Source organism: Micromonospora sp. CNB394, from assembly GCF_000374985.1.
Classification (GTDB): domain Bacteria; phylum Actinomycetota; class Actinomycetes; order Mycobacteriales; family Micromonosporaceae; genus Micromonospora; species Micromonospora marina.
The window spans coordinates 56,217-111,711 of record NZ_KB895836.1 but is presented as its reverse complement, the minus strand read 5'-3'; the positions used below and the strand labels follow the sequence as shown (position 1 = coordinate 111,711).

Sequence of the window (55,495 nt, the reverse complement as noted above, 5' to 3'; positions counted from 1 at the left end):
ATCAAATCCAGCCGATCGACATCGTCGGTGTGCAGCATCCGCCCGATGGCCCGGCCCAGATCGCGGTCGTCCGGACCGCCCTCTGCCGGGTCGAGACCGGCGAGACGCCGAAGCCCGGCCCAGCCGCCGATGGTCGCCGAGCGGTAGACGTCCTCGATCTCCAGGCCGGTCTCGCGCAGGAAGCCGGACAGGCTCACGTCACCGAGCTGCCGCAGCTCCGCCACCAGCGCGCTCTTCGAGGTGGGCAGAGCCGACTTCAGGTTGGCGAGCACGATCTCCTTCGCCACCCGGTCCAGCTCGATGTGGCAGCCGCTGGGCAGCGAGGGGAAGTCCTCCCGGACGGCGGCTTCGACCGCCCGCCGGCTGACCCCGGCAAGCGCCCGCCAGCGCAGGTCGAATCGGAAGTTCGCGTGCTGGCCGCCGATGAGGTCGAGCACGGTCAGGCACGGCTTGTCGTCGTCCAGCCGCAGCCCCCGGCCGAGCTGCTGGAGGAAGATCGTGGCGCTCTCGGTGGGACGCAGCATGAGGATGGTGTCCACCATCGGCAGGTCGACACCCTCGTTGAACAGGTCGACTGTGAAGAGCACCTTCAGCTCACGCTTGCGGAAGCGGTCGATCAGCGCGTGGCGATCCGCCCGGTCGACAGTCGACGTGATGGCCGCGGACCGCACCCCGTGCTCGGTGAACCAGTCGGCCATGAACTCCGCGTGCCCGATGCTGACGCAGAAGCCGAGCCCGCGCATCCGCCCGACATCGGCGATCCGCCGGACCGCGTGCAGGATCAACCGCGCCCGAGCGTGGTTGCCGGTGTAGACGCCGTCCAGCTCGGCCTTGTCGTACCCCTGCCCGCGCTTCCACCGCACCCGCGCCAGGTCCACGTCATCGTGCAACCCGAAGTACTGGAACGGTGCCAGCAACTGCCGTTCGAGGGCCTCCCACAGGTGTAACTCCACCGACGCGTGGCCGTCGAACCACCGGCGCACGTCACCGCCGTCACCCCGCTCAGGTGTCGCGGTCAGACCCAGGAGTACGCGCGGCCGAAGCCGCTCCAGCAACGCCGTGTAGGTCGGTGCCTCGGCGTGGTGGAACTCGTCGACGATCACCATGTCGTACGCCTCGGGGTCGATCTCCTGCCGGTGCAGCGACTGGATCGATGCGAAGACGTGCTTCCACCCCTGCGGCCGGTCGCCGCCCACGAACGTCTCACCGAACGTGCCGTCGCCCATGACCTGGCGGAACACCGACCGGCTCTGCCGCAGGATCTGCTCCTGGTGAGCGACGAAGAGCAGCGAATCGACATGACCGGCACGCCGGAGCCTGCGGTAGTCGAGCGCCGCCACCACCGTCTTACCGGTACCGGTCGCCATCACCACCAGGTTGCGCCAGCGGCCGTGCACCAGCCGCTCGGCGTCGAGGTCGTCAAGGACCTCCTGCTGGTACGGGAACGGCCGCACGTCCAGGTTCGCGATCTCGGTCGGAGCGTCGTCGGCGCGTTCTCGTCTCAACGCGATGCGCAGGCGCTCGGCATCGGTCGCCGAGTCGTAGCTCTCGAACGCCGAGTCGTTCCAGTAGTCGGCGAACGTCGCCTCGAACGTGTCGATGACGTGCGGCTGCTCCAGGTTCGAGATACGGACGTTCCACTCCACGCCGTCGACAAGCGCGGCCTTCGACAGATTCGACGAACCGACGTACGCGGTGGTGGTCCCGTTGTTCCGCCGGAACAGCCACGCCTTGGCGTGCAGGCGGGTGGTCCGAGTCTCGTAGGACACCTTTATCTCGGCACCCAGCTCGGCGAGCCGATCCAGCGCCCGCTGATCGGTGGCGCCCATGTACGTCGTCGTGATGACCCGTACCCGGCCACCTCGGGCGACCAGCTCGGTGATCGCTGGCTCGATGATGCGCAGACCGTGCCACTTGATGAAAGCGCAGATCAGGTCCACCTCGTCCGCCGACGCCATCTCGTGGCTGACCTCATGGCCGATGCGCGGCTGGTGCCGGCCGTTGACCAGGAGCGCGCCGGTGGAAAGCGGCGTCGAGGGGCGGATCGGGAAGACCGGTGCGGCCGGTGGTGCAGGCGGGGCGGCGATGGCGTGCAACAGACGTTGAGCGTCCGCCACCTGGTCGTCGGTGGTGACGGCACGAGGCTCGGCCTGAGCGATGTGCGCGGCGATCCGGTTCGCCAGGTCGACCTGCCGGGCCAGCTTGCTCTCGCCCCCGCCGACGCCGAGTAGCGCCCGCCGTGCGAGGCCCGCGATGTGCCGGGCGAGTACGTCATGTGCGTCGGCGGAATCCAGCTTCGCGTCCCGGACGAGGGCGCTGTCGACGCGGCTGAGCTGCGTCGCAAGCTTCTCCGTGATCAGGTGTTCGTAGATGCCCTGTTCAAGATCCCCCACGGTGGCAAGCTAGCCGGGCGGAAGCCGGCGGGGTAGGTGTCAGGAGCTTCGTCCTACCGCCTGTCAGATCATCGACACCAGACGCGTTGCCCATCACCGGCTCGACGCAATCGCTTTGATGCGGACCTCGAACAGAGGCGCGCCTTCCCGTGTCGGCTGGAGCCACCCGGCCGGTTGCCAACCCCAGGAGTCGTACGCCTGCTGGGCGGCGGCGTTGTCGGGCCGTACGAGCAGCGTGGCCCTCTGTTCCCGCCGGGTGCTCAGGAGCCGGTCGTGGAGCGCCCGGGCGATACCCCGGCGTTGCCACGATCGCCGCACCAGCAATTCGCAGACTGCGAACGTCCGGTGCCCGTTCTCGTCCGTGAAGCCGTCCGGCACCGGCTCGTGGATGCCGTCCCACCAACGCGTAGCGGCTCCGAGCGGGAAGCCGTAGACGTAGCCGACCAGCTCGTCGTCGACCCTGGCCGTCACCAGTTCCCAGCCTTCCCGGGGCATGTGCGCCGCGAGCTGCCGCTCGTACCGCTCGGCCGTGTAGCGCGGGCCGTCGTCGGCGTGCGCGTCGAGGTAAACGTCCACAAGCTGCTCCACCATGCCCTCGGCCTCTGCTGCGGTCTGGTGGCGTAGTCGCAGATCCAGCACGAGGACAGGATCCCACCGGGCAGCAGTTGCCCGTCCGGGGACTCTCAGACGAGATCAGCGAACGGTTTCCAACGTCGACCGTGGTCGCCCTGTGCGACCGACGTCATTCGGTTGGCGAATTCGGCCGCCACGCTCGCCGAACTCGCGAGAAGCGGCGTGGCGGCAGCGATCATCTTGAGCTCGCGCGCTTCCCGTAGAAGCGGCCAGTCGCGGTCGGACGTCACGTCGTACCCGTAGGCTTCGGCGAGCGCACGATGCGACCCACTGGTCCCGAAGCGCGCCTCGCCCACGGCAACCGCTGCCAGGTCCACCTGCCAGGGCCCGAGACAGGTAGCGTCGAAGTCGCAGAGCAGGATGCCGCCCAAAGCATCCCGGAGCAGGTTGCCGACGTGCGCGTCCCCGTGGATGAGCGACTGCTCGACGCGTTGGTTGAGGTCGGCTACCCGGGGCTCCAAGCGGTCGCACCACGCGGCCAGGTAGTCGTGGTCCTCTGCGCTCAACCCGTCGGCATCCGCCAGGCGTCGGCGCGCGTCCCCGATCGGATCCCAGCTTGCCAGCGGGAAGAGTGGGGGTTCGAGCGCATGAAACCGCCGCAGCGCCGAGCCGAGGTCATCCACCGTCGGAGCAGGGGCGGTGGGTGGCACATAGGTCCACACCGAGGCCGCCAAGTCACCGACCGCAACCGGCTGCGTCACGCCAGGCGCCAGCCGGATCGTGGGCGCCCCCAGTTGGGCGAACCATTGCGCCAGTCGAACGACCTTCTGCACCCGGTCCCGAAGTCGGTGCGTTCGTGCGATCCGGATGACGAGCCCGGATGCGGGCAACGCGAACACGGCGTTGTTGGTCAGCCGCAGGAGGCGGGCATCCTCGGTCGACGCCTCAAGTCCGCTGGCGATCTCCCGCATTGCTCGGGTCATCGCCTCTTCCGAGAACCGCCCGCTCATACCGTGGCCGCAGCTCGTACGGTGAGCGTCCGTTCGAATCCGGCAACGACGGGAAGGTGGCGGTGCCGGCCGAGATCACGGCGCAGATTGACCACTCGATCGACCACTCGACGGGAACTCAACGCACGAGACTTCTCGACCACGCGCATGCCGACAGCGACCGCCCGCTCGGGCTCATCGGTGAGGAAGAGCGCGCTGCACAAGCCGACCTCGTTCAGGACCATGCTGCGGACGTTCGCCGGGCCGAAGGCGACGATCGCCTCTTCGACGCTGCGCACCGCCTGTGTCGCGTGCGTTCCGGCCTGCCGGGCCATGTCGCGGTAGACGCGACCGTACTGGGCTAGCAGTTCGCCACGGTCGTAGAAGGCCATCCAGGTCGGCTCACGCTCGGGATCCACACGTTCGAACTGATCAGTCGCCCGACCGAGGACGGTCAGGGCGCTCCGGTGGTCGCCGAGTGCGGCTGTCGAGGCGGCCTCCGCGCCCCAGAGCAGCGCCCGCACCGCCGGGGTTGCCCGCGAGCCCAACTCTGAGTGGGCCAGCCTCAGCGCGGCCAGAGCATCCTCGTTGTGCCGAAGGTGTTGTAGCTGCTTGGCCTGCGAGTAGCGGATCAGGGCGGCCAGCGGGGCATCGTCAGCGGACATCGCGGCCCGCTCGCCGGCGGCGAAATGCCGTTGAGCGTCCGCGTGCCGACCGGCGTCCAGCGCGGTCCAGCCGGCCAGCTGACGCGCCGCCGCGACCGCCGCGACCAGGCGGGGTGTCAGCCCGGGCGCGTGCGACCAGTCGAGCATTCTGTACACCGACTCCGCGAACCGCGCGACCTCGCGATAGAGCAGGCCACCACCGCATTCGTAGTCGACCGACCGGTAGAGCTCCAGGATCGCGTTCAGCCGAGAAACGTCCGCGCTGCCGAGACAACGGGGCCGGGGCTGCTCAGCGCCCCCGACCAGCCCGGCTCCGGCCGACACCGCTGCGATGCCGGCCAGGAGGGTTCGCCGGCCCAGGTCCGGTGTCGCGCGGATCCCGTCGGCCGGAGCACCGGCCGGGGAGCCTGGACCGACTGCAAACCAGAGAGACCCCGGCGGGACGCGGAGCACTGTCGCCCAGTGCGCCAGCCGATCGAGATGCACCAGGGCTGGCCCGTTCTCGATCCGGCTCAACTGCGCCTGCGTGATCCCCAGCCACCCCGCGACGATGCTCTGCGGCAGCGGGCTCCGCCCGTGGTACGGGTGATGCCGGTACGCCCGGATCACCTGCCCGAGATGCCGCCGCGCCAGCGCCGTCCGTACCGGTTCATGGTCCCAGAACGAGTCGGGTACGGCGGGCGGCGTGCTGAGGCGGTCGCGTTCGGCGGCCTGGCAGGGCGCGCAGCGTCCCGTGTCGTTGTCGCGCGCCAGGCGGCCGCCGCAGCGGGGGCAGTTCGCGGGTGTCACCGGCAACCTCGCCGTTCGCGGAGAACCTGTGTCCGAAGTCGAGCCTAGCCATTCAACCCTTGCCGGAGCGGACCGGTATACGCACCGTGCATATCGCCCGGTGTTCCGTGGCGATGACCGAGCGTATGCGGCGTGTGCATGCCGGCCACGATCATCGGGGCATGCACTTCCTGCCGAGAAGGACTGAAGGTCGGCGCATGGCCCGGGGCGGGTGCCGGGCTCCGGCGGCACCGCGTCCCCCGATCGCGGGCTCCCGCCGACCCCGCCCGCCCCGGCGCCACTTCACCAGACCCGACCCCGGAGGTGCCTGCCGATGTCCGCCGTACTCGCCGACTTCCCCGTCCACACCCCGGTCACCGACGAGGAGCTGCTCGTCGCCGCGCTGGCCGTGCGCGTACACGTGCCCGAGCACTGGCCGCAGGGGCCGCTGTGCCGCAGCGAGCGCGTCCCGTACCCCTGCCGGCTGGCCCGGTGGGGGAGGGCGACGCTCGCCGCGGCCGGGCTGCCCGACGGGGCCGTGGTGGTGGTCCCGTGATCTGGGTGACCGGGGAGCGGGTGCAGGCGTACCAGGTGCGCAGCGCCGTGTTCGACACCCGCTGGCGCGGGCTGGACCCGGCGCAGGTGCACGACTACCTGCGCCGGGTCGCCGACGAGATGGACCGGCTGCACCGGGAGCTGACCACTGCGCGCACCGAGTCGGAGCGGGTCCGCCAGGCATTGCGCCAGTGGCAGTCCCGCCACAACGGCTGCCGGCGACGCGGCCACGATGACTGAGCCGCGCTGGATCATTCACCTGCCGACCACGCTGACCTGCCGGGACGTCGCCGCCGAACTGGCCGCCGCGCTCGCCCGGTCGCTCGGGCACCTGGACGCAGTCGACTTCGGCGAGACGACGCTCAGCGAGGAGGACGCTCAGCACCTGCGGTACCGGGTCTGGTGTGACGTACGGCTGCCCGGCGGCGGGCGCTGCGGCCATCGGGATGGTCACGGCGGGTCGTGCGGGGCGACGGAGCCACGATGACTTCGGCGTGTCGGTCGATGAGCGTCCGGGTGACGGGCCGGTCCGATGGGAGCGGTCCCAAGCAGGGCGACGATCCACACCGTACGGTCGCTACACTCCCCCGAAAACACCCGGAACCGCCCACGGACTCTGGAGAAGCCTGTGACCCGCGACAAGGCCGCACCGCCCGGAATCGACGTCACCGTTCCCAGCGTGGCCCGGGTCTACGACTACTTCCTGGGCGGCAAGGACAACTTTGAGGTCGACCGGAGGGTCGCCGAGCACGCGCTGCGGATCACGCCGGACGGACCGGCCGCCGGTCAGGCGAACCGGGCGTTCCTGCGCCGGGTGATCCGTCACCTCGTGACCGAGGCGGGCATCGACCAGTTCCTCGACGTCGGGTCGGGGCTGCCGACCCAGGGCAACGTGCACGAGGTCGCCGTCGAGCACAACCCGGCCGCCCGGGTGGTGTACGTGGACAACGACCCGATCGTCCTGGCGCACGGGCGGGCGCTGCTCGCCGCGGAGGGCACCGCGACGGTGATCCAGGCCGACGTGCGGGAACCGGAGGAGATCCTCAACGACCTTGACGTGCGCCGGTTCCTCGACTTCGACCGCCCGATCGGGCTGCTGCTGTTCGCGATCCTGCACCACATCGGCGACGACGAGGACCCGCGATCGGTCGCGGCGGCGCTGATCGACGCGATGCCGTCCGGCAGTTACGTCGCGATCTCGCACTTCCGTGACCCGGGAGAGCGGGATCCGGAGGGCTCCCGCAAGGCCCGCGAGGTCGAGCGGGTGTTCAACGAGTCGCTCGGCACCGGCCGCTGGCGTACCGATGAGGAGATTCTCGCGTTCGCCGACGGGCTGACGCTGCTGGAGCCGGGCCTGGTGCCGCTGGCCGAGTGGCGTCCGGACCCGGACGCCCCCGCCCCGCAGCAGACCGACACCTACCACACCTTCGTCGGCCTGCTCGCCCGCAAACCCTAGGCGGTACGAGACCGTAGGTGGGTGCGGACACCTCAGCCGGGCTCCTCCTCGCCCTTTTCGGGCCGTCCCGACGCGGCGGGCAGGTCCCGCAGGAACGCGTCGACCCGGACGCGGTCGTAACCGTGCGCGACGAGCGGCAACTCGGCCAGGGCGAGTTCCACCTCTGCCTTCGCACTCAGGCGCCCCAGGAAATCCTCCGACCGCAGCGCCTCCCGGCCCTTCTGTACAAGGGCGTCGACGGCAGCCCGGTCGTATCCGAGGGCTTCGACCGGGAAGCGGGCTGAGTCGAAAGGCTGCCGGACGAGCTGGCGGTGGTCGGTGAAGCGGCTGCCGCCGTACCGGGGGAGGGCATCGGCCACCTGGTCCGTCTTCTCCCGGACGTCGTGCAGTTCGAGCAGGAGCAGGCAGGGCCGGTCGTCAAACGGGCTGCGGTGGGTCAGCGGGACGTCGAGCGTCGACCCGGGTGCGGGTACGAGCAGCGGCAACGGCGACGGCATCCGCTTGCCGGCCAGCACCGGAGGCGGCTGGTACAGGACCAGGTGTTCGATCTCCGCCCAGGGCAGCAGCCGGGGAAGGTCCGTCGTCCCGCCTGCGATTCCCCCGTCGTCCCTGACCGGGAGTGTGGCAGCCGGGCGCAAGGTGATCGATGGGCGGTGATCTGCCTGGCGTCGCCGCGCGGTCCTGCCCGGGGGCGTGTTAAGAAGGGGCCCCGCCTCTACCGGAGACGTTAAAAGGGGGCCCTTCCTTGCACGAAGCGGAGCAGGTGATCCAGCGGGTGCTGCGGGATCTGCGCGACGGCACGCACCGCGGCGTCGTCGTGGACTCGCCTCCCGGCGCCGGGAAGTCGACCCTCGTCGTCCGTGCCGCGGTCGAGACCGCCGCGACCGGTGACCCGCTGATGATCGTGGCGCAGACCAACGAGCAGGTGGACGACCTCATCGACCGGCTCGGCCGCAGGGCGCCGGAGTTGCGCGTCGGGCGGCTCTCCGCCACCGACTACCGACCCACCGAGCGGGTCACCGGCCACCCGGCGGTCCGGGTCGCGGCGAAGGTCGCCGACCTGGGTGGCCCGGCGGTCACCATCGGTACGGCGGCCAAGTGGGCCACTGTCACCGAGGGGAGCTGGCCGTGGGCGATCGTGGACGAGGCGTACCAGATGCGCGCCGATGCGCTGCTGCGCGTGGCGGCACGGTTCGAGCGGGCCCTGTTCGTCGGAGACCCCGGTCAGCTCGATCCGTTCAGCACCGTGGAGACGTTCCGCTGGACCGGGCTGACCTGGGATCCGATGCAGTCGGCGGTGGCCACGCTGCTGCGGCACAACCCGGAGCTGCCGGTGCACCGGCTGCCGGTGTCGTGGCGGCTGCCCGACTCGGCCGCCCCGGTGGTGTCCGCCGCGTTCTACCCGTTCACCGGGTTCCGCGCCGGTACCGGGCCGGCGGACCGGGCGCTGACGTTCACCGAGCCCGGCGTGGGTGACGCCTACGACGCCTCGGTCGAACTGGCCGCCGCCACCGGCTGGGCGTTGCACGAGCTGCCCGCCCGGCACACCGTGCGTACCGATGGAGAAGCGGCCACGGCCTGCGCGGAGCTGGCGCTGCGGGTGCTGCGGCGCGGCGCGGTCGCGGTGAGCGAGGCCGCGCCCGGCGGTGCGCCGGTCACCGCGGAGCGGATCGCCGTCGGGGCCGCGCACCGCGACCAGGTCGCGGCCATCCGGTCCCGGCTGGGCGCGGCCGGGGCGGGCATCACGGTGGACACCGCCAACCGGCTCCAGGGCCGGGAGTACGACGTGACGATCGTGCTGCACCCGCTCTCCGGGCGACGTGACGCCACCGCGTTCCACCTGGAGTCGGGACGGCTGTGCGTGCTGGCTTCGCGGCACCGGCACGCCTGCGTGGTGGTGGCGCGGGCCGGGATCGGTGAGCTGCTCGACGCCTATCCGTCGACCGAGCGGGTGCACCTGGACGTGCCGGTGAAGTTCCCGGACGGCTGGGAGGCCAACCAGACGGTGCTGACCCACCTCGATGCCCACCGGGCGTGACGAGAGGGCCGTGGCGGCATGGTCGGCGGACCGTTCGGATCTTCCGGCGGTCCCGGCCGGTGGGCACGATGGCCGGATGCACCCTCACGATCCCTATCAGCAGGATCCGTACCCGCAGCAGCCGTACCAGCACCAGCCGTACCCGCAGCAGCCGTACTATCCGCCGCCGGCGTTCGTGGAGCAGCCGAGCGAGGGGACGGGCAGGTGGGCGATCGTCCTGTGGGTCATGGTGCCGGCGCTGCTGGTGATCCTGTGCTGCGCCGGATGTGTCGTCTCCGGGTTCGCGGGCGGGTTCATGGAGGGCTTCAACGAGGGCTACTCGTCGTCGTAGGTGCGGGCCGGTGGTACGCCGCCGCCCTCGGTGCGCGGGGCTGGCGGCGGTGCGTTAGACAGAGATCATGACCGCGAGCGTGCTGCAGTGGCTGGGCGGGGGTGCGGTGGCGGTGGCCGCCGGCTTCCTCGCCGTGTCGTTGCCCCGGCGCCGTGCCCGGGCCGAGGGCCGGCGGGTCGCCTGGTCGTCGGCGCGGGCGGCGATCCACGACGCCACGGTCAGCCGGGACGCGTCCCCGGCGGCGGTGCCGGAGGCCGAGCGTCTGCTGGCCCGCGCCGAGCTGCTCGCCGCCGCGGGCGGCGGCGCCGACGCGGCCCGCGCGGCGGCTGAGCACGCCCGCCGCGCCGACGGGCTGTGGCGGGCCGGGCGATGACGAGGGTACGCCGGGAGCTGCTGCGCTGGTCGCTGCTGGCCGCCGCGGCGGCGGTGCTCGTGGTGTTCCTGGTGGCGCAGCGGCAGAGCGTGGAGGTCAGCTACGGGCGTTCCCCGTCGACCGCCGCGCTGCCGGAGGGCTCGGCCGGGGAGTTGAGCGACGCGAGCGTGCCCTCGGTCGAGGAGATGACCGCGCTGGTCGCGGCCGATCCGGTGGTCCGGCTGCCGGGCGCTGTCGCGCGCTGGGACGAGCGACGGGTCCGGGCCGCCATCGGTGACCGGGCTACCCGCATCCTGGTCGCCCCGCCCGGTCTGGACGAGGCCGAACGCCGGCGGGTGAGGGACGTGGAGAGCGCCGAGATCCGGATCGTCGGCACCGAGGTCAGCGGTGGCCCGTACGGGGCCTCCCCGGACGACCTGCCGGGCTGGCGGGCCCGGTTCGCCACCGCCGACGTGACCGGCCCGCTGCTCACGCTGCTGGCGACGCTGCACGACCAGCCGGTCCCGCCGGACGGCGACGACCTGCGGTGGCGGGAACCGACCGGCCCGGAGCTGGCCCCGGTGGTCACCGCGCTGCGCGCCACCGGCCGGTACGTGGGCACCGGCGCCACGCTGCCCCGGCTGCCGGAGAAGGCGGCGGTCGCCGCGTTCCCGGACGGCGCCTGGTTCGTGGTGCTGCCCGTCCAGCCGTACGGGGAGCCGCTGCCCGCGTACGGGCCGGCGCTGCACCGGCTCGCCCCGGATCAGCCGCTGGTGGTGATGTACGGCGACTGGATCGAGTACCACGGTCCGGGCGCGGCGTCGTTCGCCGAGGTCGCCGCCGCGAGCTTCTACGCCCAGTTCGGCGGGCGGCTCGGCCGTTACGCCTATCCCCAGCAGAACGTGCTCGGCGCGTATCTGGCCCAGGTCACCGACGTGCGGTACGCGGGGCTGTTCGACCGCCCGCTGCCGTACCGGCCGTTCGACCCGCTGCGGGTGGCGTTGCCGGCGCTGCCCTGGATCTTCGCCGGGTGCGTGGCGGGTTTCGTGGTGCTGTCGATCCGTACCGTGCGGGGGTCCGGCCGCCGTCCGGCCGACGTCGGTCCGGGTGGCACGCCGGCCCGGCTGGCCGGGCTCTCCGCGCTGGCGGTGGAGTTGTCGCTGCTCACCGACGCGCGCAGTGACCCGGCGCTGGTCCGGGGTGTGGGCCGGTTGCGGGCGGCCCGGGACGCCTTCGACGACGGGCTGCCGGACCGGCACGTACGCGAACTGCTGGCCGACGCGGCGGCCGAGCTGGACGACGTGGCCCGGGACGTGCGGATGCCCGGCTACCGGCCGGACGTCTACCTGCGGGCGAGGCTGTCGTGAGCCGCGTCGCGACCCGTCCCGATCGGGCGGCGGCCCGTCGTGGCGTGGCGGCGACCGGCCCGGGCCGGCTGTTCGGCCGCCTGGTCGGCACCGCGTTCGGCCGGGCGGTGCTCGCCTGCCTGGCGCTGGCCGGCTGGGCGCTGTGGACCGGCGGCGTCCTGGACGGGCCGGTGGCCCGGCAGGTACGCGGCTCCTCGGTCTACGCGGCGCCCGGCGTGGACCTGGACCGGACCGCCGCCGAGCGGGTCGTCGGCAACCGGCGACTCGTGGTGCTGATCATGGAGCCGGGCGCCGACCTGCGGGAGGCGTGCGACGACACCGAGCGCGCCACCCAGGGCACGCTGGTGCTGGCGATGAGCCGCGACGGCGAGGACTGGGACACGTACGGCTGCTCCCGCCTGGGCGGCGACGGCCCGCGTGACCTCGGCCGGGCCGTGGTCGTCGAGACCACGATCGGCCGGGGCGCCGACGCGTTCGTGGACCGGCCGGTCGAGGCGCTGAAGGTGATCGTGCTCAACTACGACCGGCTGGTGCGGGCCGGTCTGGTGCCGGACGGGGCTCGTACCATCAGCCCGTCGTTGCCCCGCTATCTGCTGGCCGGCGGCGCGGTGGCCGGGGTCGTGGCCGGCGCGGCGGTGCTCTGGTTCGGTGGGCGGCGGGCCGGTCGGCTGGCCGACGCGCGGCGGGCCGGGCGGGACGCGCGCGCCGACGAGCGGGCCGCGCTCGGTGCCGCCACAGCTGTCCTCGCCCAGCAGATCATCGACCTGGACGGGCGCGCCGGGCCGGTCGCACCGGCGTACCGGCGGCTGGCCGCCGACTACGTCGGTCTGCTCAACGAGGTGTCCGAGGTGGACGGCGACGCCGGGGCGCTGCGCCGGCTCCGGGAGCGGGTCGAGGAGCTGAGCGGCCGCGCGGCGGATCTCGCCGACGACGCGGCGTCCGGCCGGGGCGCGGACCGGGCGGGCGGCGGGAGGCCGGACAGGACGGGAGCCGGGAAGTCCGGCAGGCCGGCGACGGGGCGGCCGGACAAGGCTGCGGCCGGGAAGCCCGGCAAGGCGGCGGCCGGTGCGGCGGGGAGGGGCCGGGCGCGCGGACGGGGCCGGCGGTGATCCGCCGACCCCGTCGTCACGGCGTCGTCAGCGCTCGGCCCACCACCGAGGCGGCCGGCCAGCTGCCGGTGAAGACCTCGAGGAGGTGGCCGATCTCGTGCGTCTGGACCCGCACCGGGCCATGTTGATGGTGTAGCAGTCAACCGTGCGGTGAACTGACCGGGCTCGATCATCCGTACCCCTGGTCGTGCGGACCACGGAGCTGGTGACCTGTCCCCGCGAGCCTGCCGACCGGCTCGGCCCGGTCGCCGTGCGCGCGGCTGTGCACCGCTGGTTGCGGCTGATCGCGGCCGACGCGGAGCTGGCGCCGTACCTGATCGGGGTGGACCGCCGGTGGCTCGCCGCGCTGCTCGCCGCCCGGCTGGACGCGGCGCTGCGCGGGATGCGGCAGGGCCCGGACGACGGGCCAGGGGACGCCGGGCCGGTCCTCGGTGGACCACTGCGGTCGCCGCTGACCGGGGAGCAGTGCTGGCGCGTCCTGGACTACCTGGCCGCCGCGCTCTGGTCGCTCGACCTGCCCGCGGCGACTGTCGTGCACGCGCAACGGGCCGTGGCCGGGTTGCTCCGGGGCTGACCGTCCACCCCGGGTGTTGCGTGAACCGGGCACAGGAACCGTCGTTCACGCCGCCGGGTATCCCCGGCTTTCCTGTCGGCCTCCCGTCACACAGAGTGTTTTTCTGATCGCATCCGGTCGATACCGTCGGGCCACTGCCGTCGACGAAGGGCCGACGATGAACGACAACGGACAACCGCTCGACCGTCGGCGACTGCTCGCCGGCGCGGCGGCGGCCTCGGCGGTCACCGTGACCGGCCTGGCCGTCGCCTCCACCACCGGTGCCGCGGCGGCCGCTCCGAGCCGCCCCGCGACCCCGCTCGTCACCCGGGACCGCATCGCCGCCGCCGCGCTGCGCGCGCCCGACGGGTCCGCGCTCCCGATCGCCGTCCAGGGCGACTTCCACGCCCGGCTCGCCGCCTGGCTGGCGTTCTGGTCGGCGAACTCGCCGTCGGCCTGGAGCGTGCCGGTGCAGGTCGTCGCCCGGATCGAGGCGGCCGGCGACGCGCTGGTCCTGCACGCCATCCGGCACCGCCGCGACGACGAGCTGCACGCCGGCTTCGCCGCCGGCCGGCGGGACGCCACCCACCTGGCCACGCTGGCCAGCCTGCACCACCACTTCCCGAGCGTGCGGGTCCGCCCGGACGGCACGATCCGGGTCGCCGACGGACCCGCCGGGTTCACCGGCGCGGCCGAACAGGTCGCCTTCGCGGTCGCGGCCTGCCGCGAACTGTGGGGCGACGCGGCGGCGACCGCCGGCCGCTGGGCGGAACACGCCGCCCGGGTGCTCGCCCGCGCCGGGCACCGCACCGACGCCGCCTCGCACGCCGGCTGGGCGGCCTTCACCCGCACCAGCCTGCGTCGCGGGCTGGGCACCGAATCGTACGAGTGACCGGAGGAAGCACATGGCCCGCAACGAGTTCCGCTTCGTGGTCGACGGCGTCGACCTGAGCCCCGAGCAGCAGACCCTGATCGCCGCGGAGATCCAGAAGGCCGGCCTGGCCGCGCTGCGTACCGCCGACGCCAAGCTGACCAACCCGCTGACCGTCGGCCACGGCAACATCAAGCTGCGCCCCGAGTGGTACGGCCTCTGGGTCATCGACGGCCCGTTCGCCCAGGACCTCGGCCAGAAGATCAACGACATCGGGTTCTGGATCCAGCGGTGACCGACACCACCCGGCCGGCCGGCACGCCGGAGCGGATGTGCCCGAGCACCCCGGCGTCGAACGCCACTGTGTTCCTCGGCATGATCACTCCGGCGGGCCGGGTGGCCTACGTGACCCCTGCCGTACCGGCCGAGGTGGCGCTCGCCGGGCTCGGCGGCTCCGACGGGCCGATCGAGTCGCGCGCCCGGCTCGCCGGCCCGTGCGTCACCTCGTCCTGCGGCTTCTGGACCGGATCGCACTGCGGGCTGGGCGCCCGGATGGCCGCCTCGTACGCCGAGACCGCAGCGCCCGCCGAGGAGACGCTGCCGAAGTGCGCGATCCGGCGTACCTGCCGATGGTTCGCCGAGCAGGGGCCGGCCGCCTGCCCGGCGTGCGCGCACGTCGTCACCGACGCGCGACTCTGAACGCCCCCCTGTTTGTCGGACCCTTCGACTAGCGTCGTGAGGTCATGGAGCCGCGGTTCGGCGAACACATCATCGGGCGGGAGCATCCCGCCGCGCTGCTGCGCGCCGAGGTGGCCCGGCTGGTCGACAGCCACGGCGGTCTCGTCCTGGTCACCGGCGAGCCGGGTATCGGCAAGACCACGCTGGTCTCGGCCGCCGCCGACGAGGCCCGCCGCGGCGGAGCACTGGTGCTCGGCGCCGCCTGCTGGGACTCCGACACCGCCCCCGACTACTGGCCCTGGGTGCAGGTGTTGCGGCGGCTGGCCCGGTCCGCCGACGACCCGCCGGGGGTGCGGGAAGCGGCCGGTGCCGGCCTGGCCGCGCTGCTGGGCGAGCACCCGGCGGGCGGCACGATCGAGCCGGATGACGCGGCCGAGCCGGGTGACGCCGGGCGGGCCGAGTTCGACAGGCACGACGCGGTGACCGCCGCCCTGGTCGCCGTCGCCCAGCACCGGCCGGTCACCGTGGTCCTCGACGACCTGCACTGGGCCGACCCGGCGTCGCTGCGGCTGCTCCAGTTCGTCACCCAGCACGCGTGGTTCGAGCGGCTGCTGCTGATCGGCACCTACCGGGACGCCGAAGTCGAATCCGTCGAGCACCCGCTACGGCCGTGGCTGCTGCCGCTCACCGCCAAGGCCACCACCGTCACGCTCGCCGGGCTCGATCGCGCCGAGGTGGCCGCACTGATGGCCCGTACCGCCGGCCGGGAGCCCGCCGCGAGCCTGGTCGACGAGGTGCACCGGCGCACCGGCGGGAACCCGTTCTTCGTGGAGCAGACCGCCCGGCTGTGGCACACCCACGGCCTCACCGACACCGTCGCTCCCGGCGTACGGGAGGTGGTGCGCCGCCGGCTCGACCAACTGCCCGCCGGAGTGGTCGAGGCGCTCACGGTGGCCGCGGTGCTCGGCCGCGAGTTCGACGCAGGGACGCTCGCCGCCTGCGTACCCGCTCCGGTCGCGCAGGTCGACCGGCTGCTCGGCCGCGCCGCCGCGGCCCGGCTGGTGCTGCCCCGCGACGGCGGTCGCTTCGTCTTCGTGCACGACCTGGTCCGCGAGACGCTCTACGACGGGCTCGCCGAGGACGAACGGCGGGCCCGGCACGCGGCTGTGGTCCGGGCCGTCGACCGGTCGGACTCGCTCGCCGGCGCGCTCAGCCCGGCCCACCTGGCCCGGCACGCCTGGCTGGCCGGCGCCGAGCTGGAGCCGGAACGCGCCGGTGACCTGCTGCTGGCCGCCGCCCGCGACGCCGGGGGCCGGATCGCCGTGGACGAGTCGGTACGCCACTACCGGCGCGCGCTGGAACTGACCGGCCAGCCCGGCCGGCGGGTCCGGGTGCTGCTGGAACTGGCCGGGCTGCTGCACCACGCCGGCCCGCCCGCCGAGGTCGAGCGGCTGCTGGCCGAGGCCGCCGCGCTGGCCCGGGAGCTGCCCGATCCCGGCGCGCTGACCCGGGTGGCGCTGATCGCGCACCGGCAGCACTCCGCCACCCGCCGCCGGCTCGACGCCACCGAGCTGGTCCGCGAGGCGTACCGGCGGTTGATCGCGGAACCGGACCCGGAGCGGCCGGTACGCGCGCTGGTCACCGACCTGATCACGGCGACCGAGACGCTCGCCCGGCACGGCCGCGACGACGAGGCGCTCACCTTCAGCCTGTGGGCCCGCCACGACACCACCTGGGGGCTCGGCACCGCGCAGGAGCGGGCCGTGGTCACCGCCGAGATCCGCGAGGTGGCCCGCCGCGGCGGCGACCGGGAGACCGAGCTGTGGGCCACGGCGCTGCGCTGGGTCGCGTTGCTGGAGCTGGGCGATCCGGGCTACCGGCACGAGCTGGCCGCGTTCGTGACCGGCGCGCAACGCGGCGACGTGGCCCGGCAGCGGGTGGCGGCGATCGCGGACACCGCCATCATCGCCGCCTTCCAGGGCGACCTCGCCGCCGCCGAGGCGGGCTTCGCCGAGGCGGAGAGCTACCGCGAGCCGGGGCACTCCGACCACGCGTTCATGACGCACCACCTGCGCTGGTCGATTCTGCTGCTGTACGGCCGTCTCGCCGAGGCCGAGGCGGTGCTCGACCGGGTGGGCACCGGGCACCCGCAGGCTGAGCTGCTCCGGGCGATCACCGCGGCCGAGCGCGGCGACGCGGCCACGGTGCTGCGGCTCACCGCCGCGATCGAGGCCGCGGGCACCGCGTACCCCCGGTCGGTGTCGCCGTTGTGGCTGCGCCTGCGGGCGCAGGCGGCGGCGGTGGACGGCGACCCGGCGCGGTGCGCGGCGGTGCGGGCCGACCTGACCCCGCACCGCGGGCAGTGGACGGCGGCGTTGTTCGGCTGCGACATCGGCGGCCCGGTCGACCTGTGGCTGGCCGTGGTGGAGGCGGCCGAGGGCCGGTGGGACGACGCGATCGACTGTTACACGGCGGCCCGGGAGGCCGCGGACCGCCTGGGCGCCCGGCCCTGGTCGGTGCTGGCACGGGCCGGGCTGGTGGGCGCGCTCGCCGGACGCGACGGGCCGGGCGACGCGGCCGAGGCGTGGCGGCTGCGGGCCGAGACGGTGGTCGAGGCGCGGACGCTGGGCATGCTTCAGGTGGTGGACCGGCTGGCCGCGACGGATCCCGCCCCGGCGGCGGCGTCCGCCCTGGTCGCGCCGGTGGCGGTCCGGCTCGGCGCGGGCGCTCCGGCTCTGGTCACCGCGTCGTCGCCGGCGGGCCGCCGCGCCGCGTCGGGTCTGTCCCGCGCGGGTGTGGTCCACGGGAACGCGCGGCCGCCGGACCCCGGCGTGGCAGGTGCGGACGTGGTCCGGCCGGAGTTCCGGCGGGACGGGCCGGTGTGGCGCCTCGCGTACGACGGCGTCGTGGTGCACCTGCCCGACGCCAAAGGGCTGCACGACCTGCGGCTGCTGCTGAGCCAGCCTGGCACGGACGTGCCCGCCGTCGAGCTGCTCGACCCGGCGGCCGGCCCGGAACTCGTCGCCGCGCGCCGCCTCGGCGCCGATCCGGTGCTCGACGACGAGGCGAAGGCCCGCTACCGTCGGCGCCTGCGGCGGCTCGACGACGAGATCGACCGGGCCGCGGTGCGTGACGACGGGCGGCGGCTGGCGGAGCTGGACGCCGAGCGCGCGGCGCTGCTCGACCAGTTGCGGGCCGCCGCCGGCCTGGCCGGGCGCAGCCGGCGTCTCGGCGACCAGGCGGAACGGGCACGCAAGGCGGTGACCGGGCGGATCCGCGACACCCTGCGCCGCATCGACGAGCGGCATCCGGCGCTCGCCGCCCACCTGCGCGAGTCGGTCACCACCGGCGGCGCCTGCCGCTACCGGCCGGCCGAGCCGGTGCCCTGGCGGCTCTGACCGGCGAGGTGGCGGGGCCGCGCGGCCCCGCCACCGTGTCACGTCAGCGCCGGTTGTAGCGGTACATGGTCAGCGTGCCGAACACGACCACGAAGAGGGCGCTCCAGAGCAGCATCCACATGGTGCTCGGGCCGTCCATCGAGCCGGCCATCGCCGCGCGGACCGAGGTGACGAGCTGGGTGATCGGGTTGACCTTGACGAACGCCTGCAGCCAGCCGGGCATGGTGGACGGGTCGACGAACACGTTGCTCAGGAACGTCAGCGGGAACAGCACCATCATGCTGGTCCCCATCACCGACTTCTCACTGCGCAACACCAGACCGAAGAACGTCCACACCCAGGAGAACGCGAACGAGAAGACCACCAGCAGGCCGATCCCGGCCAGCACCCCGAACAGCCCACCGTCGGGACGGAAGCCGAGCACCACACCCACGGTGAGGATGACCACGGCGGCCAGGACGTAGCGCAGCACGTCACCGAAGATCATCCCGACGAGCGCCGCCGGCCGCCAGACCGGCAGCGTGCGGATCCGGTCGAAGACGCCCTTCTCGATGTCGCTGTTCAGCCCGACCCCGGTGTACATGGTGATCATCACGACGCTCGTGACCATGATGCCGGGCAGGAAGAACTGGAGGTACGCACGCGGGCTGTCGGCGAGCGCGCCACCGAACAGGTACGTGAACATCAGCACCATGATGATCGGGAACGCGGTCACATCGAACAGCTGCTCCGGCACGTGCTTGATCTTCAGCAGCGCACGCCAGCCGAACGTCAGCGACGCCGACAGCGCGCTGGGCCGGGTCGGCCGCTCCGCCGGGGCGAGCACAGTGGCCAGCGCCTCGGCGGACGGCATGTAGACGGACGGCGCCCGCCCGGTGGTGATCGCGGTGTCGCTCATCGCGCCGCCTCCAGTTCGTCGTCCCGCTCGTCCGCCGGGACGGCCGGGTGGTCGGTCAGGGCCAGGAAGACCTCGTCCAGGCTGGGCTGGCCGAGGGAGAAGTCGTCCACCACGATGCCGGCGGCGGCCAGCTCGCCGAGCGCCCGCGCCGCCTGCGTACCGGCCTCCAGGTCGGTGCCGTGCTCGCCGACGCGCGCGGTCAGTGCCGCCGGGTCCGCGGCGAGCTGCACCGGTACGCCCAGCGACGCCCGCAGCACCTGCTCGGCCTGCGGCCGCTGCTCCGGATCGCGCAGCCGGATGTGGACGCTGCCCGCGCCGATCGACGCCTTCAACTCGCCCGGGGTGCCCTCCGCGATCACCCGGCCGTGGTCGACCACAGCGATCCGGCCGGCGAGCTGGTCCGCCTCGTCCAGGTACTGCGTGGTCAGCAGCACCGTCGTGCCGTACGCCACCACCGCCCGCACGATCGCCCACACCTGGTTGCGGCTGCGCGGGTCCAGCCCGGTGGTCGGCTCGTCGAGGAACAACAGGTCCGGGGTGTTGAGGATGCTCGCCGCGATGTCGATGCGCCGCCGCATCCCGCCGGAGTACTTCTTCACCTGCCGTCCCGCCGCCTCGGTCAGCCCGAACGCGGCGAGCAGCTGCTCGGCCCGGTCCCGGGCGGCTACCCGGCCCAGCCCGAGCAGCCGGCCCAGCAGGACCAGGTTCTCCGCCCCGGTCAGGTCCTCGTCCAGCGAGGCGTACTGGCCGGTCAGGCTCACCCGGGAGCGCACCGCGTCGGCGTCACGCACCACGTCGTGCCCGAAGACCCGGGCCGTGCCGCCGTCCGGGCGCAACAGCGTCGCCAGCACCCGTACGGCGGTGGTCTTCCCGGCGCCGTTCGGGCCCAGTACGCCGTACACGGTGCCGGCGGGAACCCGCAGGTCCAGCCCGTCGAGTGCCCGGGTCGAACCGAAGGACCGGACCAGGCCCTCGGCCTCGACGGCCAGGCCGGTGTTCCGGTTGCTCATGAATCGCTACCTCTCGTCGTCGATGTCCTCGACAGGCGGCGTGCCGCCAGACCGATCGCCTGTTTCAACGAGGCCGGCAAGCTGTGGTGGTGTGCCGGCCTCACCCCGAAGGCGCCAGACGGCCCGCCAGATCCGATCTGGCGGTGGCGATTCCGTCGACCTGCACGGGCCGGGTGGCGTGTCGGCCACCCGGCCCGGCACCGGTCAGCGTGCCGAGTCCAGCCGGGTCCGCTGCTCGGCGGTCAGCTCCAGGTCGACGGCGGCCAGGCTCTCCTCCAGTTGCGCCACCGAGGAGAAGCCGACGAGTGGGATGGACGGCTGCTCCCCGCCCATCAGCCAGGCCAGCACCACCTGGTTCACGGTGGCGCCGGTCTCGGCGGCCACCGCCCGCAACGCCGCCAGCCGGGCCGGAGTGGCGGGCAGCACGTACGCCTCGCCGAGCCGCTCCGGCCGGACGTACGCGCCCTTCAGCAGCGGCGAGTACGCGACCAGCGTGAGCTGCGGCTCCGTGCGCAGGTAGCTGAGCAGGTCGGGGCCGACCCAGCCGACGTCGCCGTCCGGGTCCAGCTCACTCGGCACGTCCAGGCGCCGGGGCAGGTAGCTGCGGTGGTACTGGAGCACCTCGTACCCGGGCAGGCCGGCCCCGGCAGCGAGCGCGCGGGCCCGCTCGACCCGCCAGGCGCGGTGGTTGCTGGCGCCCAGCAACCCGACCGTGCCCTCGGCGACCAGCTCGGCGAAGCCCTCCACGGTCTCCCGCATCGGGATCGTCCGGTCCTCGATGTGGGCGTAGAGCAGGTCGATCCGCTCGACCCCGAGGCGCTCCCGGCTGCGCTCGGCGGACTCGCGGATCACCTTCGCCGACAGCCCTTCCGGGTTGTCGACGTAGCTGGTGCCGGGCGCGAGCGGACGGGCACCGAGCTTCGTTGCGATGACCACCTCGCCGCCGATCCCGCGGCTGCGCCGCCAGCGGCCGAGCAGCTCCTCGCTCTCGCCACCCTGGCCCCCGTTGTGCCAGAAGGCATAGTTGTCCGAGGTGTCGATGAAGGTGCCGCCCGCCTCGACGTACCGGTCGAGGATGGCGAACGAGGTGGCCTCGTCGGTGGCGGTGCCGAACAGCATCGCGCCGAGGCTGAGCACGCTGACCTCGCGCCGGGTGGCCGGGTCCGTGCCGATGGTGCGGTATCGCATGTCTTCCTCCGTGTCGGGCTTTGCCGCTCACCCTGCCCCTTCGAGTGCGCGCGAAGTCAACAGAGAGCGGGGCCCCGGTCTCCCGGGGCCCCGCCGACGGATGAGGCGCTCAGCTCGGGATGTAGTCGAACTCGTCCGGGTGCGGGCCCGTCCGTCCGGCCTCACCCCGGTCCAGTGAGGTGAGCCGCTCCATCGTGGTGTCGTCGAGTGTGAAGTCGAAGATCGCGAAGTTCTCCTCGATCCGCTTCGGCGTGGTCGACTTCGGGAAGACGATGTCGCCGCGCTGCACGTGCCAGCGCAGCACCACCTGGGCCGGGGTCCGGCCGACCTGTTCGGCCACGTCGACGACGGTCGGATCGTCGAGCACCTTGCCCTGCGCGATCGGCGACCACGCCTCGGTGACGATGCCGTGCGCCTTGTCGTACGCCCGCACCTCCTCGTTGCCGAGGTAGGGGTGCGCCTCGATCTGGTTGACCGCCGGCACCACGTCCGCCTCGGCGGCCAGCCGCTCCAGGTGCGCGACCTGGAAGTTGGACACGCCGATCGACCGGACCGTGCCCGCGTCACGCAGCTCCTCCAGGATCTTCCAGGTGGAGACGAAGTCGCCGTCGTAGCGGGTGGGCAGCGGCCAGTGGATCAGGAACAGGTCGAGGTAGTCGAACTTCAGTTCCCGCAGCGACTGCTCGAACGCCTTGCGTGCGTCGTCCGGGCGGTGGAAACCGTTGTTCAGCTTGCTGGTGACGAAGACCTCGCCGCGGTCCAGCCCGGAGGCGCGCAGCGCCTGACCCACCTCGGCCTCGTTGCCGTACATCTGGGCGGTGTCGATGTGCCGGTAGCCGACCTCCAGCGCGGTGCCGACCGCCCGGGCGGTGTCCTTCGGCTCGATCTGGAAGACACCGAAGCCGAGCTGCGGGATGGTGTTGCCGTCGTTGAGTGCGATGTCCGGAATGCCGTTCTGGGCCATGAGAGCCTCATCTCCGATCGTGCGGTGCCGGGGGCGCGTCCGTGCCGACTGCCCCCGGCCCTACCAACCGGGTGTCTCTACCCGCTCGCCACGCTTCCTCACATCGGGGACGAGCGTCAACTCCAGATCGAGCGCGCCCACTCGGGGTGGTCGACGAACGGGTTCCGGTTGCCCTGCCAGCGCTCGTAGATGCGCTGGTTGCGGCGCTTCTCGAAGGCGTCCGGCGGGTCCTGGTCGTTCCAGGCCAGCAGCTTCGACAGCCGCCCGAGCCGGGGCGCGGAGCCGTTGGAGACCGAGTCGTTCAGTTCCAGGTCCGGCCAGCCGTCGCCGCCCTCGTACCGGATCGCCATGTAGAAAATCATGCGGGCCACGTCGCCCTTCACCGCGTCGCGCGGCTCGAACGAGTCGGCGTCGGTGTAGCAGCCGGGTGCCTCGGCCACCGCGCCGCCGCCCGCGTCGAAGTCCTTGTTGCCGCGCGACGAGTTGACCGACACGTCCTCCGGCCGCAGGTGGTGCACGTCGGTGCCGGGGCCGGTGGCGGTGCCGAAGTCGCCGTGCGACTTGGCCCAGACGTGCTCGCGGTTCCAGTCGTTCACGCCGCCACCGTTGCTGGTCTTGCTCTGCGAGCGTCCGCTGTAGAGCAGGATCACGTTGGCCGGGTTGGCCGGATCCTGGTCGGTGTCCTTGAGCGCGTCCCACACCTGGTCGTAGCTGAGTTTCGTCTGCACCTTGATGATGCCGTGCAGCGCGGTGCGCAGCGCCGGCCCGGTCCGGCCGGCAGCGGCCGCGTAGTACGCGTCCGGCACGGCGGTGCCGGACGGGCTCGGGGTCGGCGTGGGGCTCGGCGTGGCGCCGCCGCCGAGGCTCATCGCGGTGGGGTTCTTCAGCCCGCCGTGGCTGAAGTACGCGGTGAGCGTGCCGGTCGCGGTGACCTGCCGCCCGCGCAGCGACGGGTTGGTGAGCAGCCCGAAGGTGCTCCGCCAGGCGGCCGTCACCTGCACGTACAGCATCCGGGCGGTGCCGGTCTCGCCGGCCTGGTCGGCGATGGCGATCGCGGTGTCGGCGGTGAAGCCGGAGGTGAGCACCGTGGTGGTGGCGGTGGGCTGGCCGATGACGTAGCCGGTGACGGTGGCCGTCCGGCCGTCCTGGGCGGCGAGCGCCTGCGCCACGGTCAGTGTGGTCGCGGCCGACGCGGCGCCGGTCACGCCGAGCGGGATCCCGACCGCGACGGCGAGCGCGACCGCCGCGATCAACCGCCCGGGTCGCGAGCGGGTGACGTGCTTCATATTCATGATCAGCGATGCTAGCCGGAATTCGGTGAACTGCGGGAGGTCACCGGGCCAACTTTTCGTCCCGGCCGGCTCCGAACCGCACCGGCCACGGCCGGGCCGCCGGGGCGAGGAGTGCCGGCCCGCCCTGTTCGTCGGGCGCGCCGGCGACCGCGCCTCCGGCCAGGAGCAGACCGAACAGGAACTCCGGGTCGCGCGCGGGGCGGACCCGGGCCGGGGCGAAACCGTGCTGCCGGCACACGGTCAGCAGATGCTCGTGCCGGCCGGGTGCGGTGACCGGCGGCGCGGCGTCGCTCAGGAGGCTGCCAGCCGGGCGTAGACGTCGCCGGAACGACCGGCCGGGCGGTACGTCTCCAGCAGGCGCACCAGCTCGGCCGCGTCCAGCCACCTGTCACTCGCGAACCGCATGGTCTCCACCGGCGAGTAGTTGTAGCGGTAGCCGCCCGCCGTCGCGCCGAGCCGTTCGACCAGGTCCAGTGCGGCCAGCGCGGCGTCGTGCGCGGGCGGCAGGTACTCGAAGGACAGCCCGCGCACCGGACGGCTGAGCCCGGCCAGCACGTCGACCTCGAAGCCCTCGACGTCGACCTTGCAGAACGCCGGTACGCCGTGCCGCGCGATCAGGTCGTCCAGCGTCACCACCGGCACCTCGACCGACCGGTCCCACCGGACGCCCGCGAAGCTCGGATCGGCGGTGACCGACTCGATCCACGAGGACGACATGGTGGAGACCGTCGGCGTCGCGCTCGACAGTTCCAGCCGGGCGCTCCCGGACCGCGCCCCGACGGCAGTCGGCTCGATCATCACGTCGGCGTCCCGCCCGAAGCCCAGGCGCAGCACCCGCAGGCAGTCCGGCTGCGGCTCCACCGCTACCACGCGCGCGCCCAGCCGCCGCCAGGTACGCACCCGGCCGCCGACGTGGGCGCCGATGTCGAAGCCGAGGTCGCCGGGGGAGAGGAACTGCCCGTAGAGCTGCCGGGCACGCCGATGCTTGGCCGGCTGACCGTGGTAGACGGCCAGGGAACGGGTGATCCCCCAGGCCCGAGCGAGCATCGTCACGACATCCCTAACTGTGAGTGGTGGACTTCGGCCCGAACGCGTTCAGGAACCGGTCGCGGAACGACTCCATCGGCCAGACCGGGGCCTGCGGGTCGGGGTTGAGGCCGTCCTGCCAGCCCCATCCGGCGATGCGGTCGAGCACCGCCGGGTCCTTCGCGACGACGGTGATCGGCACGTCCCTGCCGGCGCCCTCACCGGTGATCGCGCGGGCCGGCTGGTGGTCGCCGAGGAAGACGAGCACCAGGTTCTCGTCGCCGTACCGCTGCACGTAGGAGATGAGCGTGCGCAGCGAGTAGACGACCGCCCGCCGGTACGCCTCCCGGGTGCCCTCCGCCGCGCGGTCGGCGCGCGCCGTCCCCTGGTACACCGAGCCGTCACCGATGTCGTCCCAGTCGACCAGCGGTGGTACCGGCGTCCACGGCAGGTGGCTGGACAGCAGCGGGATCTCGGCCATCACCGGGGCGTGACCGGGTCCGCGTTCGAGACGCTGGAACGCCGACAGCGTGTACTGGTCCGGCGGGGAGGAGAAGCTGAACAGCGGTCCCCGGTAGCCGAGTTCCTTCGCGCCGTACACCTGGTCGGGGGAGAAGAAGTCGGCCTCCGGCCACGCCCGGGTGAGCGCCGGCATGACCAGCGAGGTTCGCCACCCGGCCCGCTTGAACGCGCCGTTGAGGGTCAGGCGGTCGCTGCGCACCAGGTTGGTGTAGCGCAACTGGTTGTCCGCCCATACGCCGCTCATCAGCGTGGCGTGCGCGAGCCAGCTTCCGCCGCCGGTGGTGGACGAGGTGAGGAACGCGCTGCGGCTGCCGTAGCCGGCCGCCCGCAACTGCCGGGTCCCCTCGTCCAGGACCGCGTCCACCTCCGGCGCGAGGTCCGGATCCTCCAGCGCGACCCGTCCGTAGCTCTCCACGAACGTGAACAGCACGTCCTTGCCGCGCAGCGCGGTCAGCAACTCCTCGCCCGGCGCGTTCTGGAACGGGTCGCCGGCGAGCTGCGTGTTCAGGGTCTCCTGGTCGTTGAGGCCGGCCCGTACCTGCCGGGCCCGGTCGTAGAGACCGGTCGCCACCGTGCCGGCGGCGACCGGAACGCCCGGCACGATCTGCGCGCCGAGCACGGCGCAGACCACCCAGACGGCCGCGAACGCGGTGGTCGCGCGCGCGGTCACCACCCGGCGGGCGACCACGACCCGGGTCAGCCGCCGCACCGACAGCGTCACCAGCAGCGGTACGGCGAGAGCGGCGACCACCGCCAGCGCCACCGCGCCCACCTCGGCGGCGCGACCGTACGACTCGGACAGGAACTCCGCGCCCGAGCCGAGGAACGTCCAGTCGGCGATCAGGTCGAAGGGACGGTCCAGGACCAGCGAGAACCCCAGGTCGGCGACCTTGAGGACGAGGACCAGACCGAGCAGCGCGCCGAGGGTCGTGGCCACCACGTGGCGCGGACGTGCCGGCAGGACCAGCAGCAGGGCGACGGCGATCAGCCCTTCCACCGGGATGCGCAGGAACGCGCGGGGGGTGAACTCGTTGACGTCGCTCGGCGCGACCAGTGCCACCAGCACGAGCGCGGCGGCCAGCACGGTGAGCGTCCCGGCGAGCACCCGCCGGAACCGCCGTCCGCCGGCCGCCACGATGTCGTCGGTCGTCGTGCCGTTGTTCGTGGTGCCGTGCGGGATGTCGTCGCCGTCCGCTCGGCGGGGCAGGTCGGTCACCGGCGCCGCCCGCCGGCCTCGGCGGGCTGGCGCGTGATCCGCACGCCCGGCGTCCACTCGGACCGGTGGAGTGCCGGTGCCGGGGAGACCGGCGCGGCCGGGAGCGCCACCGGGCGCGGAGCCGGCCGGGCGCGGTGCCGCCACAGCCAGCCGACGTCACGGCCGAACGACTCGACCAGCAGCGCGAGCGCGCCGAGGAGCACCGCGACGGCCGGCAGGCGGGGCAGGACACCCGCCGCCACCACCGCCAGCGCGATGCCCTGCGTGGCGGCCACCACCTTGCGCCAGTAGCGCGGTGGCAGCGAGCCGCGCATCCACGGCAGCACCCAGCCGGCGGCGACGAAGACGTACCGCATCGCGCCGATCACCAGCACCCACGCGCCCACCTGGTCGGCGACGTACCCGCAGAGGACCAGGACGAGGAAGGAGTCGACCTCCATGTCGAACCGGGCGCCCAGCGCGCTCGCCGTGCCGGTACGCCGGGCCACCTGCCCGTCGACCCAGTCGAGGGAGAGTGCCACGGCACTCAGCACGACCAGCACCGGCACCACGGTCGGCTCGCGGAACGAGTCGACCGTCAACGCGAACACCCCACCGGTCAGCGTCGCCCGGGTGAGCGTCACCCAGTCGGCCGGCCCGAGCCGGTCCGCGCCCGAGCGGCACAGCCCGTAGCGGAGTGCCGCGACCGTCACCACCCCGAAGAGCAGACCGGCAAGCCAGCCGTACGCGCTCAGCCCGACCGTGCCGGCCAGGCCCGCCAGTACGCCGACCTGGAGAATCGCCCCCGCGAATGGATCAGTTCGAAGTGCGGACACCATGCCTCCGAGGTAGACGTCACGAACCACACCTGTGTACGGAGAACATGCCCGAACGGTTCGTTCTGATGCCGGAAACGCGCCAGCAGAAGTCACGGAATCGGCAGCTCCGCGCGTTTGTCCGTTTGTACGTAAGTACGCACTTGCGTACTCTGGCTGTCGTGGCAAGCGTGGAGGAACGGCTGGCGGCCCTGGAGGCGCAGGTGGCAGGGCTCGTCGGCGAGCGGGTCGGGGCCCGCCCGGAGACCGGGGTCACACCGGAGGACGTCTTCTGGGCGCTCGACGGCCTGAAGCAGCGCATCCCCGCCGACGGCACCGGCGCGTTGCTCTACACCGGGACCGTCCACACCGGGGACCGGCACTACGACTGGCAGTACGGCGCCACAGTCGACGACCTGCTCGACGACGACTGGTCGGCACTGGCCGGCACGCTCTCGGCGCTGGCGCATCCGGTACGGCTACGGCTGCTGCGGGAGATCCTCGGCGGGCGGCACGGCACCGCCGACCTGGCCGGCCTCGACGGGATCGGCACCACCGGCCAGCTCCACCACCACCTGCGGCAGCTCGCCGCCGCCGGCTGGCTGCGCAGCGGCGCCCGCGGGCACTACGACATACCGCCCGAGCGGGTGGTGCCGCTGCTGGCCATCCTCACCGCCGCCCGCCGCTGACCCGGCCGTCCACCCGAAAGGCAGATCATGCGTACCCCGATCGTTCTCGCCGCCGCCGGACTCGTCGCGGCGGCCGCGGCGACGGTCCTGATGCCCGTGGCCCCGCATCTCGGCCCGGAGCGGACCGGCGACCCGGACCTGGCCGCGACCGTCCGCGCCGCGGTCGGCGACACCGAGGGCCTGCGCGGGCTCGCGGTGGCGGTGATCGAGGGCGACCGGGTCCGCGTCGCGGGCCTCGGCGATCGGGCTCCGGGCGGGCCGGCCGTCGAACCGGGCACGCCGTTCGAGATCGGCTCGATCGCCAAGCCGCTCACCGGCATGCTTCTCGCCCGGCAGGCGGCGTCCGGCGCGGTCGGTCCCGACGACCGGCTGGCCGCCGTCCTGCCCGGGGTGACCGGTCCGGCCGGCGAGGTCACACTCGCCGAGCTGGCCAGTCACCGGTCCGGGCTGCCCCGGCTGGCACTCGACTCACCGGGCGCGATGATCAGCACGTGGTGGGCGGCGGTCACCGCCGGGAACGCGTACGCCGGCTACGACGTGGAGCGGATCGTTGCCGCCGCCGGGAGCGCCGACCCCGACGACCGGGGCACCGTGTCCTACTCGAACTTCGGCGCCGCCCTGCTCGGCCGGGCGCTGGCGGCCCGGGCCGGTGCCGACTATCCGGAACTGCTCCGGCGGGACGTGCTGGATCCCCTCGGCATGGCCGGCACCCAGGTCGCCACCGACGCCGGGGACCTCCCGCCCGGGCGTGCCGAGGGCTCCACCGACGCCGGCCGGGGCGCCGATCCCTGGCTGGGCGCGGGATACGCCCCGGCCGGCGTCGGCGTGTGGTCCACGGCCGAAGACCTGGCCCGGCTCACCGCCGCGATGCTCGCCGGCACCGCCCCCGGCGCCGACGCCGCCACGCCCCGCTTCGACGCCGGGGACGACCGCCGGATCGGGTACGGCTGGTTCACCAGCCGACACGGCGACCGGGAGATCGTCTGGCACAACGGGGGCACCGGCGGCTTCCGGGCGTACCTCGGCTTCGACCGGGCCGCCGACCGGGGCGTGGTGGTGCTCGGCAACACCACACGCGACGTCGATCCGATCGGCCTGCGGCTGCTCGACGTCCGCAGTGACGCGGCGGACGAGTCGACCGGCCTGGACGGATGGATCGGCGCGGCGCTCGCGCTGGCGTTCACGTTCCTCGGCGGGCTGTCCCTGTGGAGCACCGCGCGGCGCGGAACGGACCGGGTGACACTGCTGTCCGACGCGACCTGGGCGGTGGTCTTCCTCGGCCTCGCCCACCGGCTCGGCGACTGGTCGGTGGTGCCGGGCTGGCTCTGGCCGCTCGGCGCCGCGCTCGCCGGGGCCGCAGTGGTGCCCGCCGTGCGGCGGTGGCGCGGGTTGCCGCTCGTCGCCGGGGCACCGCCGTGGCGGCGCTGGACCGGCGCGGCGCTGTCCGCCGTCTTCGCCGCGCTGGCCGTGGTGGTGATCGTCGCCTGAGCCCGTAGGCGGGGGCGGCGGTCACCCCGGCGGCGGGCCGCCGGCCAGCCGCCAGTACTGCCGTTTGCCCTCGTCGCGGACCACGACGCCGAGCCGGGCCAGCTCCCCGTGCAGCTCCCGGGTCTCGGCGTCGTGACCGCCGTCGAGCGCCCGCTGCCGGGCACGCAGCAGGGCGTCCGCGCCGGGTGGGAGGCCGGGCAGCCCTTCCACCCAGCGCCGGTACGCCTCCCGGTGCGGGTCCTGCCCGGTCCACGGCCAGCCCTGCCGGGTGAACGCCGCGCGGCCAGCCCCGCCCCGAACAGCGGGAAGCCCGCCCACATCAGCACCAGCTCGCCGCGTCCGCCGTCGACCACGACGTCCTCGCCGGTCTGCCAGGCGGCCACGGTCAGGACACCTCCCGGCGCATCGTGCGGACCAGGCCGGCGGCGAGCGGCACGAGCATCCAGACGGCGAGTGACACGGCCAGCCGGCCCCACTGCCCGCCGGTCACCTCCGCGCCCAGCAGCGGCTCCATGGTGAGCGAGGTGTCCAGCCAGCGGGCCGGCTCACGCAGCGCGGAGATCATCGCGGACAGCAGGCTCCACACGGTGGGCAGCAGCAGGTAGGCGACGATCGCCAGCGGCGTGTTCAGCAACAGCAGACCGAATCCGGCGCCCATCAGCACGTTCGCCACCTGGAACACGGCCGCGTGCGGCAGCAGTTGCCAGTCGAACGTCCAGGTGCCGGCCCCGCCGGTGGCGGCGGCGGCGAGCGTGCCCGCGGCGGCGACCGCCAGGCTGACCACCACCGAGGCGAGCGCGGCGAGCACCACCGCGGCGAGTTTGGCGACGATCACCCGCTCCCGGCGGGGCACCAGCGCGAACGTGGTGAGCGCGCTGCGCTGCGACCACTCGCCGGTGATGGAGAGGATGCCGAGCACCGGCAGCAGCAGCCCGACCGGCAGCAGCGACGGCGTGAAGAAGGCGGTGAACGTCTGCGCCGGCGCGTCGACGACGAACAGCTGAACCACCACGATCCCGGCCGCGATCAGGCCGATCGTGATCAGCAACCAGCGTCCGGCCCGGGTGTCGGCGAGCTTGCGCAGCTCCACGGCGGTCAGCCGGGCCAGCGAAGGGCCGGCGGCGGCCGGCTCGTGCCGCGGCGGGGCGGTCGGAACGGCAGTGGTGGTCATCGGACGGCCTCCTTTGTCGACGCACCGGCGGTGAGGGTGAGGAAGAGTTGTTCCAGGCCGCCGCTGCCGGCCGGCCGCAGCTCGGTGAGGACCAGTCCGGCGTCCGCCGCGGCCTGACCGACCTCGCCCGGCTCGGCCCGGACGACGAAGCCGCCGTCGGTGCCGGCGGTGGCCGGAAGCGCGGCCCGGTCCAGCGTCAGGCGCAGGGCGTGCGCGTCGCGGGCGCGCACGAGCGTGCCGGCACCGGCGAGCAGCTCGTCCTTGCCGCCCTGGGCGACCACCCGGCCGCCGCCGATCACCACCAGCCGGTCGGCCACCGCCTCCACCTCGCGCAGCAGGTGCGAGGAGAGCAGCACCGTGCCGCCCCGGTCGGCGAACTCGCGCAGCAGGCCGCGCATCCAGAAGATCCCCTCCGGGTCGAGGCCGTTGGCCGGCTCGTCGAGGATCAGCACCCGGGGGTCGCCCAGCAGCGCCAGCGCCAGGCCGAGCCGCTGCCGCATGCCCAGGGAGTACGCCCCGACGCGGCGCCGGGCGGCGGTGTCGTTCAGCCCGACCTGGTCGAGTACCGCCGCCACCCGCTCCCGGCCGACGCCCATGGTGCGGGCGGCGAGCGTGAGCGTCTCCCGCCCGGTCCGCCCGGCGTGCTGCGCCGAGGCGTCGAGCAGCACGCCGATCTCCCGCCCCGGGTTGGGCAGGTGCCGGTAGGGGCGGCCGCCGACTGTGGCGCCGCCCGAGGTGGGCGGCGTCATCCCGCAGATCATCCGCATCGTGGTGGACTTCCCGGCGCCGTTCGGCCCGAGGAAACCGGTCACCGAACCCGGTTCGCACCGGAACGTGACGTCCTCGACGGCGGTGTGCGGGCCGTACCGCTTGGTGAGCTGGTCGACTTCGATCATGCCGTCGAGCCTGCCGGGGCCATCCGGTCACCCGCTGCGGCCGGCGGTCGGCGCCGCCGTCGACCTCGGTTCACCGCAGGCGTCGACTTTGGTAGCTGGTAGCCGGTCCGGACGGCTTCCTAGCATGGACGGGTGACCAGCGCCGCCGTACCCGATCATCCCTGGCTCCTGCCGGGATCCCTGGTGCCCGCCCGGGCCGCCCGGCGGACGCCCCGGGACTGGTTTGTCGACGGCCTGCTGTTCGTGGCCTCGCTGCTCTGGGTGCTGATCGCGCACGCCGACGTCACCAGTGCCTCCCCGGAGTTCGTACTCAACGCCGGCCCGGCCTGGCTGGAGGAGGCCGACCTGCTCGTCGGCCTGCTCGTCAGCGGCGCGCTCTGGCTGCGCCGGCGCTGGCCGGTCGGGCTGGCGGTGGCCACCGCGCCGCTCATGTTCTTCTCGGTGACCGCCGGTGTCGCGTTGCTGATCATCATGTTCACCGTCCTGGTCCACCGGCCGCTGCCGGTGGGCCTGGCGCTGTTGGCCTGGCAACTGCTGAGCCTGCCGGTCTACCTCGCGATCCGGCCCGACCCGACGATGCCGGTCTGGGCCTCGGCCGTGTGGACCGCGCTGTTCATCTGTGTGGTGGTGGCGTGGGCGCTGTTCGTCCGGGCCCGCCGCCAGCTCGTGCTGTCCCTGCGCGACCGCGCCGAGCGGGCCGAGGCCGAGCAGCAGCTCCGGCTCGACCAGGCCCGGCAGCTCGAACGCGGCCGGATCGCCCGGGAGATGCACGACGTGCTCGCCCACCGGATCTCCCTGCTCAGCCTGCACGCGGGCGCGCTGGAGTTCCGCCCGGACGCGCCGCCGGAGGAGGTGGCGCGGGCAGCCGGGGTGATCCGGGCCAGCGCGCACGCCGCACTCCAGGACCTGCGCGAGGTGATCGGCGTGCTGCGGGCCGAGGTCGGCTCCGAGGCCACGCCGGAACGGCCGCAGCCGACGCTGGCCGACGTGCCGGCACTGGTCGCCGAGAGCCGCGACGCCGGGGTGCGGGTCGCCGTGGTCGACGAGGTGGCCGAGCCGGAGGCGGTACCGGCGGCGATCGGACGCAGCGCGTACCGCATCGTGCAGGAGGGGCTGACCAACGCCCGCAAGCACGCACCCGGCGCGGTGGTGACGGTCCGGCTCGCCGGCGGCCCGGGGGACGGGCTGGCGGTGGAGATCCACAACCCGTGGCCGGTCGGCTCGTCGCCCACCGCGATCCCGGGCGCCGGCACCGGGCTCGTCGGGATCGCGGAGCGCGTCACGCTCGCCGGTGGCCGCCTCGAACACGGGCGGGACGCCGACGGTGGGTTCCGGCTGACCGCCTGGCTGCCCTGGGCGGCCCGGTGAGCGCGCCGGTCCGGGTGCTCATCGTCGACGACGACCCGCTGGTCCGCGGCGCGTTGGCGATGATCCTCGGCGGCGTACCCGACCTGGCGGTGGTCGGCGAGGCCACCGACGGCGCCGAGGTGCCGGCAGCCGTCGCCGCGTACGCCCCGGACGTCGTGCTGATGGACATCCGCATGCCCCGGGTCGACGGGCTGGCCGCCACCGAGGCGCTGCGTGCCACAGCGGAACCGCCCGAGGTGCTGGTGCTCACCACCTTCGACGCCGACGAGCAGGTGCTGCGGGCGCTGCGCGCCGGGGCGAGCGGATTCCTGCTCAAGGACACCCCGCCGGCCGAGATCGTGGCCGCGGTACGCCGGGTCGCGGCGGGGGAGGCGACGCTGTCCCCGGCGGTGACCCGCAAGCTCATCGCGCACGTCACCGGCACCGCGCCCGTGCCCGGCCCGGATCCGAAGCGGGAGCGGGCGGTACGGCGGCTCGACGGCCTCTCCGAGCGGGAGCGGGAGGTCGCGGTGCTGCTCGGCCGTGGCCGGACCAACGCGGAGATCTCCGCCGAGTTGTTCATGAGCGTGGCCACGGTGAAGGCGTACGTGTCGCGGCTGCTGACGAAGCTGGAGCTGAACAACCGCGTGCAGGTGGCCCTGCTGGTCCAGGACGCCGGCCTGGTCTGACGCCATAAGCTCTCATTCGCGATACTCTCAGCCTGAGAGTATCCGAGTTGAGAGCATGAGGTGACCGTGTGGCCGGTTTCGTCGGCAGGACGCGGGAGCTGGCCCGGCTCGACGGCATGTTGGCGCGCGTCGAACGCGGCGGCCGGGCAGGACGGCCCGGACGGGCCCTGCTCATGCGAGGACGTCGCCGGGTGGGCAAGTCCCGCCTCGTGGAGGAGTTCGTCGATCGCGCGGGCGTACCCCACTTCTTCTTCACCGCCTCGGCGCAACCCACACCCGTCGCCGACCTGCGGCTCTTCGTTGCGGCGGCGGCCGGCTCGACACTTCCCGGAGCGGGTCTGTTCGCCGGGCAGGCACCGGCCACCTGGGACGCGGCGCTCACCCTCCTCGCCGCCGCGCTGCCCGCGGACCGGCCCAGCGTCGTCGTGCTCGACGAGATGCCCTACCTCATCGCCACCGATCCAGGTTTCGAGGGCACTCTCCAGAAGGTCTTCGACCGGGAGCTGTCCCGTCGGCCGGTCCTGCTGATCTGCGTCGGCTCGGACCTGGCGATGATGGAGGCGCTCAACGACTACGGCCGTCCGTTCCACCAACGCGCGACCGAGATGGTCGTGCCGCCCCTGAGCCCCGGCGACGTGGGCGAGATGCTCCAGCTGCCGCCGGCGGATGCCATCGATGCGCACCTCCTCCTCCATCGCGCGGGCCGCCGGCGGAATACCGCAGGCTTCGCTTCACCGCGCGCTCCGACTGCTGGCTGACAAACGGATCGTGGAGGCCACCCTCCCGCTGTCCACCCGTCCGTCGCGCGAGACCCGGTACGCGGTCGCCGATCCGTACCTCCGCTTCTGGCTCGCCTTCCTCGACCCCTACCTCGCCGAGATCGAGCGCGGCAGAGGGGATCTGACGCTCACCCGCATCCACTCGTTCTGGACGTCCTGGCGGGGACATGCGGTCGAGCCGGTGATCCGGGAGTCACTGCGCCGGCTGCCGCCGGGGCATCTGCCGTTCGAGACGTCGGTGGTGGGCGGGTACTGGACGCGTACGAACGACCCCGAGATCGACCTGGTCGGCGGCGACCGGAGCCCGGTGGCCAAGCGGATCACGTTCGTGGGCTCGGTCAAGTGGCTGGAGAACGGCGCGTTCGACGGTCACGACCTGGCCCGGCTGCTGCACCACCGCGCCCAGCTACCGGGCGCCGACGACCACACCCCGGTCGTCGCGGTGGTGCGCAGTGGCCGTGCGGTCGACGGTGTCACGGCGATCGGGCCGGCCGAACTGCTCGCCGCGTGGCGGGATTGAACTGCTGCCGTTTCCGGGCCGTACCAGTGGTCGAGGATGTGGTGCGGCCGTTCCGCCGTACCGCTGCCGAGCTGCGGGAGGCCTGCCGTGCGAGTTGGTGAGCAGTCGACGGATCCCATCGACCAGATCCTGGGCGAGGTGCCGGTGCCGGCATCGTTGACCCCCGAGGACGTCCGCCTCGCGGTCCGGGCGGTGGTGGTGCACGCCGCCGAGGAGTGGCCCGCGGGGCCGAAGTGCCGCAACGACGGGTCGTCGTTCCCCTGCCGGTTGCATCGCTGGGGCCGGCGCGTGCTGGAGACACACGGTCTCAACGACCGTCAGATCGACGCGCTGATCCGGCACGGCAACCCGTTCGTGCACGTACCCTTCCCGTTCGTGCTGACCGGGACGTCCGGCGCCCGTCCGGCGCCCGGGCAGGTCGCCCGTCCGGCCGGTCAGGTGGTTCGGCCGGGCGTACCCGGTCAGGCCGCCCGCCCCGCCGCCGCGGCCCAGGCGGCACGCGGTCCGGTTCCGCGGGTCGCCGCGCCGCCGGTGCGGCCCGGTGTGCGACCCGTCGCCGGTCGGCCGGCTCCCGCCGCCCGGCCCCGTTGGCCGCGGGCGAGCTGACTCCCGCCGCCAGTCCCCGGGCGAGCCGGCGCAGAGCCCTCGCCCGGTTCCGGGCACGTCGACCCCGGGCCCGCCCGGCCCGGGGCGAGCCGATCCTCGGGCCCGCCCGGCCCGGGGCGGCGGACGCCCGGCGCCCTGGTTCCGGTCGAGCCGACGCCCCGTCGCGGAGTGGCGTCGGCCGTACCGGAGCATGCCGGCGGCGGCCCGGCCGGGGAGCCCCCACCCCCGGGCCGGGCCGCCGTCACCGCGTCACTGGACGCCGCAGTCCGGGGCGGACCAGACCCTGGTGTTCGGTGTCTTGTCCCGCGTGTTCTCCCGCCGCGAGTCCACGTGCGTGTGGTCGCCGTGGTCCGGGTAACCCGGACCGTAGATGCCGCTGAAGCCCTGGTCACGGGCGGATCGGGCGATGTCGCAGAGGCTGCGGTGCTTGGCGATCAGGTCGGCCGCGTTGCCGTAGAGGTGCTGGCTGTCCGCGGCGCCGCCGACCTGCCGGTTGCAGGCGATGCTGCGGAATCCGCTGGTCACGTAGAGCGGCTTGTCGCCGAGGCTGCGCCGCAGCGCTTCCAGCTTCCACATGGTGCGCAGCGCGTTCTCCCGGGTGGCCGCCGACGACAGCGGACCGCCGGTCCACCCGCCCTTGCCGCAGCCGTTGTCCAGCTCGGCGTAGCTGAAGTGCTTGGGCGTGCAGTCCTTGTCCTTCTGCAGTTCGTAGATCTTGGCGAACGTCCTCGGCCCGGCCACGCCGTCTGCGCGCAGCCCGTACGCGGCCTGGAAACGCTTGACCGCGGCGGCCGTCTCCGGGCCGTACACGCCGTCGATCCGGACGATGCCGCCGTACGCGGACCAGCCGGCCACCCGGATCTGGAGCTGCCGGACCTCGGCCCCGGAGCTTCCCTGGGACAAGGTCCGGTTCCAGGTGTAGCAGCCGTCGGCGTGCGCCGGCGGCGCGGCCACGACTGTCGCCACGGCGGCCCCGGGCAGGGCCAGCGCGAACGCGACCGCCGCCCGCTTCAGGGTGTTGACGCGCACAGAGTCCTCCCGATGTCAGAGCGGAACTGGGGTTGGACGGGCACATCGACCGGTACGTCCCGTCTCCTTCACCGTGACAGGCGTGAGGATTCTTCGTGGCGATTAGCGGAAATTGTTCTCACATCATGCGGTTGCTGGATATCAGCTGTGAATAGTGCCTGTCTGCGAACGCGTCGCCGGGTGTCGCCCGTCGGTGGTGACCGGTAACGTTTGCTCCCGGATCCGGGCGGCGACCTCGACGGGCGGGGAGGTGGGCGTTGGCGCGTGGCGGCGTGTTCTGCGTCGAGGGGCAGTGGCACCGCGACCTCAACGAACGAGGATCCGTCCTGCCCACGCTCGACCTGCTCGAACGGCTCGGCCGCATCCGCTACATCCACAAGGACGCGGCGACCCGCGACGAGCTGTTCTACTTCGTCGACCGGTGGCTGCTCAAGCAGTACGCGGACCACCGGGTGGGCTTCTTCGCCATGCACGGCGAGCCGAGCCGGCTCTGCCTCACCGACTGGGACTCGGTGGAGCTGTCGGACGTGGCCGAGCGGATGGCCGGCCGCTGCGAGGGCCGCCGCCTCTACTTCGGTAGCTGCTCGGTGCTGCGCGCCTCCGACGCCACGCTGCGCGAGTTCCTCGACATCACCGGCGCGGCACTGATCTGCGGCTTCACCCGCGAGGTGGACTGGGTCGAGTCGGCCGCCTTCGAGACCGTGCTGCTCGACGTGCTCGCCAACGGGCAGCGGCACAACGCCGCCGAGGTGCGGATGCGCTCGGCGCACTGGGCGCCGCTCGCCGCGTACCTCGGTTTCCGGGTGATCTACGCCAACGGCCGTGCGTGGCGGCCTCCGGCCCGCCCCCGCCTGCCGGAGCAGGTCACCGCGCAGCGGGCCGCCGGGCGTCCGCGCTGAGAAAGATCGAGGCGCCTGGTAGAACCGAGGGCATGGCACGCAGCATCGCGACGAACACCCGGGTCGATCGGGACGCCCTCATCGAGTTCCTCCGCCCCCGGCACCGCGTCCTGCTCATGACCACCCGCGCCGACGGGCGCCCGCAGTCCTCCCCGGTGTCCTGCGGGGTCGACGCCGACGGACGGCTGGTGATCTCCACCTATCCGGAGCGGGCCAAGGTGACGAACATCCGCCGCGACCCGCGCGTGTCCGCGTGCGTGCTCTCCGACGACTGGAACGGCCCGTGGGTGCAGGTCGACGGCGTGGCCGAGGTGCTCGACCTGCCCGAGGCGCTGGAGCCGCTCGTCGAGTACTTCCGCAGCATCTCCGGCGAACACCCGGACTGGGACGAGTACCGGTCGGCGATGGTCGCGCAGGGCAAGTCGCTGATCCGCGTCACGGTCGAGTCCTGGGGTCCGATCGCCACCGGCGGCTTCCCCGCCCGGCTGGCCGGCTGAATCAGTACGCGACGGCTCAGTATGCGACGGCTCAGTACGCGACGGTGAACCGGGCGTTGGCGAACCGCGGATTCTCGATCTCGTCGACGACCGCCACCGCCAGGTCCTCGTAGGTGAGCACCGACCGGCCCTGCGCGTCGGTCACCGGGTGGTCGCTGCCGGTGCGGTAGTGCCCGGTCCGCTCGCCCGGGTGGAACTCCAGCGGCGGCGGGGAGACGTACGTCCAGGTCACCCCGCCGGCACCGGTGCGGTAGAACTCCAGGGCGTCCGCCTGGCCGTGCGCCGAGTCCCGGTACTCCTCCGGGAAGTCCGGCTCGTCCAGGTAGCGGGTGCCCTTCGGCGTCAGCAGCGTCGAGCCGCCGCCGACGTGGATCACCCGGGGTGGGTCCGGCACCTCACGCAGCGTGTCGACCAGCGTCCGCGCGGCGTCGCGCCACAGATCCCGCTCGCCGCCGCCGATGGCCACCACCAGCACGTCGGCATCCTCGGCCAGCTCGCGTACGCTCCGCGCCGATGTGGCGTCGCCGGTCACCGTGCGTACGCCGGGGGGTAGGTAGCCGACCGCCTCCGGACGCCGCACCGCCGCTGTCACCCGGTGCCCCCGCTCGACGGCCTCGGCCGCGATCCGTGAGCCCGCCGTCCCGCCGGCGCCGAACACGACGATGTCGCTCATGCCTCACAGGCTAGGCAGCCCACCGGCGGGCGGCGGGGAGTTCCGCCGAACCGGCTCAGTCGACGATCGCCGAGTAGACGAGCTGGCGCAACTGGCCGCGCAGCGGGTACGTGCTTGACGGCATCAGCTGGGTGAACAGCAGCGCGGTGACCTCCTCGACCGGGTCCACCCAGAAGGCGGTGCTGGCCAGTCCGCCCCAGTAGAACTCGCCGACACTGCTCGGCACCCGCGACGGCACCGGATCCAGCACGACGGCGAAGCCCAGCCCGAAGCCGATGCCGTCGAGGATCGTCTCGGCGAAACCGTCCGGCGAGAACGAGGCCAGGTCCCGGTTGCCCGGCAGGTGGTTACGGGTCATGAAGCGCACCGTGCGGGGGCCGAGCAGGCGGACCCCGTCCAACTCGCCACCGCGCAGCAGGAACTGGGTGAACCGGTGGTAGTCGGCCGCCGTGGACACCAGACCGCCGCCACCGGAGTGCCAGCTCGGCTCCGCCAGCGCGGCCCGGCCCACCCTGTCGGCGCGTACCGCCTGGCCGGTGGCCGGGTGCGGGGCGTAGAGGGCGGCCAGGCGCTTGGCGTCCGCCGCGTCCACCCACCATCGGGTGTCCGTCATCCCCAGCGGGCCCAGGATGCGCTCGGCGAAGAACGCGGCCAGCGACTGCCCGGAGATCACCTCGACCAGTCGGCCCAGCACGTCGGTGGAGACACCGTAGTTCCAGCTCGTGCCGGGCTGGAACAGCAGCGGCAGCCGGGCCAGCCCGGCCGAGGCCGCCGCCAGGTCCGCGCCCGCCGGCACGCCCAGGTCGAAGCCGGCCGCCCGGTACAGGCCGTCGACCACGGAGACCTGGGCGAAGCCGTACGTCAGGCCGGCGGTGTGGGTGAGCAGGTGCCAGATCCGGATCGGCTCGACCGCCGGCACCGTGTACGGCTTGAGCACCGAACCCCGGTCGTAGACGCGTACGTCGGCGAACTCCGGCAGCCAGCGGCTGACCGGGTCGTTCAGCTCGAACCGGCCCTCCTCCCAGAGCATCATCGCGGCGACCGAGGTGATCGGTTTGGTCATCGAGTAGATGCGCCACAGCGTGTCCGGCTCGACCGGCGTACCGGCCTCCCGGTCCCGCAGCCCGTACGTCGAGGAGTGGGCGACCTCGCCCCGCCGGCTGACGACGATCTGCCAGCCGGCGAGCCGGCCGTCGTCGACGTACCGGGCGAAGTGCTCGTCGATCCGCGCCAGCCGGGCGGGATCGAAGCCGACACGGCCGGGGTCGGTGCTCACTGGGACACTCACGACGCGAACCTACCCGCAGGTACGGCGACCGGGAAGTGTCACTAGGGTCGGTGCCATGCTGGAGCCGGTCGAGGACGTCACCTACCGCCAGGAGGACTGGTACGCCGAGGAACTGGCCGACCGGCACTTCCTGCGATGCGAGTTCTTCCACGTCGACCTGACCGAGGCGGTCAGCCGGGGCGCGGTCTTCACCGACTGCGTGTTCGGCAACGTGGCGTTCAACGCCTCCCGGCACACCGACTCGGCGTTCACCAGGTGCTCGTTCACCAAGTGCAACCTCTTCGAGGCCGAGTTCACCGGCTGCAAGCTGGTCGGCAGCACGTTCGACCGTTGTGACCTGCGCCCGCTGCGGGTCGACCGGGGCGACTGGTCCTTCGTCACGCTCACCGGCGCCGACCTGCGCGGGGCGCGGATCACCGACGTGCGGATGCGGGAGGTCGACCTGACCGGCGCCGATCTCACCGGCGCGACGCTGACCGGCGTGGACCTCTCCGGCGCCCAGTTGCACGCCGCCAAGCTGATCCGGGCCGACCTGCGCGGCAGTGACCTGTCCGCGCTCGACCCGACGGCGGTACAGCGTTCCGGCGCGCGGATCGATGCCGAGCAGGCGGTGATGCTGGCTCAGGCGCTCGGGTTCCAGGTGGGCTGAGTCCGCGGGGAAATGCGCCGCGGGTTGTCAGGTTTTCCGGACACACTCGGGCGCATGACGTGGTGGTCCGATCTGGTGGCGGCCGAGCCCGGGTTCGCGGCGCGGGTGCGCGCCCGCTTCGCGGTCCGTAAGCACGGAACGATGGCCACCCTGCGGCGGGACGGCTCGCCGCGGATCAGCGGCACCGAGTTCGACTTCGGTGACGACGGGCAGTTGCGGCTGGGCAGCATGGCCGGCGCGGTCAAGGCGCTCGACCTGCGCCGCGATCCCCGGGTGGCGCTGCACAGCCCGACCGAGGCCTCCGGCAGCACACCCGCCACTGACCCCCCGCCCTCTCGCCTCCCCGCCGGTCGCGGGAGATGTCATCCGCCTACGGCGAGCCACGGGGCCGGGCCGCTCGCCGTCCGCGAGGTCGCCCTCGCCGCGGGCGACCGCTTCTGCCAGTACGTCGTCCGCTTCCGGGCGGCCCCGGCCGAGCGGCTGCTGATCAGGTGGCACGCCCGGACGGTGATTGGCGGCCAGAACGACGGGGTGGCGTTGCCGGCGATCACGGTAAGCTGAGCGGCCGGTCCGGCGAGCGGTCGCCAGGTGACGAACTGGAAGTGCCCGTCACTCGACATGTGGCGCAAGGGGCGGTCCGGTGACACCGTGGAGCCCGTTCGCGTACCTGTCGTGTCCGGCGGTGTCGTGACCGAAGTGGAGGGTGTGGTGGGCCAGGAGGACCGTCCGCGTACCGGCCCCGGCTCGCACCGGCACAACCTTCCGCGTACCCGGTCCGCGCTGCGCAGGCTGCGCCGCCGGCGCCGGCTGGTGCTGGAAGGGCTGGTCGCGTTCCTCTGCCTGGCGGTGCTGGCGGTCTACCTCGGCGTCGAGCGGCACGACACGCCACGCGAGGAGCAGGCCGGAGCGCCGGTGGCGCCGCCCGGCCGGGTCGGGCTGCCGAACGAGGCCGACGACACGGTGGTCAACCCGGGTTTGCGTCCCCGGCAGCGGTCGCCGTCGCCGAGCCCGTCGCCGTCGCCGAGTTCGTCGCCGCCGTCGCCGACGCCAGCGCTGCCGCCGACCGTCGCCGTCACCCGCGCGGACGTGCCCGCCACAGTCGATCTCACCGCCGCCGGTCCCACCGACTGGGTCCACTGGGGGCTGACCGGTGCCGCCCGGAAGGTCCGCAAGCGGGGTGGCTCCGGCGAGATCCGCGACGAGGGCGGCCGGGGGCGGCGGGTGAGTTTCAGCAACAACCCCGAGGCGTACGCCTGGCGTGACGGCAACCCGGTCGGTTCGGCGAGCGGCACCATGTCCGGCATCTACACCTGCCACCGGGGCAGTGGGTTCAACCTGGCGGTGGCCGGTGACGGGCAGCAGCGGACGGTGCGTCTGTACGCCGGGCTCTGGATGGCCCGTGGCCGTCTCGACGTGCGCGTCTCCGGCGGCCCGGTGACCACGCTCCGGATGGAGGATCCGCACACCGCGCTCACCACCGAGTTCACGATCAGGTTCCGGGCACCACGCGGCGCGAAGCTGCTGCTGAACTGGACGGTGGAGGAGTCACTGGGCGACTGCGGCAACGTCAGCCTCCAGGCGGTGGCGCTGCGCTGAGCGGGGACAGTTTGTCCGTCGCGTGCCGGGCCGGGCGTCGTACGTTTCGGTTGTCCCGTCCGACCATCCTCTGTGGAGGCCCGACCGATGACCGGCCCTGCCCCCGTCGCCCCCGCCCGCCCGCGCACCGATGGTGACGTGCTGCGCGAGATCCCCATGCCGCCGTACGTGACGGTCGAGGACGTCCAGTTCGCGGTGCGGGCGGTGGTGGTGCACGCGCCGCGGGTCTGGTCGGGCGGGGTTATCTGCCGCAACGACGCCAGCCCGCATCCGTGTCGGCTGCACGTGTGGGGCCGCCGAGTGCTGACGTTGCGCGGGTTGCCGTCGGCCGAGATCGACGCGCTGGTCGAGCGAGGCGATCCGGCGGCCGATCCGCGGCCGTACCGCCCCGGCGCCTGAGCGCCGGGGCGGCCGGACCGGTCAGCAGAGCGCGGGCTTCACCCAGGAGCACTCCCGCCCCTCGGGTACGCGCGGCGACTCGGGCGCCGCCGGCACGGTCCGCCGGACGGTCGCCGTCTCCTTCTCGGTGTACGAGGCGAGCGCGAGCGCGATCTGGTCCTCCAGCCCCTTCACCGACGAGGTGAGGTAGTTGTTCAGCACGATCGAGAAGGCGAGCAGCCGCCCGTCGGCGTCGGTGACGTAGCCGGACAGCGCCGACACGCCGGTCAGGCTGCCGGTTTTGGCGTGCACGTTGTTCGCGGCGGCCGTGCCGCCCATCCGGCTGCGCAGCGTACCGCCCACGAACCGGTCCGGGTTGCCGGCCACCGGCAGCGCGGCGTACCAGGTGTCGAACCACGGTTCGGCGCGGACCGCCGAGAGCAGCGTGACGAACTGGGCCGGCGGGACGAGGTTGCGCCGGGACAGGCCGGACCCGTCGCGCTGGCGCAGCGTGCCGGTGTCCACTCCGGCGTCGCCCACGTACCCGCTGATCGCGGACAGCCCGGCGGCCCAGGTGCCGGAACCGGACAGCTGCCGGCCCAGTTCCTTCGTGAGTACCTCGGCGTGGCCGTTGTTGGAGAGTTTGAGGAACGGCACCATCAGGTCGGCCAGCGGCATCGAGTCGTGCCGGGCCAGCGGCTCGGCGGTGTCCGGGGTGGCGCTGCCGAGCACGGTCCGGCCGAGCACCCGTACGCCGTGCCGTCGCAGCGCGGAGCGGAACACGTCGGCGGCGTACCCGGTCGGCTCCCACACGGTCACCCAGTCGCTCTCGGCGGCCTGGCCGACCGCGATCCGGCCGGTCACGACCACGGTGTTTCCGCCGTGCTCGCGTTCGAACGAGATGCTCGTCTCGCCGTCGGCGACCGTCTCGGCCCGGTTGTCGATCCGCAACCAGCTGTTCTCCGGGGTCATGGTGACCTTCGGCGGGGCGCCGGCCCGGCTGCCCGGCGCGGCGTGCACGATCACGGTGCCGGCGTCGTAGTCGGTGTCCGGGGCCACTGTCAGCGCCGACACCTGGGCGGCGTAGTAGTAGGGCTCGTCGTCCCAGGTCCAGTCCGGACCGAGCCGGTCGCTGTCGTACCGGGTGTCGTCGGCGACCAGGTCGCCCGCGACCACCCGTACGCCCGTCGCGGCGATCTGCTGCGCGAGCCGGTCGTAGTCGGCGGCGAGGATGGTGGGGTCGCCCCCGCCGCGCAGGTAGAGGTCGCCGCGGAGCATCCCGGCGCGACGGGGACCGTCGGCGCTGACCTCGGTGGTGAAGCGGTGGCCCGGCCCGAGCAGTTCCATCGCCGCCGCCGAGGTGAGCAGCTTGGTGTTGGAGGCGGGGATGAGCCGCCGGGTGCCGTTGCGGTCGTAGAGCGTGCGGCCGGTGGTGGTGTCGACGACGACCACGCCCGCCTGGGCCCCGGAGAGCCGGCTGTCGGCGAGGACCGCGTCGATGGTGGCGTTCAGCCGGGTCTGCGCGGGGGTGGGCGCTTCTGCGGTGGCGGTGGTGGTGCCGGCGGCGGCTGCGGTGGCGACCAGCGCCAGCACCGCCAGTGCCCGGGGAAATAGGCGACGATGCATGGATAGATGCTGCCACGGAGATTTCCTGCGGGAAAGAGTCCGGGGCGAAAGGTTATTTGCGGGCCGGCACGGGCGCCGTCCCGGGCCCCTGGTGTTCCCGGTCCGGATCGGGGAAAACACCTGTTCACCGAGGAGCGGCCGATCGCCGTGTTCCGTTTGACGGATGACCGGGCAGCGGGCACGGTGGAGGTGGGGGCGGTGGAACCGCCCTGCTTTCAGCGCGGCGAGATCGTGTCTTGCCCGCTTCCGGGTCGCGAGCCGACCGCGTGGGCCGTGTCGCCCGCGAAACCCGACACCCAGCCATGAGGAGTTCAGCCATGCTGACCATGACCGACAACGCCGTCCTGGTGATCCGTGACCTCGCCGCCCAGCAGGACGTCGCCGACGCCGGTGGGCTGCGCATCGCCGCCGACACCGACGCCGGTTCGCTCTCGATCGAGCTGGTGCCGCAGCCGGTGCGGGGCGACCAGGTGGTGGACACCGAGGGCGCACGCATCTTCCTCGACTCGGACGCGGCCGAACTGCTCAACGACACGTCGGTGGACGCGATGGTCGACGAGGAGGGCGTGGTCCAGTTCGGGTTCACCGAGAAGGAGTGAGCTCAACCGGCGCGCTGGTCCGGTTCCGGCCGGACCAGCGCGGCGAGGACGTGCGCCAGATGGTGCGAGGTGCTCCACGCGATCCAGTTGGCGGGTGAGCCCGCGCCGGTGCCCCGGCGGGCCCGCCGGACGATCTCGTGGTCGCCCCAGGAGAAGCCGGCCCCGGCGGGCGGCCAGTGCGGCGCGGCCGTCAGCGTGCGGCACAGGTCGGCGAAGCGGTCGTCGCCCCGCCCACCCCGCCGCGACCAGCGGTAGACCCACCACGCGCCGTCGGCGGCCCAGCGCAGCGTCGGGGTCCGGTCGCCCGGCTCGTCCGCGTCGCGTACCGCGCAGCCCACGCCGTAGTCGCCGTACCCGAGGTGCAGGTCGGCCAGGCGCCGCCAGAGCGACCAGTCGTACCGTTCCAGGCGTACCGGTTCGTCCACCGGAAGCCGGGACAGGGCCGGCGGCATCCCGCCGGCCGCCACGGTCACCGAGCGCCAGGCGTGCCGCCGGGCCCACTGCACCGCCCGCCGGAGCCTCGGCTCGGCCAGCCGGACGTCGGCCCGGCAGCACACGTCGCCCGCGTCGAGCAGCAGATCGCACTGCTCGGGCAGCAGACCTGTCGCCCGCCACACCCGTTCCGCCGCCGCGGTGGCCGCGTCCGGCCCGGCCCGGTCCGGTCCGACCCGCAACCGGACGACCGCGTGGTGCGCCCAGGCCCGGGCCGCCGCCCCGTGCGCGGCCAGCCGCCGGTCGCTGTCCGCGAGGCCGATCACCGGAACCAGCGGTACGCCCCAGCGGACCGGATCGTGTTCCGCGGCGTCCGGCAGCGCCGACACGTCGACGGCCGGCAGCAGCCCGGCGGGCAGCCGGGTCAGGGAGTCCACGATGGAGGGAGTGTCCGCCAGGACGTCGAGGATCGGCGCGAGCAACGCGGCGGAGGCGTCGTCGAGCCGGGTCAGCGCCTCCAGTTCCCCGCGGCGTGCGGCCAGCACCGGGCGGTAGACCGTCGGTCGACCCCGGAGCGGCTGCACCATACTTCAATGTAGCCAGACGGTTTCACTGCGTCAGGGTGTCCGATCGGATTCGCTGTCGCAACGGGCGGCCGAGCCGGCCGCCGATCGTCGGCCCGGCTGACGTTTTCGCAGCTCAGGACCGGTGGTTGTCAGTCATCGGACAGTTCTTCGGCTGGTTGCCGGGCGGTCGACCGACATAGCGTCGGATCATCGAGGGGGACCGCTGACGATCGCCCGGACGCGTACGAACGCCTCCTGCCGGCGTACCGGCGGGAGAGAGGATCACCATGCCCAGCCGTAGAGCTAGGAGGGACACCACCGGCCAGCCGATCCCGAGCATGCGGGAGGCTGCGCGCGTCGACACCGAGATCAACTCGTGTCCACCGGTCGGGCTGCCGCCCACCGCGCGCATGCTGTTCGCCGTGGTCGACGCCGGCGGAAGGCTGGTCCGCGGCCTCGGCGCCACCTCGGCCGTCCGACTCGCCGTCGGGATGTACCAGGTCGCGTTCGACCAGGACGTGGTGGCAGCGGCGTACGTCGGGACGGTCGGCCCCGCGACGGCCAACGGCTTGGTCCCGCAGGGTGTCATCACCGTGGCGCCGCGCTCGGGCATCGCCAACGCGGTGTTCGTCGAGACGCGCGGTACGAGCGGGCACGCGGACCGGCCCTTTCACCTGGCCGTGCTGGCCTGACCGGACCCGCAGACGAGCGCACGGCGCCGCACGACCTCTCCGGTCGTAACGTCGCCGCGCTCCGGCCGTCTCCCACCACCGCAGCCGTACGGCGGTACGCCGGCGGGGACTTGGCTCGACCGGTCAGCCCGCACCGGTCTTGTGGGCAGCACATGCCCCTTCCGAGGGGAACCAAACCGGGTCGGCGTGGGGAATTCCACCATCTGTGACTCCCGGCGTGGCGGGCGTGTGTTCGGGGTATGAGCGGGTCATGGAGCATTTCACGATCGCGACAGTCGCCGAGAAGAGTCCCGACTTCCGCCGCGTGCTCTGGACCGGGGAGCACACCCAGCTGGTCATCATGACCATCCCGCCGGGCGGCGAGATCGGCGAGGAGGTCCACGAGGACATCGACCAGATCCTCACGTTCGTCAGCGGCACCGGCGAGGCGCGGGTGGCGGGGGAGAAGAAGGAGGTCGTCTCCGGCGACCTGGTGGTCGTGCCGGCCGGCACGAAGCACAACTTCGTCAACACCGGGCCGAACCCGCTGGTGCTCTACACCGTCTACGGGCCGCCGGAGCACGCCGACGGCGCGGTCCACAAGACGAAGGAGGAGGCGGACGCCGCCGAGGAGGCGGGCGAGGACGAGCCGCCCACGGCCTGAGGCCCGGCGCGCACACGTTAAGCAGGGGCCCCTGCCCTACCGGAGACGTTAAGAAGGGGCCCCTCCTTGCACCAGGCCGGGGTATTTCAGGCCGGCGCCGGTGTTGAGCACCACCACGCGCTCCCCGGGCCGGATCCACCCGCCCGCCCGCAGGTGCCGGGCGGCGGTCAGGCAGGCCGCGCCCTCCGGGCAGAGCAGAAGCCCTTCCCTGGCGGCGAAGTCGCGCAGGTCGGTGAGGATCTCCGCGTCGTCCACAGCGATCGCGGTGCCGGCGCTGTCCCGCAGCGCGGACAGGATCAGCTCGTCGCCGAGCGGCGCGGGCACGGTGATGCCGAACGCGACGGTGTGCGCGTCCTCCCACGGGGTGACGCGCTCCTGGCCGGCCGCGAACGCCCGGACGATCGGCGCGCAGCCGGTGGACTGCACCGCGACCAGCCGGGGCAGCCGGTCCTCGACCCAGCCCAGCTCGCGCAGCTCGTGCAGCGCCTTGTGGATGCCGATCAGCCCGACGCCGCCGCCGGTCGGGTAGAGGATCACGTCGGGCACCTGCCAGCCGAGCTGCTCGACGATCTCGTACCCCATGGTCTTCTTGCCTTCGAGCCGGTACGGCTCGCGCAGCGTGCCGGCGTCGAAGATCGCTCCGTCCGACCCGGCGATCAGCTCGGCGATGTCCCGGCCCGCGTCGTTGATCAGGCCGTCGATCAGCCGCAGGTCGGCGCCGGCGGCGAGGCACTCCTCGCGGCAGATCGTCGGCGCGGCAAGCGGCATGGCGATCGTCGCGCCCATCCCGGCCCGCGCCGCGTACGTCGCCCAGGCCGCTCCGGCGTTGCCGTTCGTGGGCATGGCGATCCGCCGCACGCCCAGCTCCCGGGCCCGGCTGACGCCCACCGACGCGCCGCGCGCCTTGAACGACCCGGTCGGGGTCAGCCCTTCGTCCTTGACGATCAGATCCGAGATCCCGATCTCGTGGCCGTACGCGGGCGCGCGCCACATCGGCGTCCAGCCCTCGCCCAGCGTGGTGACGCACCGGGGATCGGCCACCGGCAGCAGCTCCCGGTAGCGCCACAGGTCGGCCGGTCGCAGCCCGAACCGCTCCGGCGCGACCGTGGCGGCCACCGCGGCGAGGTCGTACCGGGCCAGCAGCGGCGACCCGCAGCCGCACAGGTTCTGCAACACGTCGGCGGGATGTTCACGGCCGCAGCGCGGGCACTCCAGGTGCGTCAGGTGCACGGTGGTCCTCAGCTCGCGTCGATGCTCAGCCAGTGCCGGCTGCGCCGGCCCGGCTCGTACGGGGAGTCGAGGCGTTTCGCCACCACTCCCGGGAGCCCCTGCTCACGGGCGGCCCGTAGGGCGTCCGCGCCGACTCCCGGGAACCACGGCGGAGTCTGCCAGTGCGGACCGGTGAGCGCCAGACCGTCGAGCAGGTCACGGCGTTGCGCGTACGGCACGTCGAGGCTGGACACGCCCTCCAGCCAGAGCAGGTCGACGGCGAGGAACTGCCCGTCGCGCCGGGTCGGCGCACGGACCCGCCCGGCCGGGTCGATCCGCACCAGCACGCCGTCGAGGACCGCCTCGGCCGGGGCCAGCGCCTCGGCCATCGCCCGCGCCCACGGGTACTCCCCGGTGATCTCCGTGTCGTCGCCGTCGAGCAGCCGCAGCCGGCCGCCCGAGACGTACGCCATCGCGCGCACGCCCGCCCAGCGCAGCTCGTACCCCCAGACGGCGGCGTCGCGCGGCAGTCGCCCGCCCCCGGTGGGCCGCATCGGGCGGACCAGCTCGGGCATCGGCGTCCAGCCCTCCGGCGCCGGATCGGTACGCCTGATCATCCAGTCCCGGCCCCGGCCGCCGGTGGCGAACAGCACGTACCGGCCCTGCGTGCGCTCGCCGTCGAGCACCACGATCACCTCGTCGTCGCGCCACTTCTCCGCCCGGTAGGTGCCGGTGTCGTGCACTGTCATCCGCCCGCCGCCGTACTCCCCGGCGGGGATCTCCCCGGAGAACGTCAGGTACTCCATCGGGTGGTCCTCGGTGTGCACGGCCAGGTGGTTGCGGCCCGGGTCGCGGGGCAGGCCGCGCGGCACCGCCCACGAGGCCAGCACGCCGTCGTGCTCCAGCCGCAGATCCCAGTGCAGGCTCCGGGCGTGGTGCTGCTGGATGACGAAGCGGGGCGCGCGCCCCGCGGACCGCTTCCGCCCGGGAGCCCGCTCGGGCACCGGTTCCGGGGTACGCGCGGCGTCCCGTCTCCGCCGGTACTCCTCCAGCCGGTCCGCCATCCCCGCATCCTCCCCCAGACCCGCCGTGCGCGCCGGGATGCCGGTGTGTGTGCGGCGAACCGGGGTAGAACGGGGGACATGGACAGCGACCAGCCCACCCTCCCGCTCACCGGCGACGTCCGGATCCCGCTGCTCGGCTTCGGCACCTGGCAGGCCACCGGCGAGGCCGGGTGCCAGGCGGTGCTCGCCGCACTGGACGCCGGCTACCGGCACATCGACACGGCCACCATGTACGGCAACGAGAAGGAGGTCGGGCGGGCGGTCAAGGAGAGCGGGCTGCGCCGCGAGGACGTCTTCATCACCACCAAGCTGCCGCCGGACCGGGTGGGCCGGGAGCGGGAGACCATCGAGGCCAGCCTGGCCGCCCTGGACACCGACTACGTCGACCTGTGGCTGGTGCACTGGCCGCCGTCCGCGCCCGGCGACAGCATCCCGGTGTGGCGGGAGATGCTCGCCGCGCGGGACGAGAACATGGCGCGCACGGTCGGGGTGAGCAACTACTCGATCGGGCAGATCGACGAGCTGATCCAGGCCACCGAGGAGACGCCCGCGGTCAACCAGATCCGCTGGAGCCCGTCGCTGTACGACAGGCAGACGTACGCCGCCCACCGGGACCGGGGCGTGGCGCTGGAGGGCTACAGCCCGTTCAAGGCCAGCGACCTGTCCGACCCGGTGCTGGTGCGCATCGCCCAGGCGCACGACGTGTCGCCGGCCCAGGTGGTGCTGCGCTGGCACATCGACCACGAGATCATCGTCATCCCGAAGTCGGTCACGCCGGAGCGCATCCGCGCCAACGCCGACGTGTTCGGGTTCTCGCTCACCGCCGAGGAGATGCGCGACATCGACGCACTCGCCGGCTGAGGCGTACCCGTGCAGGGGCGCGGTCCGCGACGGACCGCGCCCCTGCGTCGTGTGCGGTGGTCAGCCCCGGGCGCAGGTGGAGCCGTTGAGCGTGAAGCTGCTCGGCGCGGAGTAGCTGCCGTTCAGCGTCGCCTGGTAGCCGAAGCTGGTCGACGCCCCGGGTGCCAGCGTGCCGTTGTAGCCGACGTTGCGGGCGGTCACCGCCGAGCCGCTCTGGCTCACGGTGGCGTTCCACGCGTTGGTGACGGTCTGCCCGGACGGCAGGTTGTAGTTCAGCGTCCAGCCGTTGATCGTGCCGGAGCCGGTGTTCCTGACCGTCACGTCGGCGGTGAAGCCGTTGTTCCACACGTTCGCCGCCCGGTAGGTGACGGTGCAGGACGCGCCGCCCGAGGGCGGGGGCGTGGTCGGTGCCGACGTGGTCGGCGCCGGGTTCGAGCCGGTGTTGACGCTCTGCGAGAACGAGTTCACCGCGAGCCCGACGCCGCCCTGCCACGGCTCGAAGCCGGCCTGGATGCTGGTCAGGTACCAGTCGCCTGTGATCGCGCCCCGGTTGCGGGTGTCGTTGACGAACGCCATCGCGTCGAAGCTGAAGCTGGGGATGGCCGACGGCGACAGGTACGAGATGACGTTGTTGGAGCCGTTGCTGCCGCGCCAGACCTCCCAGGTGCGGCCGGCGATGCTGGCGGTGCCGACCGGCGAGCCGATGGGCTGGATCGAGCCCTGCCGGTTGAGCCAGATCATGATCTCCATCTGGTTCACGCCGTCGCGCTTGGGCGACGGGTCGAGCCAGATGTCGTACGACGCGTTGAAGGTCGCGCCGCTGACGTAGTTGTAGCTGATGCTGGACGGCGCGCTGCTGATGTTCTTCACCTGCACCGGCAGGTTCGTGCCGGGCGAGCAGTTGGTGTAGTGGCAGCCCACGAAGATCGACGGGTAGGAGACCGGTGCCCCGTTGGTCGGCGCGGAGCCGTCCGCGCGGGTGATGGAGAAGCCGGTCGAGGTGACGTTGATGCACTGCTGGGCACTGGTGCCCCAGCGGTTGTTCTGCACCACGTACTTGCCGCCGATGGTGGTCGAGCCGTACTGCTCGCAGATCTGGGTGTCGGCGGAGGCGGTGCCGCCGAGGGCGACGGCGACGAGGGTGCCGGCGGCCAGCAGCCCGGCTGCCGCGAGGGCCCTGAGTGGACGCTTCATGACGCTCCTTGGCTCGGCGCGGGACGGCGCCGGTTCGGTCGGTGATACGGGGCGGGAGCGCTCCCACAGTACAACGAATACATTCACATGACTCGAATCATTGCGCAAATGCGCCGAGTTCGTTAACGCTCCGCGTCCGGCCGGTGGCGCAGGGGAGGGCTGCGGCTGCCCCCTTCCCCCGGATGGAGGTGGGATTCCTGCCGGTGGGACGGGGTGCGCCGCCGACCGGCGGCCCGCGCCAGGGCGCAGGGGCACTTCCGCCGCCTGGTTGCGGCGAGTAATGTCTTGCCTCCAACGCGTTCCGATCCCCTCCGGAGGCGTACCCCGTGATGGGTGGTTCCCCCCTGCGCATCCTCGTCGTCGGCGCGGGCCTCGCCGGCCTCGCCGTGGCCCGGGCGTTGCGCCTGGCGGGGTTCCGGCCCGACGTCACCGAGCGGCTGCCACCCACCGAGATGATCGACTCCGGCCTCTACCTACCAGGCAACGCCGCCCGGGCGATGCGCCGGCTCGACCTCGACGGGCCGCTGCGCCCGCTCGGCCAGGTGATCCACCGGCAGCGCTTCCTCGACGCCGCCGGAGCGCCGCTGTGCGAGGTCGACCTGGACGCGCTCTGGGCCGGTGTGGGGGAGTGCCGGGCGCTGCCCCGGGCCGAACTGCACCGGGTCCTGCTCACCGGCGCGGGCGGCGCGGTCCGCCACGGCGCCGAGGTGAGCACCGTCGACCTGCTGCCCGGGCGGGTCGCCGTCGGCTTCACCGACGGCACCGGCGCGGAGTACGACCTGGTCGTCGGCGCCGACGGGCCCCGCTCGGCGGTACGGACGCTGGCCGCGCTCGGCGGACCACCACGCCCCGCCGGGCAGGTGGTCTACCGCGCCCTGGTGCGCGGCGGCCCCCGCATCGCGGACTGGACCGCCCTGCTCGGCCAGCGGGCCGGGTTCCTGGTGGTGCCGGTCGGCGCCGGACGGCTCTACTGCTACGCCGACGAGGCCGGCACCGACCTGCCCGCCGACCCGCTCGCCCGCCTGCACGAACTGTTCGGCTGCTACGGCGGACCGGTGCCCGAGGTCCTGGCCGCGCTGGAGATCGTGTCCGTGGAGCGCACCGAGGAGGTCGAACTGGGTCGCTGGTTCCACGGTCGGGTGCTGCTCGTCGGTGATGCCGCTCACGCCACCGCGCCGACGCTGTCCCAGGGTGCCGCCATGGCGCTGGAGGACGCCGTCGTCCTCGCCGAGTCGCTGCGGGCCGCCGGCAGCGTCGACGCCGCACTGATCGCGTACGAAAGCCGTCGCCGGCCGCGTACCCGCTGGGTGCGGGACCGGACCCGGGACCGCAACCGGACCCGCGACGTGCCGCCGGCGCTGCGCGACCCGTTGCTGCGCGGACGTGGCGGCCGGATCTTCCGGGAGCACTACCGGCTCCTGACCGGCCCGCTCTGACGGGCGGAAGATCGTAGCCGCCCACCCCACGCGGCAGGGCCGCCTACCGGGGACTATCCTCCTTGCGGATGACGGCTGCGCCGATGACCAGCGCGCCGAGCGGGACAACCAGAACCGGAGGCCACTCGTGACCACCGTCGCACCCAAGCCGGTCGTGACCCGGCCCTGGCCGGTCCGCGAGCCGGTCAAGGGGTCGGCCATCGCGCGGCTGCTGCGCACCACGGACGCGAAGCAGATCGGGATCATGTACATGGTCACCGCGTTCGTGTTCTTCATGATCGGTGGCCTGATGGCCCTGATCATGCGCGCCGAACTCGCGCGACCGGGCCTGCAGTTCCTGTCGCCCGAGCAGTACAACCAGCTCTTCACGATGCACGGCACGATCATGCTGCTGTTCTTCGCGACGCCGATCGTGTTCGCCTTCGCGAACTACGTGGTGCCGCTGCAGATCGGCGCGCCGGACGTGTCGTTCCCCCGGCTCAACGCGTTCGCGTACTGGCTGTACCTGTTCGGCGCCACGCTCGCGACCGCGGGCTTCATCGCCCCGGGCGGCGCGGCCGACTTCGGCTGGACCGCCTACACGCCGCTGAGCACGGTCGAGCACTCGCCCGGCGTCGGCGCCAACATGTGGGTCGTCGGCCTGGCCATCTCCGGTCTGGGCACGATCCTCGGCGCGGTCAACCTGATCACCACGATCCTGACCCTGCGCGCGCCCGGCATGACGATGTTCCGGATGCCGATCTTCACCTGGAACATGCTGGTCACCAGCCTGCTGGCGATCCTGGTCTTCCCGCTGCTGGCCGCCGCGCTGTTCGCGCTCGCCGCGGACCGCCTGATGGGCGCCCACGTGTACGACCCGGCGACCGGCGGCCCGATGCTGTGGCAGCACCTGTTCTGGTTCTTCGGTCACCCCGAGGTGTACATCATCGCGCTGCCGTTCTTCGGCATCATCAGCGAGATCATTCCGGTGTTCTCCCGGAAGCCGATCTTCGGCTACAAGGGCCTGGTGGCCGCCACCATCGCCATCGCCGCCCTGTCGATGAGCGTCTGGGCGCACCACATGTTCGCCACCGGCCAGGTGCTGCTGCCGTTCTTCAGCTTCCTGAGCTACCTGATCGCCGTGCCCACCGGTATGAAGTTCTTCAACTGGATCGGCACCATGTGGCGGGGCCAGATCACGTTCGAGACGCCGATGCTGTTCTCCATCGGCTTCCTGGTGACCTTCCTCTTCGGTGGTCTCACCGGTGTGCTGCTGGCCAGCCCGCCGCTCGACTTCCACCTGCACGACTCGTACTTCGTGGTGGCGCACTTCCACTACGTGCTCTTCGGCACCATCGTGTTCGCCGTGTTCGCCGGCATTTACTTCTGGTTCCCGAAGATGTTCGGCCGGATGCTCGACGAGCGGCTCGGCAAGATCCACTTCTGGCTGACCATGATCGGCTTCCACACCACGTTCCTGGTGCAGCACTGGCTGGGCAACGAGGGCATGCCGCGCCGGTACGCTGACTACCAGGCCGCCGACGGCTTCACCACGCTGAACACGATCTCCACGATCGGCGCGTTCATCACCGGCATCTCGACGCTGCCGTTCATCTGGAACTGCTGGAAGTCGTACAAGACCGGCCCGGTCGTCGAGGTCGACGACCCGTGGGGTCACGGCAACTCGCTCGAGTGGGCCACCAGCTCCCCGCCGCCGCTGCGCAACTTCGACCGGATGCCGCGCATCCGCTCCGAGCGGCCGGCGTTCGACGCGAAGTTCCCCGAGCTGGCCGCCGGGCAGAGCCTGGCCGGCCCGCCGGAGGGTGGCGCGAAGCCGCTGACCAGCGAGGTAAACGGTGGCGCAAGCTACCAGGAGGACACCGCAGGCAACCTCGACCAGCGCTGACGTCGGCACGAACCACGAGGGCGCCGCACCCACCCGGGTGTGGCGCCCTCGTTGTCTGCCGGTGCTCCCGGCGGCGGCGCTGTCCGGTGGAGGAGACTCGCGTGGACCGAAATCGAGCGGCGTGACAGCCGAGGACGCGCGGAGCATGTCCGTCACTCGATGGATGGCTTACGCTGAGCCCGTCGTATCAATGATCTTCATGTTCCGGCAACAGGAGGCGTTGTGTTCAGGTACCCGCTCGTGACGTTGGCAGTCGCCGCGTTCAGCCTGCCACTTTCGGCCGCTCCCGTGCAGGCGGCTCCCATGTCGGCTCCCGCGACCCAGTGGTCGGCGGCGATCGCACCGACCGGTTGCACCACGTCGACCGAGTGGGTCACCGAGGGCAGCAACTACTACTACGGCCGCGGCAAGGTGCAGTGCACCACGGGTCGCTACAAGGTCAAGATTCAGTGCCGCAACAAGCAGACCGGCGTCGGTTACGTCGTCTACGGCAGCTCGGCGGTGAACGCCCCCGGTACGGCCACCACCACCTGCAACACCGGCAACGTCGCCGAGAAGGTCTACCCGGTGGCGGATCCCCTGCCGACCGGGGGCGCGACGACGGGCTGCGCCCCCTGGATGGAGTGGGTGCACGAGGGCAGCAACCACTACTACGGCCGTGGCCGCGTCCAGTGCGACACCGGCCGTTACAAGGTAAAGATCAACTGTCGTAACCTGCAGACCGGGGCGACCTACGTCGTCTACGGCACCCAGGTGGTCACCGCCCCGGGCACGGCCACCAGAACCTGCTACAGCGGCAACGTCGCGGAGAGCGTGGAGGCGCTGCCGCAGTGACCGGCCCGGCCGGGCGGCGCACGTCTGTGCGCCGCCCGGAGCGCGGTCGGTCGGCAGCCGACGTGACCCCGGGGTGACGGGCCGTGGTGGCGAACCCGGCCCCACCCCTCAACCAGGCCGCACCACCGGCTCACCCCGCAGGGTCACCCCGGTGCCCCGCATCGCGCGTAGCGCCACGTCGAGGGTCTCCGGCGCGACCGCAGCGGTCAGGTCGAGCAGGACCGTGGTGTCGAAGCCCTCGCGGGCGGCGTCCA

60 protein-coding genes (2 of these 60 only partly in view) are annotated in these 55,495 nt (G+C 73.0%); 34 read left to right on the top strand and 26 right to left on the bottom strand.

All coding sequences use genetic code 11. The features are described 5' to 3' along the window. From C569_RS0115820 to C569_RS0115805, 4 genes are all read right to left on the bottom strand, one after another. Window positions 1-2,393: the 5' portion of a DUF3427 domain-containing protein gene (locus tag C569_RS0115820; protein ID WP_018786746.1), read on the bottom strand. Its footprint begins 682 nt before the window's first position; the window shows 2,393 of its 3,075 coding nt (coding positions 1-2,393); its start codon is at window positions 2,391-2,393; its stop codon lies beyond the left edge, outside the window. 93 nt (window positions 2,394-2,486) lie between these two features. Then, a complete protein-coding gene (locus C569_RS0115815) occupies window positions 2,487-3,032 on the bottom strand; it encodes a GNAT family N-acetyltransferase (protein WP_018786745.1) in 546 nt (181 codons plus the stop codon). Window positions 3,033-3,076: 44 nt separating this feature from the next. Beyond that, the gene (locus C569_RS0115810) at window positions 3,077-3,976 is read right to left on the bottom strand and encodes an aminoglycoside phosphotransferase family protein (RefSeq protein WP_026268215.1); all 900 of its coding nucleotides are present in this window, start codon (window positions 3,974-3,976) and stop codon (window positions 3,077-3,079) included. Then, window positions 3,973-5,229, bottom strand: coding sequence for a helix-turn-helix domain-containing protein (locus C569_RS0115805; RefSeq protein WP_231394805.1), 1,257 nt, complete (start codon window positions 5,227-5,229; stop codon window positions 3,973-3,975). The genes C569_RS0115810 and C569_RS0115805 overlap by 4 nt, the downstream gene beginning before the upstream one ends. Window positions 5,230-5,722: 493 nt before the next feature. Between C569_RS0115805 and C569_RS0115800 the strand changes: the two genes are divergently transcribed. The 4 genes from C569_RS0115800 to C569_RS0115785 all read left to right on the top strand — a co-directional run bounded on the left by C569_RS0115800 (window position 5,723) and on the right by C569_RS0115785 (window position 7,399). Then, entirely contained in the window at window positions 5,723-5,944 is a 222-nt protein-coding gene (locus C569_RS0115800; RefSeq protein WP_018786742.1) for a hypothetical protein, read from the top strand. After that, window positions 5,941-6,183, top strand: a complete 243-nt coding sequence (locus C569_RS0115795; protein WP_018786741.1) for a DivIVA domain-containing protein — start codon at window positions 5,941-5,943, stop codon at window positions 6,181-6,183. The genes C569_RS0115800 and C569_RS0115795 overlap by 4 nt, the downstream gene beginning before the upstream one ends. Further along, complete coding sequence (locus C569_RS0115790) at window positions 6,176-6,430, top strand: hypothetical protein (protein WP_018786740.1); 255 nt, start codon at window positions 6,176-6,178, stop codon at window positions 6,428-6,430. Before C569_RS0115795 ends, C569_RS0115790 begins: the two co-directional genes overlap by 8 nt. A gap of 141 nt (window positions 6,431-6,571) precedes the next feature. Next, window positions 6,572-7,399: an SAM-dependent methyltransferase gene (locus C569_RS0115785; RefSeq protein ID WP_018786739.1), complete on the top strand. Its 828-nt coding sequence runs from the start codon at window positions 6,572-6,574 to the stop codon at window positions 7,397-7,399. 32 nt (window positions 7,400-7,431) lie between these two features. Here the strand turns inward: C569_RS0115785 and C569_RS0115780 are convergent, their stop codons facing one another. Then, entirely contained in the window at window positions 7,432-8,037 is a 606-nt protein-coding gene (locus C569_RS0115780) for a hypothetical protein (RefSeq protein WP_018786738.1), read from the bottom strand. Window positions 8,038-8,144: 107 nt separating this feature from the next. Here C569_RS0115780 and C569_RS0115775 point away from each other — a divergent pair, with 107 nt between their 5' ends. From C569_RS0115775 to C569_RS0115725, 10 genes are all read left to right on the top strand, one after another. Continuing rightward, complete coding sequence (locus C569_RS0115775) at window positions 8,145-9,437, top strand: AAA family ATPase (RefSeq protein WP_018786737.1); 1,293 nt, start codon at window positions 8,145-8,147, stop codon at window positions 9,435-9,437. 76 nt (window positions 9,438-9,513) lie between these two features. Continuing rightward, on the top strand, window positions 9,514-9,768 hold the full coding sequence (locus C569_RS0115770; protein ID WP_026268214.1) for a hypothetical protein: 255 nt from the start codon (window positions 9,514-9,516) through the stop codon (window positions 9,766-9,768). 67 nt (window positions 9,769-9,835) lie between these two features. Next, on the top strand, window positions 9,836-10,141 hold the full coding sequence (locus tag C569_RS0115765; RefSeq protein WP_018786735.1) for a DUF6403 family protein: 306 nt from the start codon (window positions 9,836-9,838) through the stop codon (window positions 10,139-10,141). After that, window positions 10,138-11,487, top strand: coding sequence for a hypothetical protein (locus tag C569_RS0115760; protein ID WP_026268213.1), 1,350 nt, complete (start codon window positions 10,138-10,140; stop codon window positions 11,485-11,487). The genes C569_RS0115765 and C569_RS0115760 overlap by 4 nt, the downstream gene beginning before the upstream one ends. Beyond that, on the top strand, window positions 11,484-12,596 hold the full coding sequence (locus C569_RS30375; protein WP_231394804.1) for a hypothetical protein: 1,113 nt from the start codon (window positions 11,484-11,486) through the stop codon (window positions 12,594-12,596). Before C569_RS0115760 ends, C569_RS30375 begins: the two co-directional genes overlap by 4 nt. A gap of 187 nt (window positions 12,597-12,783) precedes the next feature. Further along, window positions 12,784-13,170, top strand: a complete 387-nt coding sequence (locus C569_RS0115745) for a hypothetical protein (RefSeq protein ID WP_018786731.1) — start codon at window positions 12,784-12,786, stop codon at window positions 13,168-13,170. A gap of 157 nt (window positions 13,171-13,327) precedes the next feature. Then, window positions 13,328-14,041: a hypothetical protein gene (locus C569_RS0115740; RefSeq protein WP_018786730.1), complete on the top strand. Its 714-nt coding sequence runs from the start codon at window positions 13,328-13,330 to the stop codon at window positions 14,039-14,041. A gap of 13 nt (window positions 14,042-14,054) precedes the next feature. Beyond that, window positions 14,055-14,315, top strand: a complete 261-nt coding sequence (locus tag C569_RS0115735; RefSeq protein WP_013284305.1) for a hypothetical protein — start codon at window positions 14,055-14,057, stop codon at window positions 14,313-14,315. Then, window positions 14,312-14,719 carry a hypothetical protein gene (locus tag C569_RS0115730; protein ID WP_018786729.1) on the top strand — a complete coding sequence of 136 codons (408 nt, stop codon included), beginning with the start codon at window positions 14,312-14,314 and terminating at the stop codon, window positions 14,717-14,719. Before C569_RS0115735 ends, C569_RS0115730 begins: the two co-directional genes overlap by 4 nt. A 44-nt stretch (window positions 14,720-14,763) precedes the next feature. Next, window positions 14,764-18,096 (top strand): AAA family ATPase, encoded by a 3,333-nt coding sequence (locus C569_RS0115725; RefSeq protein ID WP_018786728.1) that lies wholly within the window; start codon window positions 14,764-14,766, stop codon window positions 18,094-18,096. 43 nt (window positions 18,097-18,139) lie between these two features. Here C569_RS0115725 and C569_RS0115720 read toward each other — a convergent pair whose 3' ends face one another. The 9 genes from C569_RS0115720 to C569_RS0115680 form a co-directional block, all read right to left on the bottom strand. Continuing rightward, complete coding sequence (locus C569_RS0115720) at window positions 18,140-18,994, bottom strand: ABC transporter permease (protein ID WP_018786727.1); 855 nt, start codon at window positions 18,992-18,994, stop codon at window positions 18,140-18,142. Beyond that, on the bottom strand, window positions 18,991-20,004 hold the full coding sequence (locus C569_RS0115715) for a daunorubicin resistance protein DrrA family ABC transporter ATP-binding protein (RefSeq protein ID WP_018786726.1): 1,014 nt from the start codon (window positions 20,002-20,004) through the stop codon (window positions 18,991-18,993). Before C569_RS0115715 ends, C569_RS0115720 begins: the two co-directional genes overlap by 4 nt. A 204-nt stretch (window positions 20,005-20,208) precedes the next feature. Then, on the bottom strand, window positions 20,209-21,192 hold the full coding sequence (locus C569_RS0115710; protein ID WP_018786725.1) for an aldo/keto reductase: 984 nt from the start codon (window positions 21,190-21,192) through the stop codon (window positions 20,209-20,211). A 109-nt stretch (window positions 21,193-21,301) separates the two neighbouring features. Then, window positions 21,302-22,156, bottom strand: coding sequence for an aldo/keto reductase (locus C569_RS0115705; protein ID WP_018786724.1), 855 nt, complete (start codon window positions 22,154-22,156; stop codon window positions 21,302-21,304). Window positions 22,157-22,272: 116 nt separating this feature from the next. Then, complete coding sequence (locus C569_RS0115700; RefSeq protein WP_026268211.1) at window positions 22,273-23,448, bottom strand: endonuclease; 1,176 nt, start codon at window positions 23,446-23,448, stop codon at window positions 22,273-22,275. A 40-nt stretch (window positions 23,449-23,488) separates the two neighbouring features. Next, on the bottom strand, window positions 23,489-23,686 hold the full coding sequence (locus C569_RS32380; protein WP_018786722.1) for a hypothetical protein: 198 nt from the start codon (window positions 23,684-23,686) through the stop codon (window positions 23,489-23,491). Window positions 23,687-23,739: 53 nt separating this feature from the next. Continuing rightward, complete coding sequence (locus C569_RS0115690) at window positions 23,740-24,495, bottom strand: FkbM family methyltransferase (RefSeq protein ID WP_026268210.1); 756 nt, start codon at window positions 24,493-24,495, stop codon at window positions 23,740-23,742. Between the two features lie 13 nt (window positions 24,496-24,508). Next, a complete protein-coding gene (locus tag C569_RS0115685) occupies window positions 24,509-26,212 on the bottom strand; it encodes a sulfatase (protein ID WP_036345970.1) in 1,704 nt (567 codons plus the stop codon). Next, window positions 26,209-27,030 carry a CDP-alcohol phosphatidyltransferase family protein gene (locus C569_RS0115680; protein ID WP_018786719.1) on the bottom strand — a complete coding sequence of 274 codons (822 nt, stop codon included), beginning with the start codon at window positions 27,028-27,030 and terminating at the stop codon, window positions 26,209-26,211. The genes C569_RS0115685 and C569_RS0115680 overlap by 4 nt, the downstream gene beginning before the upstream one ends. Window positions 27,031-27,188: 158 nt before the next feature. On the opposite strand from C569_RS0115680, the gene C569_RS0115675 reads away from it, so the two are divergent. Together C569_RS0115675 and C569_RS30370 are read left to right on the top strand one after the other, a co-directional pair. Continuing rightward, window positions 27,189-27,695 (top strand): helix-turn-helix transcriptional regulator, encoded by a 507-nt coding sequence (locus C569_RS0115675; RefSeq protein WP_196806737.1) that lies wholly within the window; start codon window positions 27,189-27,191, stop codon window positions 27,693-27,695. Between the two features lie 27 nt (window positions 27,696-27,722). After that, window positions 27,723-29,183, top strand: a complete 1,461-nt coding sequence (locus C569_RS30370) for a serine hydrolase (protein ID WP_018786717.1) — start codon at window positions 27,723-27,725, stop codon at window positions 29,181-29,183. Between the two features lie 21 nt (window positions 29,184-29,204). On the opposite strand, the gene C569_RS30365 is transcribed toward C569_RS30370, so the two are convergent. The 3 genes from C569_RS30365 to C569_RS0115650 form a co-directional block, all read right to left on the bottom strand. After that, window positions 29,205-29,501, bottom strand: coding sequence for a hypothetical protein (locus tag C569_RS30365; protein WP_018786716.1), 297 nt, complete (start codon window positions 29,499-29,501; stop codon window positions 29,205-29,207). Window positions 29,502-29,568: 67 nt separating this feature from the next. Continuing rightward, window positions 29,569-30,354 (bottom strand): hypothetical protein, encoded by a 786-nt coding sequence (locus C569_RS0115655; RefSeq protein WP_018786715.1) that lies wholly within the window; start codon window positions 30,352-30,354, stop codon window positions 29,569-29,571. Then, on the bottom strand, window positions 30,351-31,250 hold the full coding sequence (locus tag C569_RS0115650; RefSeq protein ID WP_018786714.1) for an ABC transporter ATP-binding protein: 900 nt from the start codon (window positions 31,248-31,250) through the stop codon (window positions 30,351-30,353). The genes C569_RS0115655 and C569_RS0115650 overlap by 4 nt, the downstream gene beginning before the upstream one ends. A 132-nt stretch (window positions 31,251-31,382) precedes the next feature. Here C569_RS0115650 and C569_RS0115645 point away from each other — a divergent pair, with 132 nt between their 5' ends. The 5 genes from C569_RS0115645 to C569_RS0115630 all read left to right on the top strand — a co-directional run bounded on the left by C569_RS0115645 (window position 31,383) and on the right by C569_RS0115630 (window position 35,191). After that, on the top strand, window positions 31,383-32,618 hold the full coding sequence (locus C569_RS0115645; RefSeq protein WP_018786713.1) for a sensor histidine kinase: 1,236 nt from the start codon (window positions 31,383-31,385) through the stop codon (window positions 32,616-32,618). Continuing rightward, a complete protein-coding gene (locus C569_RS0115640) occupies window positions 32,615-33,286 on the top strand; it encodes a response regulator transcription factor (protein WP_018786712.1) in 672 nt (223 codons plus the stop codon). Before C569_RS0115645 ends, C569_RS0115640 begins: the two co-directional genes overlap by 4 nt. 68 nt (window positions 33,287-33,354) lie before the next feature. Then, window positions 33,355-34,044 (top strand): ATP-binding protein, encoded by a 690-nt coding sequence (locus C569_RS34320; RefSeq protein ID WP_231394803.1) that lies wholly within the window; start codon window positions 33,355-33,357, stop codon window positions 34,042-34,044. Between the two features lie 10 nt (window positions 34,045-34,054). Further along, on the top strand, window positions 34,055-34,585 hold the full coding sequence (locus C569_RS34315; protein WP_231394802.1) for a DUF234 domain-containing protein: 531 nt from the start codon (window positions 34,055-34,057) through the stop codon (window positions 34,583-34,585). A gap of 87 nt (window positions 34,586-34,672) precedes the next feature. Next, window positions 34,673-35,191 (top strand): hypothetical protein, encoded by a 519-nt coding sequence (locus tag C569_RS0115630; protein WP_018786711.1) that lies wholly within the window; start codon window positions 34,673-34,675, stop codon window positions 35,189-35,191. 249 nt (window positions 35,192-35,440) lie between these two features. Here C569_RS0115630 and C569_RS34890 read toward each other — a convergent pair whose 3' ends face one another. Beyond that, window positions 35,441-36,220 (bottom strand): D-Ala-D-Ala carboxypeptidase family metallohydrolase, encoded by a 780-nt coding sequence (locus C569_RS34890; protein WP_018786710.1) that lies wholly within the window; start codon window positions 36,218-36,220, stop codon window positions 35,441-35,443. A gap of 257 nt (window positions 36,221-36,477) precedes the next feature. Here C569_RS34890 and C569_RS0115620 point away from each other — a divergent pair, with 257 nt between their 5' ends. Together C569_RS0115620 and C569_RS0115615 are read left to right on the top strand one after the other, a co-directional pair. Continuing rightward, window positions 36,478-37,119, top strand: a complete 642-nt coding sequence (locus tag C569_RS0115620) for a hypothetical protein (RefSeq protein ID WP_026268208.1) — start codon at window positions 36,478-36,480, stop codon at window positions 37,117-37,119. A 32-nt stretch (window positions 37,120-37,151) separates the two neighbouring features. Further along, the gene (locus tag C569_RS0115615; RefSeq protein ID WP_018786708.1) at window positions 37,152-37,616 is read left to right on the top strand and encodes a PPOX class F420-dependent oxidoreductase; all 465 of its coding nucleotides are present in this window, start codon (window positions 37,152-37,154) and stop codon (window positions 37,614-37,616) included. 31 nt (window positions 37,617-37,647) lie between these two features. On the opposite strand, the gene C569_RS0115610 is transcribed toward C569_RS0115615, so the two are convergent. Then, window positions 37,648-38,289, bottom strand: coding sequence for an NAD(P)-dependent oxidoreductase (locus C569_RS0115610; protein ID WP_018786707.1), 642 nt, complete (start codon window positions 38,287-38,289; stop codon window positions 37,648-37,650). A gap of 55 nt (window positions 38,290-38,344) precedes the next feature. After that, window positions 38,345-39,577: a serine hydrolase gene (locus tag C569_RS0115605; RefSeq protein ID WP_026268207.1), complete on the bottom strand. Its 1,233-nt coding sequence runs from the start codon at window positions 39,575-39,577 to the stop codon at window positions 38,345-38,347. 55 nt (window positions 39,578-39,632) lie between these two features. Here C569_RS0115605 and C569_RS0115600 point away from each other — a divergent pair, with 55 nt between their 5' ends. The 4 genes from C569_RS0115600 to C569_RS0115585 all read left to right on the top strand — a co-directional run bounded on the left by C569_RS0115600 (window position 39,633) and on the right by C569_RS0115585 (window position 42,221). After that, window positions 39,633-40,226, top strand: coding sequence for a pentapeptide repeat-containing protein (locus C569_RS0115600; RefSeq protein WP_018786705.1), 594 nt, complete (start codon window positions 39,633-39,635; stop codon window positions 40,224-40,226). 54 nt (window positions 40,227-40,280) lie between these two features. Continuing rightward, window positions 40,281-40,787, top strand: a complete 507-nt coding sequence (locus C569_RS34300) for a pyridoxamine 5'-phosphate oxidase family protein (RefSeq protein ID WP_018786704.1) — start codon at window positions 40,281-40,283, stop codon at window positions 40,785-40,787. Between the two features lie 126 nt (window positions 40,788-40,913). Continuing rightward, on the top strand, window positions 40,914-41,822 hold the full coding sequence (locus tag C569_RS0115590; protein WP_231394801.1) for a hypothetical protein: 909 nt from the start codon (window positions 40,914-40,916) through the stop codon (window positions 41,820-41,822). Between the two features lie 87 nt (window positions 41,823-41,909). Continuing rightward, on the top strand, window positions 41,910-42,221 hold the full coding sequence (locus C569_RS0115585) for a hypothetical protein (protein ID WP_026268205.1): 312 nt from the start codon (window positions 41,910-41,912) through the stop codon (window positions 42,219-42,221). Window positions 42,222-42,242: 21 nt separating this feature from the next. Here C569_RS0115585 and dacB read toward each other — a convergent pair whose 3' ends face one another. After that, on the bottom strand, window positions 42,243-43,826 hold the full coding sequence (gene dacB, locus C569_RS0115580; RefSeq protein ID WP_026268204.1) for a D-alanyl-D-alanine carboxypeptidase/D-alanyl-D-alanine-endopeptidase: 1,584 nt from the start codon (window positions 43,824-43,826) through the stop codon (window positions 42,243-42,245). 317 nt (window positions 43,827-44,143) lie between these two features. Between dacB and C569_RS0115575 the strand changes: the two genes are divergently transcribed. Beyond that, a complete protein-coding gene (locus tag C569_RS0115575; protein WP_018786700.1) occupies window positions 44,144-44,425 on the top strand; it encodes an iron-sulfur cluster biosynthesis family protein in 282 nt (93 codons plus the stop codon). 2 nt (window positions 44,426-44,427) lie between these two features. Here C569_RS0115575 and C569_RS0115570 read toward each other — a convergent pair whose 3' ends face one another. Beyond that, window positions 44,428-45,444, bottom strand: coding sequence for a beta family protein (locus tag C569_RS0115570; RefSeq protein WP_018786699.1), 1,017 nt, complete (start codon window positions 45,442-45,444; stop codon window positions 44,428-44,430). 317 nt (window positions 45,445-45,761) lie between these two features. On the opposite strand from C569_RS0115570, the gene C569_RS0115565 reads away from it, so the two are divergent. After that, window positions 45,762-46,115, top strand: a complete 354-nt coding sequence (locus C569_RS0115565; protein WP_018786698.1) for a hypothetical protein — start codon at window positions 45,762-45,764, stop codon at window positions 46,113-46,115. Between the two features lie 250 nt (window positions 46,116-46,365). Beyond that, window positions 46,366-46,758 carry a cupin domain-containing protein gene (locus C569_RS0115560; protein ID WP_018786697.1) on the top strand — a complete coding sequence of 131 codons (393 nt, stop codon included), beginning with the start codon at window positions 46,366-46,368 and terminating at the stop codon, window positions 46,756-46,758. Window positions 46,759-46,806: 48 nt separating this feature from the next. Here the strand turns inward: C569_RS0115560 and C569_RS0115555 are convergent, their stop codons facing one another. Beyond that, on the bottom strand, window positions 46,807-47,988 hold the full coding sequence (locus C569_RS0115555; protein WP_018786696.1) for a threonine synthase: 1,182 nt from the start codon (window positions 47,986-47,988) through the stop codon (window positions 46,807-46,809). An 8-nt stretch (window positions 47,989-47,996) separates the two neighbouring features. Next, window positions 47,997-49,031: a DNA polymerase ligase N-terminal domain-containing protein gene (locus tag C569_RS0115550; protein ID WP_018786695.1), complete on the bottom strand. Its 1,035-nt coding sequence runs from the start codon at window positions 49,029-49,031 to the stop codon at window positions 47,997-47,999. A 78-nt stretch (window positions 49,032-49,109) separates the two neighbouring features. Between C569_RS0115550 and C569_RS0115545 the strand changes: the two genes are divergently transcribed. After that, window positions 49,110-49,892 (top strand): aldo/keto reductase, encoded by a 783-nt coding sequence (locus C569_RS0115545; protein WP_018786694.1) that lies wholly within the window; start codon window positions 49,110-49,112, stop codon window positions 49,890-49,892. 60 nt (window positions 49,893-49,952) lie between these two features. Here the strand turns inward: C569_RS0115545 and C569_RS0115540 are convergent, their stop codons facing one another. Beyond that, window positions 49,953-51,086, bottom strand: a complete 1,134-nt coding sequence (locus C569_RS0115540) for a cellulose binding domain-containing protein (RefSeq protein WP_018786693.1) — start codon at window positions 51,084-51,086, stop codon at window positions 49,953-49,955. 329 nt (window positions 51,087-51,415) lie between these two features. Here C569_RS0115540 and C569_RS0115535 point away from each other — a divergent pair, with 329 nt between their 5' ends. The 3 genes from C569_RS0115535 to C569_RS0115525 all read left to right on the top strand — a co-directional run bounded on the left by C569_RS0115535 (window position 51,416) and on the right by C569_RS0115525 (window position 55,241). Next, window positions 51,416-52,522, top strand: a complete 1,107-nt coding sequence (locus C569_RS0115535) for an FAD-dependent monooxygenase (protein ID WP_018786692.1) — start codon at window positions 51,416-51,418, stop codon at window positions 52,520-52,522. A 127-nt stretch (window positions 52,523-52,649) separates the two neighbouring features. After that, window positions 52,650-54,407 carry a cytochrome c oxidase subunit I gene (ctaD, locus tag C569_RS0115530; protein ID WP_018786691.1) on the top strand — a complete coding sequence of 586 codons (1,758 nt, stop codon included), beginning with the start codon at window positions 52,650-52,652 and terminating at the stop codon, window positions 54,405-54,407. 303 nt (window positions 54,408-54,710) lie between these two features. Beyond that, window positions 54,711-55,241, top strand: a complete 531-nt coding sequence (locus tag C569_RS0115525; RefSeq protein ID WP_018786690.1) for a hypothetical protein — start codon at window positions 54,711-54,713, stop codon at window positions 55,239-55,241. A gap of 108 nt (window positions 55,242-55,349) precedes the next feature. Here the strand turns inward: C569_RS0115525 and C569_RS0115520 are convergent, their stop codons facing one another. After that, on the bottom strand, window positions 55,350-55,495 hold the 3' portion of the coding sequence (locus C569_RS0115520) for an isochorismatase family protein (RefSeq protein WP_018786689.1). It continues 436 nt past the right edge of the window; 146 of the gene's 582 nt are visible here — the last part of the coding sequence; its start codon lies beyond the right edge, outside the window — the gene reads right to left on this strand; its stop codon occupies window positions 55,350-55,352.

Coding starts and splice junctions, on each gene's coding strand:
- C569_RS0115810 (WP_026268215.1), bottom strand. CDS start 3,976: ATGAGCGGGCGGTTCTCGGAAGAGGCGATGACCCGAGCAATGCGGGAG.
- C569_RS0115800 (WP_018786742.1), top strand. CDS start 5,723: ATGTCCGCCGTACTCGCCGACTTCCCCGTCCACACCCCGGTCACCGAC.
- C569_RS0115790 (WP_018786740.1), top strand. CDS start 6,176: ATGACTGAGCCGCGCTGGATCATTCACCTGCCGACCACGCTGACCTGC.
- C569_RS0115770 (WP_026268214.1), top strand. CDS start 9,514: ATGCACCCTCACGATCCCTATCAGCAGGATCCGTACCCGCAGCAGCCG.
- C569_RS0115765 (WP_018786735.1), top strand. CDS start 9,836: ATGACCGCGAGCGTGCTGCAGTGGCTGGGCGGGGGTGCGGTGGCGGTG.
- C569_RS0115760 (WP_026268213.1), top strand. CDS start 10,138: ATGACGAGGGTACGCCGGGAGCTGCTGCGCTGGTCGCTGCTGGCCGCC.
- C569_RS0115740 (WP_018786730.1), top strand. CDS start 13,328: ATGAACGACAACGGACAACCGCTCGACCGTCGGCGACTGCTCGCCGGC.
- C569_RS0115735 (WP_013284305.1), top strand. CDS start 14,055: ATGGCCCGCAACGAGTTCCGCTTCGTGGTCGACGGCGTCGACCTGAGC.
- C569_RS0115725 (WP_018786728.1), top strand. CDS start 14,764: ATGGAGCCGCGGTTCGGCGAACACATCATCGGGCGGGAGCATCCCGCC.
- C569_RS0115720 (WP_018786727.1), bottom strand. CDS start 18,994: ATGAGCGACACCGCGATCACCACCGGGCGGGCGCCGTCCGTCTACATG.
- C569_RS0115715 (WP_018786726.1), bottom strand. CDS start 20,004: ATGAGCAACCGGAACACCGGCCTGGCCGTCGAGGCCGAGGGCCTGGTC.
- C569_RS0115710 (WP_018786725.1), bottom strand. CDS start 21,192: ATGCGATACCGCACCATCGGCACGGACCCGGCCACCCGGCGCGAGGTC.
- C569_RS0115705 (WP_018786724.1), bottom strand. CDS start 22,156: ATGGCCCAGAACGGCATTCCGGACATCGCACTCAACGACGGCAACACC.
- C569_RS0115700 (WP_026268211.1), bottom strand. CDS start 23,448: ATGAATATGAAGCACGTCACCCGCTCGCGACCCGGGCGGTTGATCGCG.
- C569_RS0115690 (WP_026268210.1), bottom strand. CDS start 24,495: ATGCTCGCTCGGGCCTGGGGGATCACCCGTTCCCTGGCCGTCTACCAC.
- C569_RS0115680 (WP_018786719.1), bottom strand. CDS start 27,030: ATGGTGTCCGCACTTCGAACTGATCCATTCGCGGGGGCGATTCTCCAG.
- C569_RS30370 (WP_018786717.1), top strand. CDS start 27,723: ATGCGTACCCCGATCGTTCTCGCCGCCGCCGGACTCGTCGCGGCGGCC.
- C569_RS0115655 (WP_018786715.1), bottom strand. CDS start 30,354: ATGACCACCACTGCCGTTCCGACCGCCCCGCCGCGGCACGAGCCGGCC.
- C569_RS0115650 (WP_018786714.1), bottom strand. CDS start 31,250: ATGATCGAAGTCGACCAGCTCACCAAGCGGTACGGCCCGCACACCGCC.
- C569_RS0115615 (WP_018786708.1), top strand. CDS start 37,152: ATGGCACGCAGCATCGCGACGAACACCCGGGTCGATCGGGACGCCCTC.
- C569_RS0115610 (WP_018786707.1), bottom strand. CDS start 38,289: ATGAGCGACATCGTCGTGTTCGGCGCCGGCGGGACGGCGGGCTCACGG.
- C569_RS0115600 (WP_018786705.1), top strand. CDS start 39,633: ATGCTGGAGCCGGTCGAGGACGTCACCTACCGCCAGGAGGACTGGTAC.
- C569_RS34300 (WP_018786704.1), top strand. CDS start 40,281: ATGACGTGGTGGTCCGATCTGGTGGCGGCCGAGCCCGGGTTCGCGGCG.
- C569_RS0115585 (WP_026268205.1), top strand. CDS start 41,910: ATGACCGGCCCTGCCCCCGTCGCCCCCGCCCGCCCGCGCACCGATGGT.
- dacB (WP_026268204.1), bottom strand. CDS start 43,826: ATGCATCGTCGCCTATTTCCCCGGGCACTGGCGGTGCTGGCGCTGGTC.
- C569_RS0115575 (WP_018786700.1), top strand. CDS start 44,144: ATGCTGACCATGACCGACAACGCCGTCCTGGTGATCCGTGACCTCGCC.
- C569_RS0115570 (WP_018786699.1), bottom strand. CDS start 45,444: ATGGTGCAGCCGCTCCGGGGTCGACCGACGGTCTACCGCCCGGTGCTG.
- C569_RS0115565 (WP_018786698.1), top strand. CDS start 45,762: ATGCGGGAGGCTGCGCGCGTCGACACCGAGATCAACTCGTGTCCACCG.
- C569_RS0115560 (WP_018786697.1), top strand. CDS start 46,366: ATGGAGCATTTCACGATCGCGACAGTCGCCGAGAAGAGTCCCGACTTC.
- C569_RS0115550 (WP_018786695.1), bottom strand. CDS start 49,031: ATGGCGGACCGGCTGGAGGAGTACCGGCGGAGACGGGACGCCGCGCGT.
- C569_RS0115545 (WP_018786694.1), top strand. CDS start 49,110: ATGGACAGCGACCAGCCCACCCTCCCGCTCACCGGCGACGTCCGGATC.
- C569_RS0115540 (WP_018786693.1), bottom strand. CDS start 51,086: ATGAAGCGTCCACTCAGGGCCCTCGCGGCAGCCGGGCTGCTGGCCGCC.
- C569_RS0115535 (WP_018786692.1), top strand. CDS start 51,416: ATGGGTGGTTCCCCCCTGCGCATCCTCGTCGTCGGCGCGGGCCTCGCC.
- C569_RS0115525 (WP_018786690.1), top strand. CDS start 54,711: ATGTCGGCTCCCGCGACCCAGTGGTCGGCGGCGATCGCACCGACCGGT.